We start from the raw sequence: 55,321 nt of genomic DNA, 5'->3' as shown, positions 1-55,321 counted from the left end.
GCTGGCCGCGCACGACGGCCCGATGGATGACGCCGAGCTGGCGCGCGCGCTCGGGCTGCAGGCGCCGGATCGCTTCGAGGCGCTGCAGAAGCGGCTGGCCGCGATGCTGCGCGACGGCCAGCTGCTGCAGAACCGGCGCGGCGGCTATGTGCCGGCGGCACAGGCCGAGTTGATTCCGGGGACGGTGATCGCCAACCCCGACGGTTTCGGCTTCCTGCGTCCGGAGAAGGGCGGCGATGACCTGTTCCTGCCGCCGTACGAGATGCGCAAGGTCACCCATGGCGATCGCGTGCTGGTCAGCATCACCGGGGTGGATCGCCGCGGCCGCGGCGAGGCGACCATCGTCGAGGTGCTCGAGCGCCGGCTGACCCGCCTCTTGGGGCGCTACACCGAGGAGCTGGGCATCGCTTACGTGGTGCCGGACGACCAGCGCATCCAGCGCAATCTGCTGATCCCGCAGGACGCGCGCAACGGCGCGCGCCCGGGCCAGCTGGTGGTGGCCGAGATCGTGCAGCCGCCGGAGGCGCACCGCCCGCCGATCGGACGCGTGCTGGTGGTGCTGGGCGACCGGCTCACCGCGTCGCAGGCGGTGGAAGCGGCGATCCACGGCCACGACATCCCGCACGAGTTTCCGCCCGAGGTGCTGGCGCAGGCCACCGCGGTGCCGCTGGAGGTGACCCCGGGCGACATCGGCGGGCGCATGGACCTGCGCGCGGTGCCGCTGGTGACGATCGACGGCGAGGACGCCAAGGACTTCGACGATGCGGTCTGGTGCGAGCCCACCCGCGACGGATTCCGCCTGATCGTCGCCATCGCCGATGTCTCGCATTACGTGCGCCCCGGCACCCCGCTGGACGCGGAGGCGCAGACGCGCGCCACCTCGGTGTACTTCCCCGGGTACGTGGTGCCGATGCTGCCGGAAACCCTGAGCAACGGCATCTGCTCGCTCAACCCGCAGGTGGACCGGCTGTGCTTCGTGTGCGCGATGGAGATCGGCCGCGATGGCGTGGTCGCCCGCTCCAGCTTCCACGAGGCGGTGATGCACTCGCACGCACGCCTGACCTACAGCGACGTGTGGAACGCGGTAGGCGAGGGCATCCCCGAGGACGACCGCGCCGCCGCGCTGGCCAAGATCGGCCCGCTGCTGCCGCAGGTGCGCAACCTGCACCGGCTGTTCAAGGTGCTGGAAAAGGCCCGCGCCAGGCGCGGCGCGATCGAGTTCGAGACCGGCGAGGTGCGCTTCGTGCTGGACGCGCAGGGCGTGGTGACGCAGGCGGGCATGCTCCAGCGCAACGATGCCCACAAGCTGATCGAAGAATGCATGATCGCGGCCAACGTGGAGGCGGCGAAGTTCCTGCTGGCCTGCGGCGTGCCGGCGCCGTTCCGCAACCACGACAAGCCGCCGGAATCGAAATATGCCGAGCTCGAGGAGTTTTTGAAGGAGTTCCAGCTGCGCCTGCCGCCATGGGGCAAGGTGCGGCCGAAGGACTTCCGCCACCTGCTGGAGAAGGTGCGCGAGCGTCCGGAGGCGGCGCTGCTGGAATCGGTGATCCTGCGCAGCCAGGCGCTGGCGGTGTACGCGCCGGACAACATCGGCCATTTCGGACTGGCGCTGGAGGCCTACGCCCATTTCACCTCGCCGATCCGGCGCTATGCCGATCTGCTGGTGCACCGCGCGATCAAGCACGCGCTGCGCGGCGGCGCGCCGGAGAGCTACGACTACTCGCCGCATGACATGGCGGCGCTGGCGCTGCAGTGCTCGGAGCGCTCGCGCCGCGCCGACGAAGCCCAGCGCGAGGTGGACGAGCGCTACCGCGCGGCGTGGATGGAGCGCCATGTCGGCAAGGAGTTCGACGGCACCATCAGCGGCGTCACCAGCTTCGGCCTGTTCGTGGAGCTGGACGAGTCCAAGGTCAACGGCCTGATCCACGTCACCCAGCTGCCGCGCGACTTCTACCATTTCGACGCGGTGCGCAAGACGCTCACCGGCGAACGCCGCGGGCGCGAGTTCCGCCTCGGCGACCGGGTGCGCATCGTGGTGCTCAAGGCCAGCGTGGAGGAGCGCAAAATCGACTTCCGCCTGGCCGAAGAGGATGCGGGCCTGCCGCCGGTGCCGGAACGCGGCAAGCCGGCGAAGCGGCAGAAGCAGGCGTACTGAGGCGCCAGCATCCCCCACGGCCGCGTGCGCGCGGCGTGCCGGGAGGCCGGCCGACCGCCAGCCGCCCGCGCGATGGGGCGCAAGGCGCGCGGCGCGCTGGGGCACAAAATGTGTGAATGCCCTCGCGGCGCGGCACAATGCGCGCATGAGCAAGCAAGCCCAATGGATCGTCGGCATCAACGCGGTCGCCTCGGCGCTGGAGCACGACGCCGAACACGTGCGCGAAGTGCTGCTGGAAGCCGGCGTCAAAAACCCGCGCATCGGGCAGATCGAACAGCAGGCGCATCGCAAGGACATCCCCGTGCGCCGGGTCGCCCAGCAGGCGCTGGACGGCGTGGCCGGCGGCGTCCGCCACCAGGGCGCGGCCGCGCGCTACGCCGCGGCCAGGACCTGGGACGAGCATGAACTGCCGGCCTTGGTCGAGGCGGCCGCAGGCAAGGCGCTGCTGCTGGTGCTGGACGGCGTGCAGGATCCGCACAACCTCGGCGCCTGCCTGCGCAGCGCCGCCGCGGCGGGCGCGACCGCGGTCATCCTGCCCAAGGACAAGGCGGTGCAGGTCAACGCCACCGTGCGCAAGACCTCCGCCGGCGCGGCGGACACGCTGCCGATCTTCAGCGTCACCAATCTCTCGCGCACCCTGCGCGAGCTGCAGAAGGCCGGGGTGTGGATCTACGGGCTGGCCGGCGAGGCGGACGCCTCGCTGTATGCCCTCGATCTCACCGGCAACGTGGCGCTGGTCCTGGGCAGCGAGGGAGAGGGGCTGCGCCGGCTGACCCGCGAGCACTGCGATGGCCTGGTGAGGATCCCGATGCCGGGCGGCTTCGAAAGCCTGAACGTGTCGGTGGCCAGCGGCGTTGCGCTGTTCGAGGCCGTGCGCCAGCGGCTGGCGTGAGCGGCGCCAGGAGACGCGGATGAACCTGCATTGGTACGACTGGGTGGGGCTGGCCGGCACGGGGTTGATCGTGCTCTCGTATTTCCTGCTGCAGGCCGGGCGCCTGCATGGCAACCGCCTGCCCTACCAGCTGATGAACCTGCTGGGCGCGGCCGGGGTGCTGGCCTCGCTGTGGGGCAGCTTCAACATCTCGGTGTTCCTGCTGGAAGCGACCTGGGTCGCGATCAGCGTGTACGGCATTGCGCGCACCCTCGGCGGCGCGCGCAAGGACGGCGGCGCCTGAGCAAAGGCTGCGTTCAGGCGGCCCCGTCCGCGGGCTCCGCCGCGGCGCCTGCGTTGCCCGCGGTCGGCAGCGGCCAGGCGTTGGCGATCGCGCAGAACAGGCGCGCGGTCTGCAGCGCGTCGTACACCGCCGAATGCGCTTCCTTCGGGTCCCAGCCCAGGCCCGCGGCCATCGCCGCGCGCGCCAGCACGGTCTGCCCGTAGGCCAGGCCGGCCAGGGTCACGGTGTCGAACACGCTGAACGGATGGAACGGATTGCGCTTGTGCTGCACCCGCGCCACCGCCGCGTTGAGGAAGCCGAGATCGAAATGCGCGTTGTGGCCGACCAGGATCGCGCGCTGGCAGCCGTGTCGCTTCACCGCGGCGCGGACCGGGATGAACACCGCATCCAGCCCTTCGCGCTCGGGCAGCTCGCCGCGCAGCGGGTGGCCGATCTTGATGCCGGTCACCTCCAGCGATTTCGGGTCGATCTCGGTGCCGGGCGCGGGGGCGATATGCGCATGCGCGACCTCGCCCGGCACGTAGCGACCGGCGGCATCCAGTTCGATCGGCACCGCCGCGATTTCCAGCAGCGCGTGGCGCTGGCAGTCGAAGCCGCCGGTCTCCACGTCCACTACCACCGGCAGGTAGCCGCGGAAACGCTGCGCCATCGGCGCGAAGGCGGGCGTATCCGCGCGGGCATCCATCAGGTCCGTCATCGGCAAAGCCTAGCAGAGGGGCGTTGCGTGGCGGTCAGTCCGGCGTCCAGGGCTGGATCGCCCGTGCCGCCCAGGTGCGCAGGAACCCGCCGAGCGCGAGAAAAGTCTCGCGCCGCGCCGCGTGGCGTCGCCAGCACAGCCCGATCGTGCGCTGGCCCTCGGCCACGTCCAGCGGCTGCACCACCACCGGAAGCCCGCGCAGGATGCCGCCGGTGATCGCCAGGTCCGGCAGGAAGGTCGCGCCCATGCCGGCTGCCACCATCGCCACCAGGGTATGCAGGCTGGTCGAGGCGAAGTTGATCCGGCCGCCGTCGGCGGCCTGCTGCAGCGCCGGCATGGCCTGGCCGTGCAGGCAGTGGTCGTGCTCCAGCAGCAGCAGATGGCGGCCTTCGAGCTGCGCGGCCAGCGGAACGCGGCCGCCGGGCGGCGACGCCGACGCATCCCGGGCGGGGCCGACGAAGCGGTAGGCATCCGCGAACAGCGGGAAGGTTTCCATCCCCGGGGTGTCGTACGGAAAGGCCATCAGCACCAGGTCGAGCCGGCCCTGCGCGAGCTGGTCGAGCAGGTTGCCGCTGTGATCCTCGCGCAGGGTCAGGCGCAGCTGCGGGAAGGCCTGGCCCAGCGCGGGAATCAGGCGCGGCAGCAGGAACGGGCCGATGGTCGGCAGTACGCCCAGCTCCAGCAGGCCCGCCATCGGATTGCCGTCCTCGGCGGCCATCGCCATCAGCGCCTCGGCTTCGCGCAGCAGCGTGCGCGCCTGCGCCACCAGCCGGTGCCCGAGCGGGGTGATGACGACCGTGCGCCGGTTGCGCTCGGCCACGGCCGCACCGAGCTGCGCTTCCAGCTCGCGGATGCCGGCGCTCAGGGTGGACTGGGTGACGAAGCAGGCCTCCGCGGCGCGGCTGAAGTTCAGGTGATCGTGCAGCGCGACCAGATAGCGCAGGTGGCGCAGATTGGGCAGGGCAGGCATGGCGGGCGGCAGCGGTCGGGAGCGGGCCGGATGATGCTATCGAATCACTCGATCACAGCGTGCGGAAAAATTCGTTTCCCTCGCGGAAGCCGGCGCCCTACAGTGCCAGCACTGCCATGCAGGAGCGCCGCATATGGACATCCCCCCGGTTCCAGCGCCGTCGTCCGCCCACCCCGAGGTGACGGCGTTCTTCGACCCCGCCACCAACACCATCAGCTACGTGGTGCGCGATCCCGCCAGCACGGCCTGCGCGATCATCGACCCGGTGCTGGACTTCGATCCCGCCGCCGGCCGGATCACGTACGCCTCGGCGCAGCGGATCGTGGACCACGTGCGCGCGCAGGGCTTGCAGGTCGAGTGGCTGATCGAAACCCACGTCCACGCCGACCACCTGTCCGCCGCGCCCTGGCTGCAGCAGCAGCTGGGCGGCAGGATCGGGATCGGCGAGAAGATCGTGGAGGTGCAGCGCACCTTCGGCAAGGTGTTCAACGAAGGCACCGAGTTCCGCCGCGACGGCAGCCAGTTCGACCACCTGTTCGCCGATGGCGAGCGCTACGCCATCGGCACGCTGGAGGCCTTCGCCCTGCACACGCCCGGGCATACCCCGGCGTGCATGACCCACGTGGTGGGCGATGCCGCGTTCGTCGGCGATACCCTGTTCATGCCGGATGCCGGCACCGCGCGCGCCGATTTTCCCGGCGGGGATGCGCGCACGCTGTACCGCTCGGCGCGGCGCATCCTGGCGCTGCCGCCGCAGACGCGCCTGTTCATGTGCCACGACTACGGCCCGAACGGGCGCGAGATCCGCTGGCAGACCAGCGTGGCCGAGGAGCGCCAGTCCAACATCCATGTCGCCGATGGCAGCGATGAAGACGCCTTCGTGGCGATGCGCCAGGCGCGCGATGCCACCCTCGGCATGCCGCGCCTGATCCTGCCTTCCTTGCAGGTGAACATGCGCGCCGGCCACCTGCCGCCGCCGGATGGCGACGGCCGCCACTTCCTCAAACTGCCTTTGAACGCGCTGTAAGTCGCATTTGCCCTCCCATTCCAGCAAGGAGAATCCCCCATGCCTGCCATCACCCCCATCACCCCCATCACCCCCATCACCCCCACGTACCACGTCAGCCCGCAGCTCGATCCGCGCGAGGTCGCCGCGATCGCCGCCGCCGGCTATCGCACCCTGGTATGCATGCGCCCGGACGGCGAGGCGTTCGGCCAGCCCGCCTGGGCCGCGGTCGAAGCCGAGGCGAAAAAGCACGGCCTGCAGACCCACTACATCCCGGCCCAGTCCGGCGCGGTGACCCCGGCCCAGGCGGCGCAGCTCAAGCAGGTGCTGGCGCAGGCGCCGGGCAAGGTGCTGGCCTACTGCGCCTCCGGCAACCGTTGCGCGCTGGCCTACCAGATGGCGCGGCAGCTGCCAGACTGAGCAACATGCTGGAGCTCTGGCAGACGCTGTCCGCGCTCGGCTCCGGCGCCGCGGTCGGGTTCGTGCTCGGCCTGATCGGCGGTGGCGGTTCGATCCTCGCCACCCCGCTGCTGCTGTACGTGGTCGGGATCGCGCAGCCGCACGTGGCGATCGGCACCGGCGCGCTGGCGGTGTCGGCCAATGCCTACCTCAACTTCGCCGGGCACGCGCGGCGACGCAACGTGTGCTGGGCCTGCGCGATCGTGTTCGCGCTGGTCGGCACCGTCGGCGCGCTGCTCGGTTCCACCCTGGGCAAGGCGATGGACGGGCAGAGGCTGCTGTTCCTGTTCGGCCTGATCATGGTCGCGGTCGGCGTCGCCATGCTGCGCCCACGGCGCGAGCGCGGCGCCGCGCACCCGATCACCAACCTGCGCCACTGCCTGCGCACCGGGGTGGCGGCGCTGTTGGCTGGCGGCGCCTCCGGGTTCTTCGGGATCGGCGGCGGCTTTCTGATCGTGCCGGCGCTGATCTGGGCCACCGGGATGTCGATGGCCAACGCGGTCGGCTCCTCGCTGCTGGCGGTGGGCACCTTTGGCCTGGCCACCGCGCTCAACTACGCGCTGTCCGGGATGGTGAACTGGCCGGTGGCCGGGCTGTTCATCGCCGGCGGCCTGCTCGGCGGGATGGCCGGCACCCGGCTCTCGCTGCGCCTGGCCAGCCAGCGCAACACCCTGACGCGGATCTTCGCCGGGGTCGTGTTCGTGGTCGCCGCCTACATCCTCTACCGCAGCGGCAGCGCGCTGCGGCTCGCGGGTTGACCCATCAGGAGGATGCCGATTCCGATGCCGGTGCGGGTGGCTTTTTGCATCCGCCGCATGAGGTACTCACCGCACTGCGGGAATAGTGCAGGGCGCCTTCTCCTTTTCGCGCATCTCTTTACAGTTTCCCAACTTGCGCGCGAAGTGGCGCGTCTCAGGTCACCTGCGGATGCCAGTACAGCACGCCTTCCTGCTGCAGCCGCGCCAGCATCGGCAGGGCCTCCTGCTGGAAGGCGGCGATGTCGGCGTGGCCGGCTTCCGCGGCGAGCTGCAGCAGCAGCGCGCGGCCGCTGCGGTCGGTATTGCCGTCCGCCAGTTCCAGCAGCCGGTACAGCAGCGGCGACAGCTGCGAGAAGTGCACGCGCCCGCCGGCGTCGCGGCGCAGCAGCAGCAGCGTCGGCTGCGGCGGTGGAGCGCCGGGCTGGAAATCGGGCCCGATGCGATGCACCGGCCAGCGGTAGGCGCGCGGCCACGCCAGCGGCGACAGCGCCGGGCGGCCGTCGAGCAGGTCGGCCATCGCATCGGTCGCGGGCGCGGCGGCTTGGCTCAGTTGCAGGCCGAGTTCGGCCCACTCGTAGTCGGCCAGTTCCGCCAGCCATGGCCGCGCCGGGTCGTCGATGTGCGCGAGGAAGGCGACGAACTCCAGCCCGAGACGGGTGAACAGCGGCGTCTGGCTGCGATGGGTGGCGAGGAAGCGCCGCAGCAGGTCCCGCCACGCATCGTCGCCCAGCGTCCTGCGGATCACCGGGAAGGTGCCGGCCAGCAGGCCGCCGAGGTTGTTGAACACCAGCTCGCGGTACACCCGCAGCCGGCGCTCGGGGATCCCGGGCGGGCCAGGGTGGAACGCCGGGTCGCGCACGTGCGCCGCCAGCGCGTGCAGCTGGTCGCGCAGCGCGCTCATGCCGCCGCCTGCAGCGCGCGGATCCGCGCCACCTCGTCCAGCAGCACGGGCAGCGGCGGGAAATGGAAGTCGCGCTCCAGCAGGGTGGGGCGCACGCCGTGGGTGGCATAGGCGAAGCCGAGCAGTTCCCACACGGCGTCCTTCACGGCTGTGCCGTGGGTGTCGATCTTCAGGCCGTCGGGTTCGTCGTAGTGCCCAGCGACGTGATACGCGACGATGCGCGCCGCAGGCATCGCGGCGATGTAGGCGTGCGCATCGAAGCCGTGATTGGCCGCGTTCACGTACACGTTGTTCACGTCCAGCAGCAGGTCGCAGTCGGCGTCTTCCAGCACCGCGCGCACGAACGTCGCCTCGTCCATCTCCGCGGCTGGAATCGCATAGGTGCTCACGTTCTCGATCGCGATCCGGCGCCCGAGCACGTCCTGCGCCTGGCGGATGCGGGCGGCGACGTGGCGCACCGCCTCCTCGGTGAAGGGCAGCGGCAGCAGGTCGTAGAGGTGGCCGCCGGCCGCGCAGTAGCTCAGGTGTTCGCTGTAGAGCACCGCGCGATGGCGGTCGAGGAACGCGCGGGTCTGGCGCAGCAGTTCAAGATCCAGCGGATCCGGCCCGCCCAGCGAGAGCGACAGGCCGTGGCAGCTCAGCGGATGGCGCGCCGAAAGCCGGGCCAGCCGCTCGCCCAGCGCGCCGCCGACGCCGATCCAGTTGTCGGGGGCGCATTCCAGGAAATCGAAGGCGCCCGCAGGCGCCTCGATCAGTTCGTCCAGCAGGGCGCGGCGCAGGCCGAGGCCGGCGCTATGCGCGGGCAGCGTGGCGGACATGCCGGCTCACATGCTGCCGCATTTGCCTTCGCCGCACTTGCCCTCGCTGGCGGCCTTGGCCGCGGGCCTGGCGTCTTTCTGCATGGCGGCATGATGGGCGTCCATCTCGGCCTGGCTAATGAAGCCGTCGCCGTTGGTGTCGATCTTGGCGAACATCGCGTCCTGGCCTTTGTGCGTGGCATTGAACTCGGCGCGCGAGATGCGGCCGTCCTTGTCGGTGTCCATCTTGGCCATGCCGCAGCCGCCCTCGTGGTCGGCCTTGGCGGCCGCCATCTTGCCGGCGCCACACTTGCCCTCGCCGCCGCACTTGCCTTCCCCGGCCTTGCCGGCGGCGGACTTGCCGGCGTCCTGCATGTAGCCATGCGCCATCGCGTCCATCGAGAACAGGGAACCGGCGGCGAGGGTGCCGGTGGCAACGGCGGCGCCGAGCAGCACCGACAGCGGTTTATGGATCTGGGACATGGCAGGCTCCTGATGAGGCACGGGATCGACAGGCTTCCGATCCTAGCGCTGCTGGCGGCCGCGGCGCCAGTGCAGGGGCGCGCCGCGCACGGTCACGGCGCGACGGTGTTGCTCTCATCGCGCTTCTCACGCTCTGGCAGCGGCGCCTCGCCGTGGCGCAGGAACCAGATGTTCTCGGCGATGTTGGTGGCGTGATCGCCGACCCGCTCCAGGTTCTTGGCCATGAACAGCAGGTGGGTGCACGGGGTGATCGCGCGCGGGTCTTCCATCATGTAGGTCAAAAGCTCGCGGAACAGCCCGGTGTAGAGGGTGTCCAGTTCCGCATCGCGCTGACGCACCCGCAGCGCGGCGTCCTCATCGCGCTGACGGTAGGCCTCCAGCACGTCGCGCGCCTGCTGCACCGCCAGCTTGCCGAGCGCGGTCAGGCCGCGCGTGTGCGGCAGTGGCGGGGCCAGATTCAGCGCCAGCGAGCGCTTGGCGATGTTGGCGGCGTAGTCGCCGATCCGCTCGATGTCGGAGGCCACGCGCAGCGCGGCGAGGATGATGCGCAGGTCGGACGCGAGCGGGCCGCGTCGGATCAGGTGGATCACGTCGTGGTTGACCTGATGCTCCAGCGCGTCGATCGCCTCGTCGTTGGCGATCACGCGCTCGGCGGCATTGCCATCGCGGCGTTCGACCACGTCCAGCGCCGCTTCCAGCTGGGCGACCGCCATGTTGCCCATCCGGATCAGCTCATCGAGCAGGGCGGCCTGCTCTTTGTCGTAGCTACGGACGATATGGCTGCCTTGTTCGTTCATGGGTGTGCTCCTGGCCCGCTGGTGGAGGGGCGCATCGTCGTCGGGGTATGGGTCAAGCGTGCTCAGCCGAAGCGGCCGGTGATGTAGTCCTCGGTCTGCTGCTTGGCAGGGGTCGAGAAAATCTGCGCGGTCGGGCCGTATTCGACCAGATCCCCGAGATACATGAAGGCGGTGTAATCCGACACGCGCGCCGCCTGCTGCATGTTGTGGGTGACGATCATGATGGTGAAGCTCTGCTTGAGCTCTTCCACCAGCTGTTCGATGCGGCTGGTGGAGATCGGGTCCAGCGCCGAGGTCGGCTCGTCCAGCAGCAGCACCTCCGGGCGCAGGGCAACCGCGCGCGCGATGCACAGGCGTTGCTGCTGGCCGCCGGACAGGCTCAGGCCGCTGGCCTTCAGCTTGTCCTTCACTTCGTCCCACAGCGCGGCCTGGCGCAGCGCCTGTTCTACCCGGTCGTCCAGCTCCGAGCGTGACAGTCGCTCATGATGGCGGATGGCGTAGGCCACGTTCTCGTAGATCGTCATCGGGAACGGCACCGGCTTCTGGAACACCATGCCGACCTTGCTACGCAGGCGGTTGATCGGGTACTTCGGATCGAGCACGTTGTCGCCGTCCAGCAGCACCTCGCCTTCGGCGCGCAGCTTGGGATAAAGCGCGTAGATGCGGTTGAACACGCGCAGCAGGGTGGATTTGCCGCAGCCGGACGGGCCAATCAGCGCGGTGACGTGCTTCTCCGGCACGTCGAGATTGATGTTCTTGACCGCGTGGAACTTGTCGTACCAGAAGTTCAGGCCGCGCGCGGCGATCTTAGGCGGAGGCGCTGCGGCGGCGGTGTGCTCGGCGGGCATGGCCGTGGCGTGCGTGGAGGGCATTGGAATGGTCCGCAGGTCAGTCATGGGTCATTTTGTTGCGCAGCACGATCGCCCGCGCGATCAGGCTGATCGCCAGCACGAACAGGGTGAGGATGAAGGCGCCGGCCCAGGCCAGCGCGTGCCAGCCGTCGTAGGGGCTCATGGCGAACTGGAAGATCACCACCGGCACGTTGGCCATCGGTGCCAGTAGGTCGGTGGTCCAGTACTGATTGTTGAGCGCGGTGAACAGCAGCGGGGCGGTTTCGCCGCTGATGCGCGCCAGCGCCAGCAGGATGCCGGTGACGATCCCGGGCAGAGCGCTGCGGTAGAGCACCTGCAGGATCATCTTCCACTGCGGCACACCCAGCGACAGCGCGGCCTCGCGCATCTGCACCGGCACCAGGCGCAGCATCTCGTCGGTGGTGCGCACCACTACCGGCAGCACGATGAAGGCCAGGGCGATGCCGCCCGCCAGCGCCGAGAAGTGGCCCATCTGCGCCACCACCAGGGTGTACACGAACAGGCCAAGCACGATCGAAGGCGCCGATAGCAAAATGTCGTTGATGAAACGCACGGCCTCGCCCAGCCAGTGGCGGTTGGCGTATTCGGCCAGGTAGGTGCCGGCCAGGACGCCGATCGGCGCGCCGATGGCGATGCCCATCAGGCTGATTACGGCGCTGCCGAAGAAGGCGTTGAGCAGGCCGCCGCCCTCCTCGCCGGGCGGGGGCGTCATCTGGGTGAACAGCGCCGGGCTGATTGCGCTGATGCCCGTGCGCAGCGTGGTCCACATGATCCAGATCAGCCAGAACAGGCCGAACAGGGTGGCGAGCGTCGCGAGAAGCTGGGCGAGGATGTTCTTGAACGCGCGCCAGCCGTGCAGGGACGGAAACATCAGCGGCCCTCCTGGCGGTTGAGTCGTCGCAGCATCAGGCGTGCCAGCGTGAGTACAACGAAGGTCAGCATGAACAGCACGAAGCCGAGCGCGATCAGCGCGGACAGGTACATCTTGGAATCGGCTTCGGTGAACTCGTTGGCGATGGTGGCGGCGATCGAGTTGCCCGGCTCCAGCAGTGAGTAAGTGAGCGCATGCGCGTTGCCGAGCACGAAGGTCACCGCCATCGTCTCGCCCAGCGCGCGCCCGAGGCCGAGGAAGATGCCGCCGATCACCGCCGAGCGGGTGTAGGGCAGCACCACGTCCCAGACCACTTCCCAGCGGGTCGCGCCGAGCGCGTAGGCGGATTCCTTGAGCGGCCCCGGCACGGTGAGGAACACCTCGCGCATCACCGAGGAGACGAAGGGGATCACCATGATGGCCAGCACCAGCCCCGCGGTGCCCATGCCCAGCCCCAGCGGCGGACCGCTGAACAGCACACCGATGCCGGGCAGCTGGCCGAGGTGTTCATCCACCCACGGGAACACGTGTTCGCCCAGCAGCGGGGCCAGCACGAACAGGCCCCACATGCCATAGATGATCGAGGGAATGCCCGCCAGCAGTTCCACCGCTGCGCCGATCGGCGCGCGCAGCCAGCGCGGGGCGATTTCGGTCAGGAAGAAGGCGATGCCGAAACTGACCGGCACGGCGATCAGCATGGCGATGGCGGCGGTGACCACGGTGCCGTAGATCGGCACCAGGGCGCCGAACTGTTGCTGTACCGCATCCCATTGATCTGTCCAGAGGAAGGCCAGACCGAACTTGTGGAAGGCCAGGCGCCCGCCCCACAGCATCGACAGCGCGGCGGCGACCAGGCTGATCAACACCAGCATGCCGGCGGTGGTCACCAGCCAGCGGAAACGGGTGTCGGTGCGCAGGTCGGCGCGTTCGCGCGGCGTCAGATCGAGACTGTCGGATGTGGCGTTCATCGCAGTGACTTGGGCTCTGCTGGGGGCGTGGGCACGCGTGCGTGCCTCACCCGGCAGACGGGGTTGGGCGTGTGCGGAGGTGTCGGGAAGATCGGTGCAGAGTGGGTATGAAACGATGGTTTTATGACAGCTTCGTGACATGGATCGAAATGAAAAAAGGCGGGCCCGAGGGGCCCGCCTGGCTACAGCCTGCTGCAGGGATTACTTGCTGGCGATGTTCTGCGCCCAGTAGGTCTCGATCTGCTGCACCAGCGAGGCGGGCAGCGGCACGTAGTCCAGCGCCGCGGCCTGCGGCTGGCCGTTTTCCAGCGCCCACTTGAAGAAGGCCAGCGCCTGACGGGTGCGCGCGGCATCCTTGGGCTTCTTGTACATGATCGCCCAGGTCGTGGCCGTGATCGGCCAGGCGTTGGCACCCGGGGCATTGGTCATGATCAGGTTGAAATCCTTGACGGCTCCCCAGTTGGCGCTGGCCGCGGCGGCCTGGAAGGTCTCGTCGCTGGGACGCACGAAGTTGCCGGCGGCATTCTTCATCAGTGCATACGTCAGCTTGTTCTGCAGGGCATAGGCATATTCCACGTAGCCGATACCGCCGCGGATCTGGCGGGTATAAGCCGCCACGCCTTCGTTGCCCTTGCCGCCGACGCCGACCGGCCACGCCACCGAGGTGCCCTCACCGACCTTCTGCTTCCACTCCGGGCTGACCTTGGACAGGTAGTTGGTGAAGTTGAAGGTGGTGCCCGAGCCGTCGGAGCGGTGCACCACGGTGATCTTCATGTCCGGCAGCTTCAGGCCCGGATTCAGCGCGGCGATGCGCGGGTCGTTCCACTTGGTGATCTTGCCCAGGTAGATGTCGGCCAGCAGCGTGCCGTCGATCTTCATCGCACCCGGGGCCACGCCCGGCACGTTCACCACCGGCACGATGCCGCCGATCACCAGCGGGAACTGCGCCAGGCCGGCCTGCTTCAGCTCTTCGGCCGAGAGCGGCTTGTCGGAGGCGCCGAAATCCACGGTCGCGGCCTTGATCTGGGCGATGCCGCCGCCGGAACCGATCGACTGGTAGTTGATCTTGTTGCCGGTCTTGGCGTTGTAATCGGCCGACCACTTGGACAGGATCGGATAGACGAAGGTCGAGCCGGCGCCGGTGATGTCGGCGGCGGCAGCATTCGCAGTCAGGCCGGCGGCCAGCGCGAGCAGGGCGGCACGGGATTTGGTGAGCTTGAACACGGGACACTCCTGAAGGGTCGAGGATTTCGGCGGCAGCGCCGCGCGCCGCCATTGGACGGCGTGGCGGTGACAAGCGTGCGGCATCAATGTGACGCCTGCATGACAGCCGGTGACGACGCTGGAGTGCCGGCGACGTGAAAAAAGCGTGAGTCCGACATAAATCTGCAATGAATCGGCCGTCAAAATGAGCGGCGGCAAGCTGGCGGTGAGTTCCTCCGCCGCGCGCGCCCAGTCCCGCGATTCAACGCTTTACTTCTTCTTTCCCCAAATCTGGAGTCCGTCATGCGTCCCACCCATCTGGCCGCCGCCGTCGCTTTGGCCATCGCCAGCACCAGTTTCAACGCCGCCGCGCAGAGCGCGCCCAGCGCCCAGGACATCGCCGAGTTGAAGGCGCAGATCGCCGCGTTGCAGGCGCAGGTCGAGGCGCTGCAGGCACAGGCCGATGCGCAGTCCGATGTGAACATCACCCAGGCCAAGGCGATCGAGGACGCCGAGGCCACCAAGGGCAAGGTGGACAAGCTCGCCAAGCTGGTGAACGACACCAGCATCAGCGGCCGCCTGTACTACGACCTGACCAACATCGACGATCGAAATCATGGCGTGAAGACCAACAAGTCGGGCTTCGCGTTCGATATCAAGCGCTTCTATCTGGGCGTGGACCACAAGTTCAACGACCAGTGGTCGATGAACCTGACCACCGACTTCCAGTACTCCTCGGCGATCGCTTCCACCGAGGTCTATCTGAAGAAGGCCTACGTGCAGTACAAGCTCAGCGACGCGTTCGTGCTGCGCGCGGGTAGCGCCGACCTGCCGTGGGTGCCGTTCGCGGAGAGCTGGTACGGCATGCGCTACGTCGAGAACACCCTCATCGACCGTCTGAAGTTCGGCACCTCGGCCGACTGGGGCTTGCACGCCAGCGGCAAGGTCGCCGGCGGCGCGATGGAGTACGCGGTGGCCGCCCTGAACGGCAATGGCTACAAGAACCCGAGCCGCAGCAAGGGCCTGGACTTCGAAGGTCGCCTGAGCTACGCGCCGACCAGCAGCACCGTGCTCGCGGTGGGCTTCTACAACGGCACCCTGGGCAAGGAGACCCAGCTCACCCCGAGCCTGCACAACGCCGAGCGCGTGAACTTCCTGGCTGCCTACGCCGCCGGCACCACCCGCCTGGGCGTGGAGTACTTCCAGGCCAAGAACTGGAACAACGTGCTGACCGTGGCCACCGACAAGGCCAGCGGCTGGTCGGCCTGGGGCAGCATTGGCCTCGGCGGCGACGGCATCAACCTGTTCGGCCGCTACGATCGCACCGACCTCAGCAAGACCCTCGACCCGACCCTGCGCGATACCTACTACAACCTGGGCGTCGAGTTTCCGATCACCAAGGGCGTGAAGCTGGCCACCGTGTACAAGCACACCGACCAGAAGAACGCGGCCTTGACCAAGGACCTCAAGACCGACGAGTTCGGCGTGTGGGGCGAGTTCCGCTTCTGATCCTCGGCAAGCAGCCAGACGAAGTGGCATGGGCGGCGGGCTGCGGTCCGCCGCCTTTTTTGCGAGGAATGCCGGAGTGCGCCGTCAGTTCGCCCAGCGCGACGGGCCCTTGTCCGGCCAGCGGCAGAGGTCGTGGATCGGGCAGTGCAGGCAGTCCGGCTTGCGCGCCTTGCACACGTAGCGGCCGTGCAGGATCAGCCAGTGGTGGGCATCGCGCGCGAACTCGGCCGGCACTAGCTTCACCAGCTTGTCCTCGACCGCGCGCACGGTCTTGCCGGGCGCCAGCCCGGTGCGATTGGAAACCCGGAAGATGTGGGTGTCCACCGCGATGGTAGGCTGGCCGAACGCGGTGTTGAGCACCACGTTGGCGGTCTTGCGGCCCACGCCGGGGAGCGCTTCCAGCGCCTCGCGGGTGCGCGGCACCTCGCCGCCGTGGTGCTCCAGCAACTGCCGGCACAGCGCGATGATATTGGCGGCCTTGGCGTTGTAAAGGCCGATCGTGTTGATGTAGCCCTTCAGGCCATCCTCGCCCAGCGCCAGGATCGCCTGCGGCGTGTTGGCCACCGGGAACAGACGGCGGGTGGCCTTGTTCACGCCCACGTCGGTGGCCTGCGCGGAGAGCACCACCGCCACCAGCAGTTCGAACGGGGTGGAATACTCGAGCTCGGTGGTGGGATGCGGGTTGGAAGCGCGCAGGCGGGTGAACAGTTCGCGGATTTCGTCGCGGGTGAGGCGGCTGCCGCGCGCCACCTGGCGGCGTGCGCGGCGGCTCATGAGCGGCGCGCGCGGGCTTTTTCCAGCGCCCGCGCCAGCGCGGCGGCGGCCGCTGGCGGCAGCGCCGGTGCCGAGGACGAAGGCGCAGGTGGCGCCGCACGCGCAGCGGCGCGCCGGGCCGCGATCCGCTGTAGCCGCGCCGTGCGGGCGCGATGGCGCTCGCGTGCGGCCAGCGCGCGCAGGCGGGCCGTGCGCGCGTCCTGCAGCCGCTGCCGGCAGGCCGATGCGCAGGCCGGGCAGGCTGCGGTTTCGAGCAGCCCCAGCGTCAGCGCGGTATCCAGATCATCGCGCGCGAGCGCATCCAGGATCGCGTGCGCCTGCGCGCCCTCCGGCGCGGTGCAGCGGCAGTCGTGGCAGGGGCCGGGCATCATTGCGGCGGCGCTCACGTGCCGGTGAAGGTGGGCTTGCGCTTTTCCAGGAATGCGGCGGTGCCTTCGCGCATGTCGTGGGTGGCGAACATCAGGCCGAACTGGGCGGACTCGTATTCCAGGCCCTCTTCCAGCCCGCACTCGCCGCCGATGTTCACGCAATCCAGCAGGCCGCGCAGGGCCAGCGGGGCGGCCGCGGCCAGTTGCGCGGCCAGCTTGCCGGTTTCCGCCTCGAGTTCGGCGGCGGGTACCACCCGGTTGACGATCCCGAGCTGCTGTGCGCGCTCGGCCGTGATCGGCGCGCCGGTCAGGCACAGCTCGAGGGTGGCGGCGCGCCCGCACAGGCGCAGCAGGCGCTGGCTGCCACCGAAGCCGGGGATCAGGCCGAGGTTGATCTCGGGCTGGCCGACCTTGGCGGTGTCCGCGGCGATCCGCAGGTGGCAGCTCATCGCCAGCTCCAGCCCGCCGCCGAGCGCGTAGCCGTTGATCATCGCGATGACCGGTTTGGGCAGCTTTTCGATCCGGCGCATCATGCGGCTGCCGCGCAGGGAGAAATCGCGGCCCTGCACCGGCGAGAGCGCGTTCATCTCGGCGATGTCGGCGCCCGCCACGAAGGCCTTGGGGCCGGCGCCGGTGAGCACCACCACGCGCACGTCTGGGTCGCGGGCGGCATCGGCGAAAGCGGCATCGAGCGCGTCGATCACCTCGACATTGAGGGCATTGAGCTTGTCCGGGCGGTTGATGCGAAGGGTGCGGATGCCGGCGGCGGTGTCGATCAGCAGCAGAGGCTCGGTCATGGGGGATCGTCCGGAGGGGAATGGAACTTTGCCCGGCGTGGCGTGTCACACTGACGGGCTGCGGTGGCAGGTAAGCACTGCGGTCAGTATCCTACCTTGTCATGCCGGCGCGGATTGGCCGGCAAGACGATTCCCCCCGGTCTTGTGCCGGATTCCCCTTGGGTCGCGCGTCGGCCCGCTTTGACCATGTGAGGTTGTGGATGAAGTTGCGTGCGATCGCTGCCAGCCTGGCGGCCCTGACCCTGACCGCCGGCCTCGCCTCGGCGCAGACCAAGCCGGCCGCGGCCCCGGCCAAGCCGGCGACCCCGGCGGCCAAACCCGCCGGTACTTCGACGGCGGCCCCCGCGGTGGACAAGTTCCACGCCAGCTATGCCTTCGGTTGGCAGCTGGGGATGGAGCTGGCCAACACCGGTGAGCCCATCGATATCGCCACCGTGGTGCGGGGCGTCCAGGATGCCTATGCCAGGAAGCAGCCGGCATATACCGAGCAGCAGTTGAGCACCGCGTATGCCGGCTTCCAGCAGCGCATGCAGCAGAAGGCCGAGGAGGCGTTTCGCAAGGCGCTGGCCGACAACCAGGCGCAGTCGGCCGACTTCGTGAACAAGTACAAGGCCCAGGAGGGCGTGATCACGCTGCCCAGCGGCATCATGTACCGCGTCGCCAAGGCGGGCACCGGCGCCAAGCCGACCGCCAGCAGCGAGGTGCAGATCGCGTTCCGTAGCTTCCTGGCCGCCGTCGGGATGCCGCTGAGTGGCGTGCAGACCCCGCCGCCGTTCAAGGTCGGGGATGCGCCGATCCCGGCACTGAAGGAAACCCTGCCGCTGATGCAGCAGGGCGCGGTGTATGAGGTGGTGATTCCGCCGGGCAAGATGGGTGGCACGCAGAACGATCAGCTCGCGCAGCAGGCGATCGCGCTGCAGGTCGAGCTCGGCGCGGTGAAGTAACCGCCCGAGCCCCGATCCGGTTTCGTGAAGCGCCGGCCTCGCGCCGGCGTTTTACGTTTACGGTATGACCATGGACCGCATGAACACTGCATTTTCAGCAATCTTGAGCCCTTGCATCGGCGTCTGCCGGCTGGATGGCGAGGGGCTGTGCGTGGGTTGCCATCGCAGTGGTGAGGAGATCGCCGCCTGGGCCGGCATGAGCGAGGCACAGCGCCTGCATTTCATGGATGAGGTGCTGCCGGCACGTGCCGCGCAGCGGGAGTCGGATTGATGCGGGGTGAGCGGCTACTCACCCGGTTGCGACGCGCGCTGCATCCGCTGGATGCCCCGCCGCAGGGGGCGCCATGGAACCTGGCGGAACTGGACGGGCTGCCGTTGCCTTTGGCGCCGCGTCCGGCAGCGGTGTTGGTGGGGGTGATTCCGCGCGCGCCCGGCGCCACTGTGCTGCTGACCCGCCGCAACGCGCATCTGCGCCAGCACGCCGGACAGGTCAGTTTCCCCGGTGGCCGCATGGATCCGGACGACCCTCATCCGCTGGCCACCGCCCTGCGCGAGGCGCACGAGGAAGTCGGCCTGGAGCCGACGCAGGCATCCCCGCTGGGTTATCTCGACCCGCTGCTGACGATCACCGGGTTTCGGGTGCAGCCGGTGCTGGCGCTGCTAGCAGACGATTTCCACCCGCGGCCGCAGCCGGACGAGGTGGCCGACGTGTTCGAGGTGCCGCTGGAGCTGCTGCTGGATCCGGCCCGGCTGGAGACCTTCGAACTGCAATACGGTGGCCGCACCCGCCGCGTGTTTCAGTACGATTATCCGCAGCAGCGGATCTGGGGCGTCACCGCCTCGATCCTGTTCAATCTTCGCCAGCGGCTGGCGAACGTGGAGCGAGGAGGCATGTGATGGCCGGATGGACGACGCTGGTGCAACCCGACATCCTCGCGCTGGCGCTCAGCCGCGGGGATCTGGTGATCGTGGACTGCCGCTTCAGCCTGGCCGATCCCACGGCCGGCGAGCAGGCCTGGCGGCGCTCGCATATCCCGGGCGCGGTGTATGCGCATCTGGAGCGCGACCTGTCCGACATGCGTCGCACGGGCGAGGGCCGCCATCCCTGGCCGGAGTGCGATGCCTTCCTGCAGCGGCTGCAGCAGTGGGGCATCAGTCCGTCCACCCAGGTGGTGGCCTACGACGATGGCGACGGCGCGATCGCCGCGCGCCTGTGGTTCCTGCTGCGCGTGCTCGGGCATGAAAAAGTGGCGGTATTGGATGGCGGCTTGGCACGCTGGGTGGCGCTTGGTCTACCGACTTCCAGCACGCTGCAATCGCCGCGCCCGGCGCGCTATGCCGGAACGTTCGATATGACGCGCCTGCTGGACGCGCCGGCGGTAGAGGCACATCTGGCGGCCGGCGGGCTGCTGATCGATGCGCGCGCGCCAGAGCGTTTCCGCGGCGAGCAGGAGCCGCTGGACCGGGTGGCTGGGCACGTGCCGGGCGCCATCAATCGGCCGTATACCCAAAACCTGCACAACGGCCAGTTCAAATCGGCGATGCAACTGGCCGCCGAATTCCGCGAACTGCTTGGCGGGCGTGACCCGTCCGACGTCGTGTCGATGTGCGGTTCTGGCGTCACCGCCTGCCACAACCTGCTGGCGATGGAGCGCGCCGGGTTGCGCGGAGCCAAGCTGTTCACCGGATCCTGGAGTGGCTGGATCACCGACCCGGCGCGTCCGGTCGCGACCGGCCCGTAGAAGCGCCGGGATGCAAGGCGTGGTCGTCCGGCGGCGGGCGCTTGCGCTGCGCGCGCCGCGGGGTCGCCGCGTGGACGGCCTGTATGGATGCGGGTGCCGTCGCTGCTCGGGCCTGGCGCACCGCCCGCTCCGGAACCTCAGGGGAAAACTTCGCTCACTTTCTCATCGCTCCATCTTCTCAAGGGACGAAGCCTTCGGGCGAGCCGGGGTGGTTCAGTAGCAAGCTGCGACATGCGCGCGCAGGGGAAGCCCTCACTGCAACTGCTGCAGCACCGCCAGCACCGGCCGCACCAGGTTCAGCGTATAGAAATGCAGCGCCGGCGCGCCGCCGGCGAGCAGGCGGCGGCATAGCGCGGCCACCACGTCGGCGGCGAACGCGCGGATCGCCGCGCCGTCGTCGCCGAACGCGCGCATGCGGCGGTCGATCCAGCGCGGGATCTCCGCGCCGCAGGCCTCGGAGAAGCGGCGCAGCTGGGCGTAGTTGGCGATCGGCATGATGCCGGGCACGATCGGAACGTGGATGCCGAGCTTGCGCGCATCCTCGACGAAGCGGAAATAGGCGTCGGCGTTGTAGAAGTACTGGGTGATCGCGCCGCTTGCGCCGGCCTCGACCTTGGCCTTGAAGTGGCGCAGGTCCGCCTGCGCGTCCGGGGCCTGCGGGTGCACTTCCGGATAGGCCGCGACTTCGATGTGGAAGTGGTTGCCGTGCTCCTCGCGGATCAGGCGCACCAGTTCGCTGGCGTGGCGCAGATCGCCGCTGCGCGCCATGCCCGAGGGTAGGTCGCCACGCAGGGCCACGATCCGGGTGCAGCCCAGCGTGCGGTAGCGCCGCAGCAGCGCGCGGATCTCCTCGCGGCTGCCGCCGACGCAGGTCAGATGCGGCACGCCCTCCAGCGCGTGGACCGCGCGCAGCCGCTGCACGGTCTCCGGGGTCTGGCTCAGGGTCGAGCCGCCGGCGCCGAAGGTCACCGACATGAACTCGGGCCGGTACGCCTTGAGCCGCTCCACCGTACGGTCGAACTGGGCGCGCTGCTGGTCGGTCTTGGGTGGGTAGAACTCGAAGCTGATGCGGTGCATGGCCGCACTCCAGAGAGGGGTGGGGCCAATGATAACGTTTATCCGGATGAAGAGATGAAATCTGCGGTGATTGCAGCCGCGGGTGGATAGCGACGGGACGCGCAAAACGGCGCGGGCGCCGTGAGGCACCCGCGGCGGCTGGCAGCCGGGCATCCCCGGTCTTCAGTAGCGGTAGTGCTCCGGCTTGTACGGCCCGTCCACCGGCACGCCGAGATAGGCAGCCTGCTCGGGGGTCAGGGTCGTCAGCTTCACGCCGATCTTTTCCAGATGCAGCCGCGCCACTTCCTCATCCAGCTTCTTGGGCAGCATGTACACCTTGCGCTCGTAGCGGTCCCGGTTCGCCCATAGGTCGATCTGCGCCAGCGTCTGGTTGGAGAAGCTGTTGCTCATCACGAAGCTGGGATGGCCGGTGGCGCAGCCCAGGTTCACCAGCCGGCCTTCCGCCAGCAGGTAGATGCTGTGGCCGTCGGGGAAGGTGTACTTGTCCACCTGCGGCTTGATGTTGGTCTTCACCGCGGCGCTGGCGTTCAGGCGATCGACCTGGATCTCGTTGTCGAAGTGGCCGATGTTGCAAACGATGGCCTGGTCCTTCATCGCCTGCATGTGTTCGAGCGTGATGATGTCCCGGTTGCCGGTGGTGGTGACGTAGATGTCGGCGGTTCCGAGGGTGTCCTCGACCGTCTTCACCTCGAAGCCCTCCATCGCCGCCTGCAGGGCGCAGATCGGGTCGATCTCGGTGACGATCACGCGGCAGCCGTAGGCGCGCAGCGAGTGCGCCGAGCCCTTGCCGACGTCGCCGTAGCCGCACACCACCGCGACCTTGCCCGCCAGCATCACGTCCATCGCGCGCTTCAGGCCATCGGCCAACGACTCGCGGCAGCCGTACAGGTTGTCGAACTTGCTCTTGGTGACCGAGTCGTTGACGTTGATCGCCGGCACCAGCAGCTTGCCTTTCTCGGCCAGCTGGTAGAGGCGGTGCACGCCGGTGGTGGTCTCCTCGGAGACGCCCTTCCAGTCCTTGACCACGCGGGTCCAGAAGCCGGGGCGTTCGCGGGCGACGCGCTTGAGCAGGTCCTTGATCACCTGCTCCTCGTGGCTGCCGGAGGGCGAGTTGACCCAGGCATCGTCGCCCTGTTCCAGCTCGTAGCCCTTGTGGATCAGCAGGGTGACGTCACCGCCGTCGTCCACCACCAGCTGCGGGCCGGTCAGGGTGCCGTCGGGCAGGGTGAAGGTCAGCGCGGCCAGGGTGCAGTCCCAGTATTCCTCCAGGGTCTCGCCCTTCCAGGCGAACACCGGGATGCCGGAGGCGGCGATCGCGGCGGCAGCGTGGTCCTGGGTGCTGAAGATGTTGCAGGACGCCCAGCGCACGTTGGCGCCGAGATCCTTGAGCGTCTCGATCAGCACCGCGGTCTGGATGGTCATGTGCAGCGAGCCGGTCACGCGCACACCCTTGAGCGGGGCCTGCGGCGCGTACTTGCGGCGGATCGACATCAGGCCGGGCATCTCGTGCTCGGCGATCTCGATTTCCTTGCGGCCCCAGTCGGCCAGGGAGAGGTCGGCGACCTTGTAGTCGGCAGTGATGGAGTGGGGCTTGATCTGTGCGTTCATGGGTTGCTCCGGTCATGACACCCTCCCCCGCTTGCGGGGAAGGGTGGGGTGGGGTACCGGGCGCCGTTGTCACGGGAGAACCTCCGCCGAGCCTGGCCGTGTCTCCACGGTCGCAGCGCCCCTCGGCGGGCAGCAGCACATTCTACTGCTTTGGCCTGGACACGGGTCGCCGGCAGCCCGGGCCGTGCGGGCCAAGCTCCGGGGGTGTTCAAGCCGGCACCCGAAGGCTGGACATCACGTGCATGTCAGCGTAACCTTGATGGTTAAAAGAAATGTGGATGGGATGGAACTCCGTTTTGCGCACGGCAAGCTGGAGAAGGAATGCAACGACATGCGCCTTTTGCAGCGCCGGCACGGCGAGCGCCGTGCGAAGCTGCTGGCCAACCGGCTCGCCGTCCTGGCGGCGGCGACCTCATTGGCCGATCTGTGGCCGCCCTATCGTGGCCCCATGCGCTGCCATGAGCTCACCGGCGATCGTGCCGGGCAGCTATCCCTTGACCTCGACCATCCCTACCGCTTGCTTTTCTGCCCGGATCACACCCCGCCTCCGCAACGTCCGGAAGGAGGCCTGGACTGGGCCCGCGTGACCCGCATTCTCATCCTCGAAGTGGCCGATACTCATGAATAGCGCAACCGCCTACCGGCCCAACTACGCCGTTCCACCCGGCGCCGTGCTGGACGAGCATCGCGAAGCTGCCGGTCTGACCCAGATGGAACTCGCCCAGCGGCTCGGCTTTTCCGTCAAGCACGTCAATCGCTTGCTGGGCGGACAGGAGCCGGTGACCCCGGAAACCGCACTCAAGCTCGAAGCCGTGTTTGGCCTGCCCGCGCACGTGTGGCTCGGGCTAGAGGCGCGCTACCGCGAGCATCGGGCCCGCGAGGCGGAGCAGGAGGCGCTCGAGCGCGAGCTACACTGGCTGGAGCAGATCCCGCATCGCGCCATCGCCCGGCTCGGCTGGATCCCCCAGCGGCTGCGCGGCATCGAACTGGTTCGCGCACTGCGCGCGTTCTTCGGGGTGGGGTCGCTCGATTATCTTCCCGAGGTCTGGGGGCGGCTGCAGGCAGCCTACCGCAAGTCGGCGGCATTCCAGTCGCACGAGTGGGCGCTGCTGGCATGGCTGGCGCAGGGCGAGCGCGAGGCCGAGCAGCGCGTCTGCCAGCCGTTCGATGCCGGTGCGCTGCGGGCCGCCCTGCCGGAGCTCAAGGCGCTGTCGCGGCTGCGTGGCACGGACTTCGTCGAACCGCTGATGGCGCGCTGCGCGCGGCTGGGCGTCGCGCTGGTCTTCCTGCCCGCGCCCGACGGCGCCCGCGTCTGCGGTGCCACGCGCTGGCTCACCAAGGACAAGGTGCTGGTGCAGCTGAGCCTGCGCTACAAGACCGACGACCAGCTGTGGTTTACCCTGTTCCACGAGTTCGGCCACGTGCTGCTGCACGGCAAGCGCGAGCAGTTCATTGACTTCGCCAACGGTCATGACGCCAGCGACGCCGAGCGCGAAGCCGACGAGTTCGCCGGCCGCCAGCTCATCGCACCTTCGGCCATGACCGCATTCATCGCCGCCGGTGATTTCAGCCGCCGCGCGGTCGAAGCGTTCGCCGTCGCCCAGGGAGTGAGCGCGGGCATCGTCGTCGGCCAGTTGCAGCACCGTCGGGTGGTCCCGTTCAACAGTGCCCTCAGCAAGCTCAAGACCAGCTTCCGCTGGGCGCATGAGGTGCGCGCCGCATGATTCCCTTCGTTCCGGCGGTGCGCGGCTTTCGTCGCGCGCCCGCCTGCTGCCTATGGACCGGACACCGCAATGCCTGAACTGAACTGGCTGGGAGATCAGAACGCACGCCGCGCCGCGGGCAAGGTGGCGTACCGGCTGCTGGAAACCGTGGAGCAGGTGGGCGACCCGGCCGCGGACAATCTGCTGATCCAGGGCGACAACCTGGAGGCGCTCAAGAGCCTGCTGCCGCTGTACGCCGGACGGGTCAAGTGCATCTTCATCGACCCGCCGTACAACACCAAGAGCGCGTTCGAGCACTACGACGACAACCTCGAGCACAGCCAGTGGCTCTCGATGATGTACCCGCGGCTGGTGCTGCTGCGCGATCTGCTGGCCGAAGACGGCTCGATCTGGGTGACGATCGACGACAACGAGGCGCATTACCTCAAGGTCATCATGGATGAGGTGTTTGGGCGTGATCGATTCATTGCTGACATAGCATGGAAGCGACGGGACGGCGCACCCAATGACCGAAAGATCGGTTCTACCTATGACCATGTCTTGGTTTTTAGTAAAGAGGGCAAGGGTGGAGCAAAGAAGACTCGTGCTGAAGAATCCTTCAATTTGATGGCCCGCACGGAGAAAGCTGATTCGCAATATCGGCTATATGAAGAGCCATTCGGTTTTGATGAGCGAGGCCCATTTCGCAAAGTGGACTCTACAGGGAACGCGAAAGGCGGCAGATTTGTGGAGAGTCTGATATATCCGGTGACTAATCCGTTTACGGGGGAAACGGTGTTCCCGCGTAAAGGGCGCTGCTGGGTATACAAGCGCGAAGATATGGAAGCCATGATCGCGGATCGGCGCTTCTATTGGGGGAAGGACGGAAAAGCTGGTACCCCGATGCGAAAGCTTTTCAAATCAGAAGCGAAGGCTGGTATGACGGCACCAACCATTTGGGATGACGTCGGCCTTAACCAACACGCCGCGCGCGAGATCGAGCTCTTATTTGGTGAGAAGGCAGCTTTTGAGACTCCCAAGCCAGAGGGGCTGATGAAACGCATCATTGAGATTGCTACCAACCCCAACGACCTCGTCCTCGACAGCTTCCTCGGCTCCGGCACCACCGCCGCGGTGGCGCACAAGATGGGCCGGCGCTGGATCGGCATCGAAATGGGCGAGCACGCGCGCACGCATTGCCTGCCTCGGTTGAAGAAAGTGGTTGAAGGCGAGCAGGGCGGGATTTCCAAGGCGGTGGGCTGGCAGGGCGGCGGCGGCTTTCGCTTCATGCGGCTGGGCGAGCCGGTGTTCGACGCCGACGGCCGCATCCATCCGGCGGTGCGCTTCGCGCCACTGGCCGCCTACGTCTGGCGCGAGCACACCCACACGCCGCATCCCACCGGTGTGTTCGATTCGCCGCTGCTTGGCATCCATGGCGACACCGCCTTGGTGCTGCTCTACAACGGCATCCTCGGCGACCGCCGCCCGCAGGGCGGCAACGTGCTGACCCACGCGGTGTGGGAGCAGTTGCGCGCGCTGGCGCCGGACCATGCCGGGCCGTGGCTGGTGTTCGGCGAGGCCTGCCGGCTGACGCCGTCCACACTGAAGCGCTGCGGCATCGTGTTCCGGCAGATTCCCTACGAGATCGGGGTGGGCTGATGGCGCTCGAGCTGAAGCGGTACCAGAAGGATGCGCTGGCCGCACTGTCGGCGTTCCTGTCGGCCGCGCGCGGCAAGCGCACGCCGGGCGAAATGCAGGACGCTTTCGATGCCGCGCGCCGACAGGCGATCGGCGCGGATGCGCCGCCAGCGTCCTACCGCCCGTTCAGTGCGAAGGCGCCGGAGATCCCGGTCGCCTGCGTCCGCATCCCCACCGGCGGCGGCAAGACGCTGATGGCCGCGCATGCGATCGACATCGCGGCGCGAGACTACGTGGGGACGCGCGCGCCGATCGCGCTGTGGCTGGTCCCGAGCAACACCATCCGTACCCAGACGCTGGAAGCGCTGAAAACGCCGGGCCACCCGTACCGGCAGGCCCTGTTGCGGCACTGGCCGGAAGACCGTCTCAGCGTTCTCGACATCGCCGATTGCCGGCAGATCCGCGCGCACGATCTGGGGAGCCGCGCCATCGTGGTGGTCGGCACGGTGCAGACCCTGCGGGTGGAGAACACGGCCGCGCGCGAGGTCTATGCCTACCACGAGGACTTCGCCCCGCATTTCGCGATCGCGCCGGAGGCGGACTTCTTCGAGCGTGTGGGCGAGAACGACCTGGCCGCGCAGCCCTATCTTTCGCGCAGCGATCTGGGCCGGATCAAGGCCAGCTTCGCCAACCTGCTGGCCTGGCATCGGCCCATCGTGATCATGGACGAGGCCCACAACGCGCAGTCGCCGCTGTCCTTGACGCTGCTCGAGCGCATCCGCCCGGCCTGCGTGGTGGAATGGACCGCGACGCCGCTCAAGGACCAGAATGTGCTGTACCACGTGTCGGCGCAGGAACTGAAAAGCGCCGACATGATCAAACTGCCGATCGTGCTGGCACCGCACCCGAACTGGCGCGAGGCGGTCCGCGATGCGGTGCTGATCCGCGAGAAACTGGCCGCGGAGGCGGTGACGGAGCCGGACTATGTTCGTCCGATCGCGTTGTTCCAGGCCGACGCCAAAGGCGGCGAGGCGACGGTGGAGGTGCTGAAGGCGTATCTCGTCGAGCAGCTCCATATCGACCCGAAGCGCATCGCGATCGCCACCGGCAATCAGCGCGAGCTGGATGGGGTGGATCTGTTCCGGCGCGACTGCCCGATCGACTTCATCATTACGGTCGAGGCGCTGAAAGAGGGCTGGGACTGCTCGTTCGCCTACGTGTTCTGCACGGTGCAGAACATCCGTTCGGCCAAGGACATGGAACAGCTGTTAGGCCGCGTGCTGCGCATGCCATACGCGAAGCGCCGTGCGTCCGAGAAACTCAACCGCGCTTATGCGCACGTGTGCGGGGCGCGCACCGCGCAGGTGGCCAACCAGCTGGCGGACCGGCTGGTCAGCATGGGCTTTGAGCGAATGGAAGCGGCACAGGCGGTGCAGCCGTCGTTGAACGACGATCTCTTCGCGTCCCGGCCGATTGCGCCGGCGCAGGTGGAGTCAGAGTTCGAGACCTCGCCCGCCGCTGCGCAGGCGCTGGCCGAGGCCCTGCCGGAACAGGTGCGGGTGGAACCCGGGGAGGACGGTGCGGCGCGCGTGGTGGTGACCGGCGTGGTGGACCGGGCGATTTCCGAGGCGGCGGTCGCGGCGCTGCCGAAACGTGAACGTGAGGCCCTGACAGAGCAGTTGCAGCGCCACGACATGCGCGTGCTGGCCGCGGCGGCGCCGAGCGAGCGTGGCGAAGCCTTCGCAGCGGTGCCGCAACTGGTGCTCCCGGTGCAGGGAACGTTGCGGCTGTTCGAGCCGGAATTGCTGGACGAATTCGCGGACTACTCGCTGGCGGGGCTGCCAGCGGACCTGCCGGGCTTCACGCGCGCCGAGTCGCCGAGGCCGTACTTGATCGACATCGAACGCGGCCGTCTGGGTGTGCGTGAGGACAACGCGCAGTACGGTCTGGAGCTGGACCATGGCGGGGACGAGCTCGTGCGCCGCGAGGACGTGATCCGCGTGCTCGATCGGCGGCTTTATCACGCTGCGGTGCTGCAGGCGGACAAGATCGCGTGGCTGGGCAGGGTGATCGATAGTTTGCAGCGCAACGGCTTCGAACCGGCGTACCTGATCCGGCATATCAACGATCTGACCGATGCCGTGGCGGCGCGCTTGCGTGAACTGCTGGCCGGCCAGCGCGAGAAGGCATACCAGCAATCCCTGCTGGCGGGAGACGGCAAGGCTCGGCTGGACGAGATTGCCCGCTTCCGCTTTGACCCGCAGCGTTATCCCGCGCGCTGGCTGTATGAAGGGCGGTACCGGTTCCGCAAACATTACTTTCCGTTGCCGGGCGAGCTGAAGTCGGACGGCGAGGAAACCGACTGCGCGTTCGAGCTGGACAGTCTGCCGCCGGTGCGCCGCTGGGTGCGCAATCTGGAGCGCCAGCCCGACTGCGCATTCTGGCTGCCGACTGCAAGCGATCGCTTCTACCCGGATTTCGTCGCCGAGCTGGAGGACGGACGGCTGTTCGTGGTCGAGTACAAGGGCGGACACCTATACAACAGCCCCGATGCGCGCGAGAAGGACACCATCGGCAAGGTGTGGGCGGCCGCGAGCGGCGGGCGCTGCGTGTTCCTGATGGCGACGGATGCCAGGACGGCAGGCAAGCCGGTATCGGTGCAGTTGCGCGAGGCGGTCGGGGCCTGAGTCCGGCAGCGTGCGTCGCAGCGCTATACGCAAGCAAGAGCGATTTGCGCGTAGCCAGCGATGCCGGAAGTTATACCGCCATTCTGTCTGAGTGGTATAACCGCGCCGACCCCGCCCGCAAGACCGCCATGGCCCTTTACCGCGAACTCCCCGCCGCCGCGCAGGCCGCCTACGCCGAGCTGTACGAAAACTGGTGCAGGTGGCCGAGGACTTGCATTCGCCGGCGTTCGTCACCGGCAAGGTGGCGTACAAGACGATAAAGGGATCACGCTATGCGTACTGGGCGTTCAAGGAGTTGGACGGAGGTAAGCGCGAGTACTACCTGGGCTCGGAAGAACCCGCGATTGCTGCCATCGAGGCGGCGCGCGAGCGTGGGGCGCCGGCGCGGGATGCGGTGGCGCGGCAGGCGGCCGCGGCCTTGGCGCAGGGGTGCACCGCAACGCCGCCCAAGCACTTACGCCTCGTCAAACGTCTGGCGGAATACCAGTTTTCCGCGCCGGAGGCTTGCTTGTGGGGACGCATGCGTTCCTGGCACTGGGCAACCAGCTCGGCGTGGCGTGGAGCGGGGCGACGCGCACGCTCGACCTGGACTTCGCGCACGCAGGCCCGAGGGGGCAACGTCGCGGTGGCACTGCCCGCGAACCTGCAGGTCAACGCGCACGATGCGTTGACGTCGTTGGAGCATGGCTTCCTGCCCGCGCTGGGCGGCAGCAAGGGCATGGCGAGCCTGTCCGTGAGCGAGCGCGAACCCGAGCTGCGCGTGGATTTCCTCACCGTGTCTCGGCGTGCGCGGGAGATCCTCGCACATGAGCTGGGGGTTGCCCTGAGCCCGCTCAAGTTTCTCGACTACCTGATCGAACGGCCGGGACAGGCGGTGTTGCTGGATCGGGCCGATGCGTGCCTGGTGAACCTGCCGGACCCGGCGCGTTACGGTCTGCACAAGCTGATCGTGGCGCACGAGCGCGGCGCCAGACATCCGAAGCATGGAAAGGACATCCCGCAAGCGCTCGCATTGATCGATTGGCACCTGCAGCGGGCGCCGCATGCGCTAGTCGATGCGTGGGCCGATCTTGCCGGTCATGGAATCGGATGGGTGAAGCGGGCACGGGCGTCGTTGGCGCAGACGCCGGTGGAGCAGCGCGACGTCGTGCCGCGGTTCGAGCACTTGGTGGGTTTGCCCAAATGACAACGGGCCGCATCGCTGCGGCCCGTTCGGGAGTTGCCTGCCGAGGTTTGCCGCTTACTTCAGCTTCGCGGCCTTGCGCAGGGCCTCGGCCTTGTCGGTCTTCTCCCACGAGAACAGCGTCGCCTTCTGCTTGTTGCCTTCGCCGTCGGTGTAGCTGATCTCCTTCGGCTTGCGGCCGAAGTGGCCATAGCTGGCGGTCGGCTGGTAGATCGGGTGCTCCAGGTCGAGCATGCGGGTGATGCCGTACGGGCGCAGGTCGAAATGGGCGCGGATCAGCTTTTCGATGACCGCATCTTCGACCTTGCCGGTGCCGAAGGTCGTGACCGAGATCGAGGTCGGCTGGGCCACGCCGATCGCGTAGCTCACCTGGACCTCGCAGCGGTCGGCCAGCCCCGCGGCGACGATGTTCTTGGCGACGTAGCGCGCGGCATACGCAGCCGAGCGGTCCACCTTCGACGGATCCTTGCCGGAGAACGCGCCGCCGCCGTGACGAGCCATCCCGCCGTAGGTATCGACGATGATCTTGCGCCCGGTCAGGCCGCAGTCGCCCACCGGGCCACCGATCACGAACTTGCCGGTCGGGTTGATGAACACCTTGTCCTTCGGCAGCGCGTCCAGCCACTTCTTGGGCAGCACCGGCGCCAGGATGTGGGCGCGCACGGCCTCGATCAGATCCTTCTGCTTGATGCCCGGATCATGCTGGGTGGACAGCACCACCGCATCCAGCCCGACGATCTCGTGGCCGTCGTAGCGCAGCGTCACCTGGCTCTTGGCGTCCGGACGCAGCCACTTGAGTTTGCCGCTCTTGCGCACCTTGGCCTGCTGTTCGACCAGGCGGTGGGCGTAATAGATCGGCGCCGGCATGAACTCGGGCGCCTCGTTGCAGGCATAGCCGAACATCAGGCCCTGGTCGCCCGCACCCTGATCTTCCGGCTTCTTGCGGTCCACGCCGCGATTGATGTCGGGCGACTGCTTGCCGAGCATGTTGATGATGGCGCAGGTATGGCCGTCGAAGCCGACGTCGGAGTTGTCGTAGCCGATGCCGTTGATGACCCGGCGCGCCAGCTCCTCGATGTCCACCCACGCGCTGGTGGTGACCTCGCCCGCGACGATCGCCGCGCCGGTCTTCACCAGCGTCTCGCAGGCCACGCGGGCGTGCTTGTCCTGGGCCAGGATCGCGTCCAGCACCGCATCCGAGAGCTGGTCGGCGAGCTTGTCCGGATGGCCTTCGGAGACCGATTCGGAGGTGAACAGATAGCTGGACATGGGGATATATCCTTGCATTCGGATGGAAAGATGGCGGCGAATGATACATGCTGGCGGCCAGGCGCGCATCATGCGCTTGCGGGCGTGACCGCACTATTGGGCCGGCGTTAAGTCACGCTGTCACCGTGGGGTCATGCGGCTGCCATCTGGCTGTCCCGCGGCGCGGGCAGGCTGCGAGCCAACCCGGTGGCCACCTGCTCGCCATGATCCAGCTCGAACAGCGCCTGCGGCAGCGCTTCCCGCACTGGTTTAGAGGCCGCCGCGCGATCATCGCCAAGCCCTTGCTGCGCGGGATCGCGCGCTGGTCGCGGCTGGATGAAATCGACGATTTCCTGGCCCGCAACCAGCATTTGCGTGGATTCGATTTCGTGGCCGGGGCGCTGCGTCATCTCGGCACGCGCTACACGGTGGATTCCGATGAGCTGGCGCAAATCCCCACCCGTGGGCGGCTACTGGTGGTCGCCAACCATCCCTCCGGTGCGCTGGATGCGCTGGCGCTGCTGGATGCCCTCGGCCGGGTGCGGCGCGACGTGCGCATCGTGGCCAACGATTTCCTGTCGGCATTGGATGGGCTGGGCGAGCTGCTGCTGCCGGTGCGCATCCTCGGCGGACGTCCCACGCAAGACAGTCTGCGCGCGATCGAGGCGGCGCTGGCGCGCGAAGAGTGCGTCGTGATGTTTCCGGCTGGCGAGGTCTCGCGGTTGGGGCCAGGCGGCATCCGCGACGGCCGCTGGCGTCGGGGCTGCGTGCGCTTTGCACGTGCCTGCGACGCGCCGGTGCTGCCGGTGCGCATCCATGCCCGCAACTCGGCGCTGTTCTACGGTGCCTCGGCGCTGTTCAAGCCGGTCGGCACCGCGCTGCTGGCGCGCGAGATGTTTGCCCGCCGCACGCGCCGGATCGGGTTGCGCATCGGCGCCCCGCGCCGATTGCCGCAGGCGGGGAGTGCGACGATGCTGTTGCGCGAAATCCGGCGCGAACTGTACGCGCTGGACAGCGGCCGCCGGCGCGCGCGCGAACGCCGGCAGGCGCAGGGCCCGGAGCCGCTGGCTGAGGCGGTCGAGCCAGGTTTGCTGCGTGCCGGGATCGAAGGAATGCGGCTGCTGGGCCAGACCGCCGACGGCAAGCAGATCCGGGTCGGAACGCTGGCGGTCGGGGCGCCGCTGCTGCACGAGATCGGGCGCCTGCGCGAGCTGACCTTCCGCGCAGTGGGCGAGGGCACCGGCCGCCGCCTGGATCTGGATGCGTGGGATGCCTGGTACGAGCACATCGTGCTGTGGGACGCGACGGCCGGCAAAATCGCCGGCGCCTACCGGATCGCGCGCGGCGCGCCCACCCTGGCCGCGCACGGCCTGCGCGGGCTGTACACCGCCAGCCTGTTCGACTACGGCGAGGCGATGCTGCCGCGGATCGCGCAGGGCATGGAGCTGGGGCGCAGTTTCGTGGTGCCCGAGTACTGGAGCAGCCGCAGCCTCGACTACCTCTGGCAGGGCATCGGCGCTTACCTGCGCGCATACCCGCAAGTGCGCTATCTGTTCGGTGCGGTCTCGATCAGCGCGGCGCTGCCGCCGGCGGCGCGTGCGCAGATCGTCGCCCACTACGCGCGCTGGCACGGCGGCCCGCAGGGCGAGGTCACAGCGCGCCGCCCGTTCGTCTATGAGGCCGCGCATCCCGACGATGCGGCGCTGGATGCCGACACCGCCTTCCGGGTGCTGAAGGCCAACCTCGAGACCCTGGGCGCGCAGGTGCCGACCCTCTACAAGCAGTACGTCGAGCTGTGCGAGCCGGGCGGCGCGCGCTTCCTCGCGTTCGGCGTCGATCCCGGATTCAGCGATGCGGTGGATGGCCTGATCGAAGTGGACATCGCCTGCATGCGCCCGAAGAAGCGCCAGCGCTACCTCGGCAGCGCTGCGGATTGCGCGGGGGCGGCGTGAGCGCCGCGCCGCCGCCGATGCGGCGCGCGGTCTTCGTCTCCGATTTGCACCTAGGCGCGCGCCACTGCCATGCCGCGGCGCTGGCGCGGTTCCTGTCCGGGCTGCGCTGCGCACGGCTATATCTGGTCGGCGACATCGTGGACCTGTGGTGGATGGCGCAGCGGCGGGTGCGCTGGGACGCCGAGCACAACCGGGTGATCGAGGCCCTGCATGCATTGCGCCGGGCCGGCACCGAGATCATCTACATCCCCGGCAACCACGATCGCCCGCTGCGGCATTTCTGCGGGCTGGCGCTGCCGGCGATGCGGGTGCGCCGGCGCGCGATCCACGTCACCGCCGACGGCCGCCGGCTGCTGGTGGTGCATGGCGACGAGTTCGATGACGCCACCCATTTCGGCACCCTGCAGGAGCGTTTCGGCGACTGGCTGTACTACCGCATCCTGACCGGCAACCAGTGGGTGAACGCGATCCGCGCGCGGCTGGGGCTGCGCTACTGGTCGCTGGCGGAGTTCCTGAAATCCCGCAGTGGCGCTGCCGAGCGCTACATCGGCCGGTTCGTGCAGGCCGGGCTTGCGGCCGCGCGCCAGCGCGGGCTGGACGGCATCGTGTGCGGGCACATCCACCGCGCCGCGCTGGTCGAGCAGGCCGGGCTGGTGTACGCCAACGACGGCGACTGGGTGGAAAGCCTGAGCGCGCTGGTGGAGGAAGCCGACGGCACCCTGCGCCTGCTCTCGCATCTGGGTGAAGTGCTGGCCGAATTGCCGCCGCGCCTGCCGGATGCTACCCCGGCGCCAGGCGCATTGCCGGAGGCGGCCTGATCCGGGTACGGGCCATGTGATAAACAGCGCGGATGGATTCCGTCACCCATCTGTTCTACGGCGGCGTGATCGCTGCCGCGATCGCGCCGAAGCAGGACCGCCGCGCCGCCCTGCTGGCCGGGATGGCGCTGAACACGTTGCCCGACCTCGACGTGCTGCCGCTGCTGCTCAGCGACGACCCGGTGCTGCGCATGACCTGCCACCGCGCCGCCACCCATTCCTGGCTGGTACTGCCGCTGCTGGCCTGGGCGATCTGGGCCTTCTTCCGACGCCGCGGCGGGCGGGTGGCGCGTGCGCCGGGGCGCTGGTGGTGGGCGATCTTCGCCTGCCTGATGGCGCATCCGCTGCTGGATGCCTTCACCGTGTATGGCACCCAGCTGCTGTGGCCGCTGCCGCTGCCGCCGGTCATGTGGAGCAGCCTGTTCATCGTCGATCCGCTGTTCACCCTGCCGTGGCTGCTGGCGTTCGTGGTGGCGTGGTTCGCGCGCGCGCGCCCGCTGGCCGACCGCGCGCTGGCGGCCGGGCTGGTGCTGGGCGTGGCCTACGTGGGCTGGTCGCTGCTGGCGAAGTGGAGCGTGGAGCGTGCGGCGTCGCGCACGCTGGCCGCGCAGGGGCTGGCGGATGCGCCGCGGTTCTCGGTGCCGATGCCGTTCACCACCCTGCTGTGGCAGGTGACGGCGATGACCCCGGACGGCTTCGTGGTCGGAGAGCGCTCGCTGGTCGCGGATCGCGGACCGATGCGCTTCACCGCCTATCGCTCGGATGTCGCCGCCCTGGCCGAGGCGGGGGACATCCCGGCGGTGCGGCGCCTGGCTTGGTTCAACCATGGCTTCATGAAGGCGCAGGTGCGCGACGGCGTGTTGGTGCTCAGCGATCTGCGCATGGGCAGCGAGCCGGACTACACCTTCAACTTCGCGGTGGCGCGCCGCGTCGGCGATCGTTGGCAGGCGCTGCAGCCGCCGCTGCAGCTGCGGTTTCCGTGGCAGGCAGCCGGCCGCCTGGGGGATGTGTGGACGCGGATCTGGCGCGCGCCCGCGGCCGATCAGGCGGCTTCCGGCAGCTCCGGCGATACGCCCGCGGCCAGCGCGTCGAAGTAGTCGCCTGTCAGCCGCAACTGTGCGTCCGCGGTCTGCGCGCGGTTGACCACGGCGCGGAAGGCCGCGTTCTCCGGGCGGTCCTTGGCGTACCAGCCCAGATGCTTGCGAGCGATGCGCACGCCGGCCTCTTCGCCATAGAAGGCGTGCAGCGCGCGCAGGTGGCCCAGCAGGATGTCGCGCACGGTGGCCGGCGACGGCTCCGGCAGCTCCTCGCCGGTGGCGAGGTAGTGCGCGATCTGGCCCAGCAGCCACGGCCGGCCCTGCGCGGCGCGGCCGATCATCACCGCGTCGCACCCGGTTTTCTCCAGCACGAAGGCGGCCTTGCGCGGCGAGTCGATGTCGCCGTTGGCGACCACCGGGATCTTCAGCATTGCCTTGACCGCGGCGATGGTGTCGTATTCGGCGCTGCCGGTGTACTGCTGGTCGCGGGTGCGGCCGTGGATGGCCAGCGCGGCAATGCCGGCGGCCTCGGCGATGCGCGCGATCTCCGGCGCGTTCCGATGGTCGGCATCCCAACCGGTGCGGATCTTCAGCGTCACCGGTACGTCCACCGCCTTGACTACCGCCTCGACGATGCGTGCCACCAGCGCCGGCTCGCGCATCAGCGCGCTGCCCGCCCACGCATTGCACACTTTCTTGGCCGGGCAGCCCATGTTGATGTCGATGATCTGTGCGCCGTGGTCCACGTTGAAGCGCGCGGCCTCGGCCATGACTTCGGGCACGGTGCCGGCGATCTGCACGCTCACCGGCTCCGGCTCGCCGGCATGGTCCATGCGGTGGCGCGACTTGGCGGTGTGCCAGAAGCGCGGGTCGGAGGTGGTCATCTCCGACACCGCCAGCCCCGCGCCCAGGCGCTTGCACAGCAGCCGGAACGGCTTGTCGGTCACGCCCGCCATGGGCGCGAGGATCACCTTCGGGTCGATGGCGTGCGGGCCGATGCGCATGCGCGCATTGTAGGTGAAGCGAGTGCGGCTACTTCGGTGGTTCAGAGGGCTGCATACAGGCTGTGATGCAGGGGGGGCTAGCTAGAGGGGTGTGAGGGGGGTTGTTAAGTTCTTGTTTATAAATCATAGTTGGGGTGTTCGGTGTTCCTGCCGAACCCGGTCCGCGACGCAGGCTTCGTCGCGTTAACTCTTTGGGGATTAACACACATGGCGTCACATCACCTCATGAAAAGTTTGAAGCGGAGCGCGCTGACGGTTGCCCTCGGCCTATGCTTTGCTGGCAGCCTGAATGCACAAAGCACATCGGGCTCGATCTTCGGTAAGGCCGCACCTGGCCAGACCATCACTATCGTCAGCGAAACCGGCTTGACACGTACCATCACTGCTGATGCGAGCGGAAAATACAGCATCGCTTCGCTTCCGGCCGGTAACTATAAAGTCACTTCCGGAGCGGATACGCGCGAGGTTACCGTTCGCGTAGCGTCTGGTGTTCAGGTCGATTTCGCGTCTGCTGCAAAGACGCTGGATGCCGTCGTTGTGCAGGCTACGGCCATCCCATCGATTGACATTTCCCAAACCGATGTGCGCACGGTGTTTACATCGGAAGATCTCGCCAAGTTGGCTATCAGCCGTAGCATCAATGATGTCGCACTACTGGCTCCCGGCGTCATCTCGTCGACTTCCTACAATGGCCTTGGAAGCTACGGCGGTTCGGCAGCATCTGAAAACGCATATTACATCAATGGCTACCCGGTCACCAATCCGCTGACTTCGATTGGATATACCGCTCTTGGATTTGATTCGATCGCACAGCAGCAAGTGCTGCTTGGCGGCTACGGTGCCGAATACGGGCGATCCACTGGCGGTGTCGTCAGCGTCATCACCAAGCGCGGCAGCAATGAGTGGAAAGGCGGCGTCTACGCAATCTATACGCCGAAGTCGCTGAAGGGAGATCCTAAGAATATCTATTATCCTTATACCGGCCAGTGGAACTCGAGCAATCACTACAACACGAGTGCCGGCAATAACCCCGTCAACTGGACAGACGGCACCTTGTATTCCTATCGCAAGGAGAATAAGTCGGAGTCTTTGGTGCTTGGGGCTTGGGCAAGTGGCCCGATCGTGAAGGATCGCTTGTTCATCTATGCCAATGCCGAGCGCGAAGAAACGGATGGCGCTGGCGTACGCTTTGCGCGTCTAGCTAACGTTCCTGCGCAGGGTTGGAATGATTACAAGTACACGTACCCGCGTTGGACTGCCAAGCTTGACTGGAATATCACGGACAATCACGTCCTCGAGCTGACAGGGGTGCAGGACGATACGAAATACAACTATAATTATTCTGGCTTTGACTACAATACGCTGACGCATGACAATAATGTCATCGTCAGTGGTACCACCGAAGATAAGGCCAGGCTGTATGTAGGTAACTATACGGGCTATCTGACCGATAATCTTACGGTTAAAGCCATGTACGGGCAACAGAAGATCGATCACCTGCCCGCGGCTGTGCCTGGATATGATCCCAGTAAGACTTACGTCAGCATCAGTCCAAGCGTTGTTCCGGCTCCCTTTGCGTCGATTACAAGTGCGCAGAAGTACTCCAGCGTCGGTGTTCCAACATTCGACAAAACTGACGCGTACCGCTTTGACGTCATTTATAACCTCGAGAATCACGAATTGCGGGCCGGCGTAGATCATTTCGAGGCCAAATCGTTCCGTCAGAGTAGTTACTCTGGGCCTGGATATATCTGGGTCTATGGTTTCGGTGCTCCTAACGCGGCAATCGATGCCAGCCATGGCGTGGGTAGTCCGGCCAGTGGCGGTGGCTACGGCACTTCGGGTTACTACGTCTATAAGTCCTACAATACGGTGGGCGGCAATGTGCGCACGACCCAAAATGCCTACTATCTGGAAGATCGCTGGCAGGTGACGAATAATCTCCTGGTGTCCATCGGTCTGCGAAACGACGGGTTCACGAATTATAATGGCGATGGCATTGCTTATGTTACCCAGAAAAACAACTGGGCGCCTCGGGTCGGGTTTTCCTGGGATGTGAATGGGGATGCCAGTCTGAAGGTGTACGGTAATGCTGGGCGTTATCACCTGGCGATGCCAAATAATGTGGCATTGCGCGCGGCAAATGGAAGCCTGATTACTCAGCAATATTTCACCTACACCGGCATAAATCCGGATGGTACACCAACTGGGTTGAATCCGATTCCTTTGACGAGCACGGATTATTTGTGCCCGAATGGAGGTATTTCTACCAATAAGGAGTGTGGGATTGCTCCGGATCCCAAGACGGTCTCCGCGAAGGATCTGAAAGCGCATTATCAGGATGAATTCCTCCTGGGTATGGATAAGCGCGAGAGCGATATGTTTACCTGGGGTGCGAAAGTGACTTACCGCACCCTGAAGAGCGCGATCGATGACAACTGCTCGCCGATTCTTTCGACCATTTCTTCGGCAGGCTGCTTCATCATCAATCCTGGCCAGGGCAACTCGTTCTATGACCAGAATGGAAATGTTGTCAGCTTCACTGCAGAGCAGTTGGGTCTTCCAAAGTTGAAGCGGAAATATGCAGCGCTCGATCTTTACGCCATGTATCAAGGCGAGCGGCTTTCGGGTAAACTTGAATACACCCTATCGCATAACTGGGGTAATGCGGAAGGTCAGTTGAACTCGACCGCAGATACTGGATCGGGTGGTCAGGCTGATGTTTCCGTGTCGTACGACTGGGATCTTCCTGAGCTGATGGTGGGCGGTAACGGCTCGCTACCCAACAACCGTACGCATCAGTTCAAGGCGTTTGGCAGTTTTAAGTTGAGTGACCAATGGCGGATTGGTGGTTCGGCTGTCCTTCAGAGCGGTCGCCCGCGTAACTGCCTCAGCTTCTGGCCTTATGCCAAGCCTGGCATCTACAATAGCTCTATCTATCACTATTGTGGCCTGCCTGGTGCCGCGTCTGCTTCCAGTAATCCTGCCAATGCTGCGCCCGAAAGCTCGACGTATTATTTCTCTCCTCGCGGCACGGCAGGAGAGACGCCCTGGACGTACACCTTCAATCTGAATGTGACATATACACCTGATTGGCTCAAGGGGCTTTCTGTCGCAGTCGACGTTCTGAATGTGTTTAACTCGCAGTTTGCGACTGCTTACTATGAGCGGTTCGCGCGTGATCGCGCGCAAATGAATCAGAATTACGGACGTGTTCTGTATTACACGGATCCGCGTTCGGTTCGTTTTACGGTCCGTTACGACTTCTGATTTAATTCCATTGTGGTCTTATTTTAATGCCGACGCGAAAGCGTCGGCATTTTTTTTGGAGAAATTTCTAAGGAGGGTCTGTAATGGCCCGTAACCTCCCCCCCGATCGTGGATGAGGAATACCCGAAAGCGATGCACGCCCAGACCCACTCGGCCACCGCCTGATCCGTCAGGGCGTGCACTGCTTTCGGGTATTTCTCGAAATCAGTGGGCCATTACAAGAACGCCAAGCTTAAAGTGCGGCGAGGTACGGCATCGCCAGCGCGGCGCCGGCATGTTCGGTGCTGCGCGCGGCGTAGCGGTTGGCGAAGCGAACGTGCTCGCCGAAGGCCAGCTGCGGGCGCAGCGCGAGCGAGGCCGCCAGCGCGCCGTTGAAGGCATCACCGGCCCCGGTGGTGTCCACCACCTGCGCCGGCTCCGCGCCGATCCGGTAGTGCCCGGCGGCGTCACCGCGCTGCCGCGCCTCGGGGTGCGAGACGAAGCAGCCGCTGGCGCCCAGGGTCACCACCACGCTGCCGTCCGGTAGCAGGTCGCGGCAGAGCGCGTGCAGGCGCCCTTGATCGAGACTTGCCACCGCGTCGGCAGGGATTCGCTCGCCCACGTGGCGGCCCAGCAGGGCGGCGAATTCGGTCTCGTTCGGGGTCAGCACCTGGGCGCGGTCGAGCAGGGCGCGGTCGATCACCACGTTCGCCGGCGCCGGGTTGAGGATGGCCGTCGCGCCGGCCGCGCGCGCCGCCTCAAGTGCCGCCGCCACCGCCGGCAGTGGGGACTCCAGCTGCGCCAGCAGCACGTCGCCTGTGCCCAGCCCGGCCAGCGCGGAGGCGATGAAGCCGGCCTCCAGCGCGGCGTTCGCGCCGGGGCCGATCACGATGCAGTTGCGGCCCTCGGCATCCACGAAGATGCCGGCGGTGCCGGTGGGCGCGTCGCTGGGCTGGGCGTGCAGCGTAAGGCCGTCAGCGGCGGCCAGTTCGAGTGCCAGCTCGGCGCCGGCATCCGACCCCAGCGCGCACACGAAGGCGGTCTCGGCGCCGGCGCGGCGCGCGGCGATCGCCTGGTTGAAGCCCTTGCCGCCGGGGCCGCTCGAGTACTGCCCGGCGAGCGTCGCGCCAGGCGCGGGCAGGCTGGCCACGCGCCAGACGTGATCGACGTTGAACGAGCCGGCGACGAAGACGCGCGCCATGGTCAGGGGTTGCCCACGTCGGCCGCGCCGTGCGCCGGAACCAGCGCATGGCGATCATTGCGGTGCTTGAACAGCGGCACGAATGCCACCGCCATCGCCAGCGCGTACAGCGCGAAGGTGAGCCAGATCCCATGCCAATCCTTCACGCCGGAGGCATCGGTGAAGAAGCGGTCGATCATCCAGCCGCTGATGGAACTGCCCAGCACCGCGCCGATGCCGTTGGTCATCAGCATGAACAGGCCCTGCGCGCTGGCGCGGATCTTCGGGTCGGCCTGTTGCTCCACGAACAGGCTGCCGGAGATGTTGAAGAAGTCGAACGCCATGCCGTACACGATGCAGCTGAGCACGATCATCCACAGGCCCGGGCCCGGGTCGCCGTAGGCGAACAGCCCGAAGCGCAGGAACCAGGCCAGCATGCTGATGGTCATCACCGTCTTGATGCCGAAGCGCTTGAGGAAGAACGGGATGGTGAGGATGAACAGGGTTTCGCTGATCTGCGAGATCGAAATGATCACCGCCGAATGGCGCACGCCGAAGGAATCCTTGAACTGCGGCAGCGTCTCGAAATCCTTGAGGAACGTCACCCCGTAGGCATTGGTGAGCTGCAGCGCGGCGCCCAGCAGCATGGCAAAGATGAAGAACACGGCCATGTTGCGGTCGCGAAACAGCCGGAACGAGGTCAGGCCCAGCGCGTCGATGAGCGAGCGGCTGCCGTCGCGCCCTAGGCGTGGCGGCGCGGCGGGCAGGGTGAAGCCGTACAGCCCGAGGAAGAACGCGCCAGCGGCGGCCACGTAGAACTGCCCGGGCGAGGATTCCAGGCCCAGCCAGCTGGTGGTCCAGGTTGCGGCAATGAAGCCGATCGTGCCCCACACCCGGATCGGCGGATAGTCGCGGATCACGTCCATGCCTTGCTGTTTGAGCGCGTTGTAGGCCACCGCGATCGCCAGCGAGATCGTCGGCATGTAGCACAGCATGGTGGCCAGAATCAGCCAGAAGAACTGCTCCGGGTTGGCTGCGTGCGGCAGCAGGCACAGCAGCACGCCGCCGAGGATGTGCAGCGCGCCGTACAGGCGTTCGGCATTGATCCAGCGGTCGGCGACGATGCCCATCAGCGAGGGCATGAACAGCGCGGAGATGCCCATCGTCGAGAAGATCGCGCCGAAGCTGGTGCCCGACCACTGCCGGTTCTGGAACCAGTACGCGCCAACGGTGATGAGCCACGCCCCCCAGACGAAGAACTGGAGGAAATTCATGATGGTCAATCGCAACTTCAGATTCACGCGGGCATTCCCCTGGTGGGCGCCCCACGGCGCCTGCCGGCGCAGGGTAGTCAAGCGCATGCGGGGTCGGCAAGCCGGTGGCTCATGGGTCGCGCGCCATGACCCGGTTGCAGCCCTCCAGCTTGGCCCGGCGCAGGCGCAGGTCGGCCCGCCGCAGCAGCTGCGAAAGTTCATGCCCGTCCTGCGGCCAGCTGGCAATCCCGGCGCTGAACGAGAGCCGGATCGGATCGACGTCAGGATCGGGCCGGAAAGGCGCCGCTGCGAGCTCCCGACGCAAGGCTTCCAGGCGCTCCCATGCGCGCCCGGCGGGAGCCGACATCACCAGCGCGAACTCCTCGCCGCCCAGGCGCACCAGCCAGTCATGTCGATCCATGGCCTGCTGCAGCACGCCCACCACGTGGCGCAGCGCGCGGTCGCCGGCCGCGCGCCCGGCTTCGTCATTGACCCTGACGAAATGGTCGAGATCGATCAGGCACAGCGAGAGCGAGCTGCCGTTTTCGCGCGCGCCGTCCACCAGGCTGGGAAAGCGATGTGCCAGCAGGGTGCGGTTGGGCAGCCCGGTCAGCCCGTCGTTGCCGGACAGCTCCACCAGGCGCTGCATGCGGAATACCACGGCGGCGGTGATGGCCGTGGTGATCGCCAGCAGCACTTCGCGCTGCAGTACGGTGGAGAGGCGCGCCGTGCCGTACTCGCTGGAAACGAGGCGATCCGGGTTCTCCACCAGCATGAAGACCAGCAGCGCCAGGCCCCCGTATTGCAGCAGAGCGAGGATGCCTGAGTAGAGAGTCAGACGGCCATCGTTGCGCAGCGCGGTCATCAGGATCGCGATCGGGTAGAACGCCCACACCACCATGCTGTTCAGGCCGGTGGCGGGCGAGTCCAGCGCCAGCAGCGCCAACACCAGGGTGGTCAGGGTCACGTCATAACTGGCAGTGGCCCAGGGCAGCCAGCGCAACCGGCGCGGCGGCCGCGCCAGCAGCAGCCACAGTTGCGAGAACAGCACCGTCAATAGCACGCCGATGAGCCCGACCGTGCCTTCGGTGGGCGTGAATTCGCCGGTGGCGAGATTGACCAGCGGGAGCAGCAACAAGAGTAGCGACAGGCCGGCGCGCAGCTTGGCCACCAGCAGCTCGCCGCCGGCACCGATTTCCAGCATCAGGGTATCCGGCGGCGTGCGCAGCTGTCGCCAGAAGTCCCGCAGCCCCGATCCGATCATGTCGATTCCCCTCGCTCCGCGCAGCATAGGGGGCAGCGGCGGCGGACTCAACGCAGAGAGGATCGCACCTGTCCTGTTCCTGCCCGCGGCCTATACTCCAGGCAATCCACTAAGGAGGACTCCGCAATGACTCCGATACTCGCCTTGCTTCTGCTGCTGGCCGGCATCGTCGGCGTGGCCAAGACCGTGCGCATGGTGCCGCAGGGCTATGAATGGACGGTCGAACGCTTCGGAAAATACACGCACACGATGGGGCCCGGCCTGCATTTCCTGATCCCGATCGTGTACGGCGTCGGGCGCAAGATCAACATGATGGAGCAGGTGATGGACGTGCCCAGCCAGGATGTCATCACCAAGGACAACGCCGTGGTGAAGGTCGATGGCGTGGTCTATTTCCAGGTGCTGGACGCAGCCAAGGCGGCCTATGAGGTGGCACAGCTGGAAGTGGCCATCCTCAACCTGGTGATGACCAACATCCGCACTGCGATCGGTTCGATGGACCTGGACGAATCGCTGTCCAAGCGCGACGAGATCAATGCCAAGGTGCTGCACGCGGTGGACGAGGCCACCCATCCGTGGGGGGTCAAGGTCAACCGCATCGAGCTGAAGGACATCCAGCCGCCACGTGATCTGGTCGATTCCATGGCACGGCAGATGAAGGCCGAGCGCGAGAAACGCGCCAACATCCTGGAGGCGGAAGGGTTGCGCCAGGCGGCGATCCTCAAGGCCGAGGGCGAGAAACAGTCGAAGATTCTCGAGGCCGAGGGCAACCGCGAGGCCGCCTTCCGCGAGGCCGAAGCGCGCGAACGCCTGGCCGAAGCCGAGGCGCGCGCCACCCAGTATGTGTCCGAGGCGATCGCCAAGGGCGATGTGCAGGCGATCAACTACTTCATCGCGCAGAAGTACATCGAGGCGTTCAAGGAGCTGGCGCAGGCGCCGAACCAGAAGTTCGTGCTGCTGCCGATGGAGGCCGCGGGCATCCTCGGCTCGCTGGGCGGGATCGCCGAGCTGGCGAAGGAAACCCTGGGCAAGTCGTCTGCGCGCTCGGGGGGCTGACCACCATGCGCTGGGACGTGTTCACGTGGGCGGCGGTGGCCCTATTGCTGTTTGTCGCGGAGGTGCTGGCGCCGGGGGCCTTCATGCTGTGGCTCGGGTTTGCCGCCGCGGCGGTATTCCTGCTGGTCTTGCTGCTGCCGGGAGCGCTGCCCTTGCTGGCACAAGTGGGGGCGTTCGTACTGCTCAGCTTTCTGTCGATCCTGATCTACCGGCGCTGGTTCCGCGCGCGCGAGCCGGGCAGCGACCAGCCCGCGCTGAACCGCCGTGCGGCGGCGCAGATCGGGCGGGTGGTGGTGCTGGCCACGCCGATCGAAGGCGGGCGCGGGCGGGTGCAGATCGCCGACGCCTTTTGGGACGTCACCGGCCCGGATCTGCCGGCGGGCACGCATGTGCGGGTGATCGGTGCCGATGCCATGACCCTGCAGGTCGCGCCGGTCGCGCGTGCGGACGCAGAGTAATGGGCATAAGTCTGCGATAATGCGCTTCCCTCGCAGGCAGATTCCGCATGGCCAAGAAAACCATTCTCAACGATACACACCGCGCGCTCGGCGCCAAGATGGTGGATTTCGGCGGCTGGGACATGCCGATCCACTACGGTTCCCAGCTTGAAGAGCATCACCAGGTGCGGCGCGACGTCGGCATGTTCGATGTCAGCCACATGACCGTGGTGGATCTCACCGGCGCCCGCACCCGCGAGTTCCTGCGCCGCCTGCTCGCCAACTCGGTGGACAAGCTCAAGACCCCGGGCAAGGCGCTGTACTCCGCCATGCTCAACGAACGCGGCGGCGTCATCGATGATCTGATCGTCTATTTCATGTCCGAAGACTGGTTCCGGCTGGTGGTCAACGCCGCCACCCGCGACAAGGACCTGGCCTGGATCACCGCGCAGGCCGCGCCGTTCGCGGTCGAAGTGCGCGAGCGCCCGGAGTTCGGCATGGTCGCGGTGCAGGGCCCCAATGCCCGCGAAAAAGTGATCGGTCTGCTGCGTGAAGAGGACCGGGCGCCGGTCGCCAAGCTGGCCCGCTTTGCCGCCCGTACTGCCACGACGCTGGATGGGGTCGAGGTGTTCGTCGCGCGTACCGGCTACACCGGCGAGGACGGGTTCGAGGTGATCGTGCCGGAGGCGCAGACCGTTGCATTCTGGAATGCCCTGCTCGGCGCCGGGGTGAAGCCGGCGGGTCTGGGCGCGCGCGATACCCTGCGCCTGGAGGCCGGCATGAATCTGTACGGGCAGGACATGGACGAGGACACCACGCCTTATGAAGCCGCGCTGGGCTGGACCGTGGTGCTCGACGAGGGTCGCGATTTCATCGGCCGCGCCGCGCTGGAGGCGCAACTGGCCGCCGGTGTGCCGCGCCAGATGGTGGGCCTGGTGATGGACGAGAAGGGCGTGCTGCGACATGGCCAGCGGGTGCTGACCGCGCAGGGCGAGGGCGAGATCCTGTCCGGCACGTTCTCGCCGACCATCGGCAAGGCGATCGCGTTCGCACGCATCCCGGCCGGCGAGCCCGGGCAGGTCCGGGTGGACATTCGCGGCCGCGAAATCCCGGTGCGGGTGGTCAAGTTCCCGTTCGTCCGCGACAACACCATCCAGCCTGGCGTCTGAACTTTCCCGGCCGCCCTTCGTTAGACTTCCCGTATCCCCACGTACCGCGCAACAGGAGCCCACCATGAGCGAGATCCCCGGCGACCTCAAGTTCCTCAAATCCCACGAATGGATCCGCGTCGAAGGCGGCGGCAAGGCCACCGTCGGCATTTCCGACCACGCCCAGAGCCTGCTGGGCGATCTGGTGTACGTGGAGCTTCCGAACGTCGGCGACGTGATCGAGGCCGGCAATGCGTGCGCCGTGGTGGAATCGGTGAAGGCCGCCTCTGACGTGTATGCGCCGGTCAGCGGCAAGGTGATCGAGGTCAACGCGGCGTTGGCCGATAAGCCGGAGACCATCAACGAAGACCCCTATGGGGATGGCTGGATGTTCGTGATCGAAATGTCCGACCCGGACCAGCTGAGCGAACTGCTGGGTCCGGACGACTATGCCGAGCTGCTGGAGCAGGAAGACCACTGAGCCGGCCCCTGGCAGGCGCCTGTAAGACCGGCCCGCGGCGTTCTCGCCGCGGGCTTTTTTACGATGCACTCATCACCAGCAGGTGCGCCCTTGCATGCGCGGATGTTCGCGCATTCTTCGCGCATTCGGGCTTGTGCGATGCGAAAACGGATGCGTGCGCGTCTGTCCGCGTGCGGCAAGTCGCCGTCCTTGGGGTGTGCTGTGCAGGCGTGTGTGGTGGGGTGTGTGCGGCGCTCGGATATCGCGGCTCGAATGGCTGAAAGCCGCGCCAATGCTTGCTCGTAGCGATTCTTCGTGTGGTCGCGCGATGCGCGCCGCTGACGTTTTTCATGCGTTTTCAGAACGGTGAACGCACTGCGCGCACGCTCGCAGGTGCGCCCGCGCGCTAAAAAGTTTGCGCAGGATTGTTGACACTCGAAAAAACCGTGATTAGGTTTCGCCAAGCAGATGTTGCCTGCGGAAGCAAGTGAGCAAACACGACGCACGAATCAGCGGAACAGCGCGCGACATCACCGGCGGCGGATGGTGGGTGAAGGCGAGCTGTTCCTTGTGTTCCTTGCGCGATAGTGGGGCATCGCTTCCGGCGGGGTCCAGGTCTGAGGCCTGCAGCGTGAATCGCCGCAGGTTTTTTAGTGGATGGGGAGCATCTCGGTGGGCGTGGGGCAATGTCTTTGCCCGCGTCACCGGCAGCATCCGTTCCGGCGCGACTGGCGCGCCGGCGGTCGATCGCAGGTCCGATACCTGCGGCGTCTTTCGTACTGGGCGTTACCGATTTACCCATTGACGAGGAGCCATACCATGGCTGTTAAGAAAGCTGCGAAGAAGGCCGCCGCCAAGAAGCCGGCGGCGAAGAAGGTCGCTGCCAAGAAGCCGGCGGCGAAGAAGGTCGCTGCCAAGAAGCCGGCGGCGAAGAAGGTCGCGAAGAAGGCGGTTGCCAAGAAGCCGGCCGCCAAGAAGGCGGTGAAGAAGACTGCCGCCAAGAAGCCGGCGGCGAAGAAGGTCGCGAAGAAGGCGGTTGCCAAGAAGCCGGCCGCCAAGAAGGCGGTGAAGAAGACTGCCGCCAAGAAGCCGGCGGCGAAGAAGGTCGCTGCCAAGAAGCCGGCGGCGAAGAAGGCGGCTCCCAAGAAGGCCGTCGCCAAGAAGCCGGCCGCGAAGAAGCCCGCCCCGAAGGAGGCACCTGCCGCGATGCCGGCGAATCCGGGCCCGGTGCCTACGCTGTAAGTCATTGACCTGGTCGGGTATTGCCGACCAGGCGTCACGCTATGTCAACCCTTCCCGTTGCCCAGGCGGGAGGGGTTTCTTTTCGACGTTGCTGGAAGGGCTGTTGGTGTTGCTCAGGGAGGTGACGCCTGGGCGCGGGACGCGTTGCCAGCGGCAGGCGCTGCGCGTTGGGCATACAGCAGGTCTTCGGAGCCGTCGAGGGTGTCTTCGTCCAGCCAGCGTCCGGCCGGCAAGCCGAGCACATCGTCGAGGATGGTCGGCAGCAGCCCGCTGGGTAGCGCGCTTTCGCTGTTCCAGAGGATGGCCACGCCGAAGTCCTGCTCGGGCAGCAGCGCCATCATCCCGCGATAGCCCTGCACCGCGCCACCGTGGAAGATCACCGGGTGGCCGGCGTAGTCGTACTCGCGCCAGCCTAGGGCGTAGTTGGCGTGCTGCAGCCGCGCGCGCCGCCAGGAGGAGCCGTGGATCTCGCTCGGCGTGGAAATCAGGGGCGCGTGCAGGGTGGCCAGTAGCGGCGCCGGCAGCACGTCGGGGCGATGGCCGCCGTGCGCCAGCAGCCACTGCGCCAGATCGCTGATGCTGGCATTGACGCCGGCGGCAGGCGCCACGCGGTAGTAGTTCGGCTTGGGCAGCAGCGGCACCCAGCCGCCACGGCCGCGCACGTGCGGGCGCGCCCAGCGTGCGCTGGATTCCAGCCCTTCCAACCCATAGCTGGCGTCGTGCATGCCCAGCGGCTGAAAGATCCGGCGCGCGACTTCCTCGCTGTAGAAGCGCCCGGTTGCGGCATAGACGATGTCGCCGATCAGGCTGAAGGCCACGTTTTGATAGGCATAGCACTCCCCGGGCGCGCAGGCCATCGGTGCATCGGCGATGCGCAGGACCAGGTCGTGATACTGGGCATTGCCTTCCAGATCGCGATCGAAGGCATTACGCGGCAGCCCCGTGCGATGGCTGAGCAGATCGGCCACCGTGACCCGAGCCGCGGCGTCCGGGCGCGACATCCGGAACGAGGGCAGGTAGTCCACCAGCCGGCTATCCCAGCGCAAGACGCCGTCATTCACCAGCAGGCCGGCCAGGGTGGCGGCGAAGGATTTGGACAGCGAAGCCAGCCGGAACACGGTGTGCGCATCCACCGGCTGCGGGTCGCGTACGTCGGTGACGCCGTAACCGCGCAGACTGACGACCCGGCCGTCCTTGACGATCGCCATCGCAAGGCCAGGGATGCGGCCATTGGCGACCAGCGCCTCGGCCATGGCCTCAAAGCGAGAGGCATCGAACGTTGGGGCAGAAGCGGCAGGGGCGGCGGCCGCCGGCTCCGGCAGCGCGGCCGGCAGCGTGGCGCTGGAGGCGGCCGCGGGCCGGGAGGTGCTGGCGCCTGCCATCGGCGCGGTGTCCTGGGCGGTGGATCCCAGGGCGAACGGAAGCAGGCCCGCGATCAGGCCTACGCGCCATGCCTGACGCCGGATGCGCACTTTCATCGGCAGGACCCCAGCCATGCTGCAACGACGGGCCGATTCTAGCGTCTGTGGCCGCGATTGCATGAATGTGGATACGGTGCGGTGGCCTGTGGCCGCGGCATGTGATCGCGGTCACGGGCGAGCTGGCGAAGATGCATCACGGCTCAGGCGTTGGCTGCCTTGATCAGGTCCGCCGCGCGTTCCGCGATCATGATGGTCGGGGCGTTGGTGTTACCGCCGGGCAGGTCCGGCATCACCGAGGCGTCGACCACGCGCAATCCGTCCACCCCGCGCACGCGCAGCATCGGATCGACCACCGCCGCATCGTCGCTGCCCATGCGGCAGGTGCCAATGGGGTGGTACACCGTCTCGGCGCGCTGGCGCACGAACGCGATGAAGTCGGCCTCGCTGCGCGGCAGCTCCTTTGGGAAGATCGGCGCGCCGCGATACGGATCGAACGCCTTCTGCGCCAGCAGCTCCAGCGACAGTTTGGCGCACTCGACCATCATCTTCAGGTCGAACCCTTCCGGGTCGCCGAGGTAGTTGGGGTCGATGATCGGCTTGTCGCTGGCGCGGTTGCTGGCCAGGGTGACGCGGCCGCGGCTGCGTGGGCGCAGGAAGCAGGCGTGCAGGGTGTAGCCGTCGCCCGGCAGGCGGTGGCGGCCGTGGTCGTCGATCATCGCCGGGATGAAGTGCAGCTGGATGTCGGCGCGCGCGTCCGGCGCCAGCGGCGAGCGCACGAAGCCGGCGCCTTCCGCCACGTTGCTGGTGCCGGGGCCGCGATGGCCGCCCAGGTAGTACTGCAGCGCGGTCTTCACTTCGCTGATGCGGTCGTAGCTGATCGGCTGGGTGCAGTGCTGCAGGGTGGTGACGTCCAGATGATCCTGCAGGTTGGCGCCGACGCCGGGGGCGTCGTGCAGCACCTCGATGCCGAGCCGGCGCAGATCGTCGGCCGGGCCGATGCCCGAGAGCATCAGCAGCTGCGGCGAGTTGATCGCGCCGCCGCTGAGGATCACTTCGCGCGTGGCTTCGAAGTGGAAGCCCTGGCCGCGGATCGCGCACACCACGCCAGTGGCGCGCCCCTTGTCGAAGGTGATGCGGTTCACCGCGGCATGGGTGCGCACGGTCAGATTGGGGCGGGTCTTGACCGGATTCAGGTAGGCCACCGCCGCCGAGCAGCGCGCACCATTGCGCTGGGTCACCTGATATAGGCCGACGCCGAGCTGCTGCGGGCCGTTGAAATCGGCATTGAATGGCAGACCGGCCTGCTGGCCAGCGGCGATGAACACCTCGGTCAACGGATTGACGTAACGCAGATCGGAGACGGTCAACGGGCCGTCGCTGCCGTGGAAGGCATCGGCACCGCGGGTATTGCCTTCGGACTTGCGGAAATAGGGCAATACGTTGTCCCAGTGCCAGCCAGTGGCGCCGGCGGCGGCCCAGGCGTCATAGTCGCCCGGCACTCCGCGGATGTAGCACATTGCGTTGATCGAGCTGGAGCCGCCCAGCAGCTTGCCGCGCGGGCACCACAGCACGCGTCCGCCCAGTTGTGGCTGCGGCACGGTGCTGTAGTCCCAGTTGATCGACCTGATGCCGGCGATCCGCGCCAGCCCGGCCGGCATGTGCACGAATGGATGCCAGTCGCGGCCGCCGGCTTCCAGCAGCAGCACCTTGACCGACGGATCCTCGCTCAGACGGTTGGCCAGCACGCAGCCGGCCGAGCCGGCACCGATGATGATGTAGTCGTAACGGCTTTCCAACGCGGCAATCCATCTGTAGCCAAAGTGGTTTTGACGCTATGCCTCGCGTCTAGAGTAAATGCTCGGTGGCGTCCCGCCGCGGCTGCGGTTAACGTGGCGCCTCCCGTTGTCTGTTGCGCTGTCTATCGCGAATCGCATGACCGATTCCCCTTCCATCGGCGGTCGTCTGGCCCGGTTCCAGGCCGCCCTGCGCGAGTCGCCGCCGCTGCCGTGGGCGTTTTTGTATTTCTTCTTCCTGCTGACCGGCTATTACGTGCTGCGCCCGGTGCGCGAGGCGATGGGCGCATCCAGCGACGTCACTGCGCTGTTCCCGCCGGGGATGATCGGGTTCTTCGCCGAGCGCGGCCTGGCGCTGAAAGAGCTGCAGTTGCAGGTGTTGTTCACTTTCACGTTCCTGATCATGCTGGTGTTGCAGCCGGCTTACGGCTGGCTGGTCAGCCGCTGGCCGCGGCGGGTGTTTCTGCCGGCGGTGTACGGGTTCTTCATCGCCACGTTGCTGCTGTTCTACGTCGCCTTCCACCTCGGTTTGCCGGGGCGTGGCATGGCGTTTTTCCTGTGGATCACGGTGTTCAACCTGTTCGCAGTGGCGGTGTTCTGGAGCTTCATGGCCGACGTGTTCAGCGAGACGGAGGCGCGCGCGGTGTACGGCTACATCGGCGCAGCCGGAACCCTGGGTGCGATCCTCGGGCCGATCCTCACCCGCCTGCTGGTGGAGCGCATCGGCATCGCCCACCTGATGCTGGTCTCGGCCGGCTGCCTGCTGCTGTGCATCGGCTGTCTGCTGCGCTTGCGCCGGCACGCGGTGGCGCGCGAGGCGCAGCGTCGCCTGGCCAGCGGCGAGGTGCCGATGGGCGGCAGCGTGCTGGCCGGTTTGCGGCTGGTGGCGCGCGAGCCGCTGCTGCGCTGGCTGGCCGTGCTCACGGTATTCGGGGTAGGCGTAGGCACCCTGCTGTACAACGAGCAGGCGGCGATCGTGCGCCAGTTCTACCCCGACCCACAGCGGGCCACCGCCTATTACGCGGGGATCGACCTGGCGGTGAACGGGCTGACGCTGCTGGTGCAGTTGCTGGTGACCCGCGCCCTGCTGTCGCGCTTCGGGATCGCGCCGGCGCTGCTGATTCCAGCGTTTGCCATCGTCCTCGGCTACGCCGCGCTCGCGGCCTCGCCGCTGCCGCTGCTGGTGGCGGTGGTGCAGGTGGCGACCCGCGCCGGCGAGTTTTCGCTGGGCAAGCCGGCGCGCGAGACCATCTATACCCGGGTGGCGCGCGAGTGGCGCTACAAGGCCGGCGCCGCGATCGACACCGTGATCTACCGCGGCGGCGACCTCACCTTCGTCTGGGTGCACAAGCTGCTGGCGGCCTTCGGCTCGCAGGCGGTGTTCGGCGCCGGGCTGCTGGTGGCCGGTGTCTTCACCCTCGGTGCCTTCAAGGTGGTGGGCGAGGCCAGGCGGCTACCCGCCGCGCGCGACTAGGCAGCGCGATCAGCGCCGCAGGCGCGCCTGTAGCAGTTCGCGCAGCTCCTGCTTCTCGGTATCGTCCAGACCCTGGCTGCGCTGCCGTTGCTGCAATTCCTCGATTCGCTGCTGCAGGACCTGGCGATCGAGCTGGGCGATCGCGTCCAGGAACTCGGCGCGCAGGTGTTTGTCCTCGCCCGGCAGTTCGACCAGCGCCAGCTTTTGCAGCGCCGTCAGCTCGTCGCGACCCTCGAAATGCTCCAGCAGCGCGCCGGTAGTGATCTCGGGGCGCTCGCGCACCAGCAGCACCAGTTCAGCCAGCAGGTCGATCCCGGGCTGGCGCAGTTCGGTGAAGTTATAGGGGGGGCGCAGCTCCAGCGCGAAGGCCGGGCGATGCAATAGGTAGGTGATCGCGCTGCGCACCAGGCTGGGTTTCTGGGCGGGAGCGGCACGCGGTCGGCCCGGCGTGGGCGGCGTGGACGGCGCGGCCGGGGGCGTACCCACGCCGGTGAGGTCGCGCAGGCGCTGGCGCATCAAGTCGGCGAAAGCGCCGTCCGGAATCTGCGCCAGATACGGCTTGCAGCGCTCGGCCAGACGCGCTTTGCCGTCCAGGCTGGCCAGATTCACGTCGGCGGTGAGCGAGGTGTAGAAAAACTCCGACAAGGGGGTGGCCGCGCGCAGGCGCGCTTCGAATCCGGCCACGCCTTCTTTGCGCACCAGGGAGTCCGGATCTTCGCCCTCCGGAAGAAACAGAAAGAACGCCTGCCGCCCGTCCTTCATCCGTGGCAGCGCGGCCGTCAGGGCCCGCCACGCGGCGCTGCGCCCGGCGCGGTCGCCATCGAAGCAGAAGTACACGTCCGGCGCATTGCGGAACAGCAGCTCGGCGTGATCGGCGGTGGTGGCGGTGCCCAAGGTGGCCACTGCCTGGGTGATGCCATATTGCGCTAGTGCCACGACATCCATGTAGCCTTCCACCACGATCAGGCGCGCGAGCGTTTGATTGGCTTGCCGGGCCTGCCATAACCCGTACAGCTCGCGGCCTTTGTGGAACAGAGGGGTTTCCGGCGAGTTGAGGTACTTCGGCGAATCCTGGGGGTCGATCACCCGTCCGCCAAACGCAATCGTGCGTCCACGCCGATCGAAAATCGGGAACATCAGGCGGTTGCGGAACTTGTCGTAAACCGCGCCCTTGTCGTTTTTCGAGAACAGCCCGCCGCGTTCCAGCAGCTGCAGGCGGCGCTGGTCGGCGCCGAGCGCATCGCGTAGCGCGGAGAATCCTTCCGGGGCGTAGCCGATCGCGTAGCGTTCGATGATTTCCGGCGCGATCCCACGTTTCTCGACGTAGGCGCGCGCCTTGTCGCTGCGCATGAGCTGCGCGCGGAAGAAGCCGGCGGCGGCCTCCAGCGCGGCGTACAGGTCGCGCGTCTCGGGATTGGCGTTGCGCTGCTGGGTCTCGCGGGGCACCTCCATGCCCACGCGCTTGGCCAGTTCGTCCACCGCGTCGAGGAACTCGAGGCGGTCGTACTGCATCAGGAAGCTGATCGCGGTGCCATGCGCCCCGCAGCCGAAGCAGTGGTAGAACTGCTTGGTCGGCGAGACCGTGAAGCTGGCGCTGCGCTCGTCGTGGAACGGGCAGCGCGCCGCGTATTCCTTGCCCTGACGCTTCAGCGGCACGCGCGCGCCGATCACCTCCACGATGTCGGTGCGGGCCAGAAGGTCATCGATGAAAGCGTCAGGTATGCGAGCCATACCCACGATCTACTGCTGCAAGCGTGTCCGGTCGGCGCGTCGCGGCGCGCCGATCCGCGTCGCAAGCGGATTCGATCGCGGCGCGGTCGTCGATGAAGGCGTCCGGGATGCGGGCCATCTGGCTAGTGTAGGGCGGCCGCGCATTGTGTGCGGACTAGAGCTCGTCGCGCGCCGCCAGCGCATGCAGGGCCGCGCCTTCCAGCCGCTGCACGGTCCATTCGTCCATGCCGGTGGCGCCCAGCCGACGGTAGAACGCGATCGCCGGCTGGTTCCAGTCGAGCACGCTCCATTCGAAGCGGCCGCAGCCGCGCTGCACGGCGATCCGCGCCAGCGCGGCCATCAAGTGGCGGCCGAGCCCGGCGCCGCGGAAGGCCGGGCGCACGTACAGATCCTCCAGATACAGGCCGCGCTTGCCGAGGAAGGTGCTGAAGTTATGGAAGAACAGGGCGAACCCGGCCGCTTCGCCGTTCACCTCGCCGATCAGCACCTCGGCGGCCGGACGCTCGCCGAACAGCTGTGCGTGCAGATCGGCCTCGGTTGCCACCACGGCGTGCGCCAGCTGCTCGTACTCGGCCAGCTCGACGATGAGCTGATGGATCAATGGGACGTCGCCTGCGGTCGCGGGGCGGATCGACAGCACGCGTGCGTCAACCATCGCTCAGCCCAGCCGCTGCTTGACCAGTTTCGACACCAGACCCATGTCGGCACGCCCCGCCAGCGCCGGCTTGAGCGCGCCCATCAGCTTGCCCATGTCGGCGGCGGAGGATGCGCCGGTGGCGGCGATGGCCTTGTCGATTTCGGCCAGGATGGCGGCCTCATCCAGCTTGGCGGGCAGGTAAGCTTCGATCACGCCCATCTCATAGCGCTCCTGCGCGGCGAGATCCTCGCGGCCGGCCGCTTCGTACTGGGCGATCGAGTCCTTGCGCTGCTTGACCATCTTCTCCAGCACCGCCAGCACCAGCGCGTCGGTCATCTCCACGCGCTCGTCGATTTCCTTTTGCTTGATGGCGGCATTGATCAGCCGGATCACCGCCAGGCGATCCTTCTCGCCGGCTTTCAGCGCGGCTTTCATGTCATCGGTCAGCTGTTGCTTGAGGCTCATGGCGTGCTCCCGGGCAAGGGGTCGTCGAGGGCGAAGGCGACCAACACAAAAAGCCGGCCACGCTTGCGCGTGCCGGCTTTCGCGGACAGCCAACGCGCTCAGTACAGACGCTGGCGCTTGGTGACGTCGCGCGAGGCGCGGCGCGCCTGACGCTTCACCGCCGCAGCGGCCTTGCGCTTACGCTCCTGGGTCGGCTTCTCGTAGAACTCGCGCTTGCGAACTTCCGCCAGGATCCCGGCTTTTTCGCAGGTGCGCTTGAAGCGGCGCAGGGCAAACTCGAACGGTTCGTTTTCGCGGACTTTGACGC

The 55,321-nt window shown here is 67.3% G+C and carries 51 protein-coding genes, 2 pseudogenes and 1 riboswitch (2 of these 54 cut by a window edge); of the genes and pseudogenes, 26 read left to right on the top strand and 27 right to left on the bottom strand.

The window, feature by feature from the left end; translation table 11 throughout:
• The 3 genes from rnr to ML342_RS08025 all read left to right on the top strand — a co-directional run.
• A protein-coding gene (gene rnr, locus ML342_RS08035) for a ribonuclease R (RefSeq protein WP_439655184.1) crosses the window boundary here: on the top strand, positions 1-2,158 show its 3' portion. Its footprint begins 230 nt before the window's first position; 2,158 of the gene's 2,388 nt are visible here — the last part of the coding sequence; the start codon falls outside the window, past its left edge; its stop codon occupies positions 2,156-2,158.
• Between the two features lie 145 nt (positions 2,159-2,303).
• The gene (gene rlmB, locus ML342_RS08030) at positions 2,304-3,050 is read left to right on the top strand and encodes a 23S rRNA (guanosine(2251)-2'-O)-methyltransferase RlmB (RefSeq protein WP_240126523.1); all 747 of its coding nucleotides are present in this window, start codon (positions 2,304-2,306) and stop codon (positions 3,048-3,050) included.
• A 19-nt stretch (positions 3,051-3,069) separates the two neighbouring features.
• Positions 3,070-3,333, top strand: a complete 264-nt coding sequence (locus ML342_RS08025; protein ID WP_240126522.1) for a CBU_0592 family membrane protein — start codon at positions 3,070-3,072, stop codon at positions 3,331-3,333.
• A gap of 13 nt (positions 3,334-3,346) precedes the next feature.
• Here ML342_RS08025 and rnt read toward each other — a convergent pair whose 3' ends face one another.
• Positions 3,347-4,030, bottom strand: a complete 684-nt coding sequence (gene rnt, locus ML342_RS08020; protein WP_240126521.1) for a ribonuclease T — start codon at positions 4,028-4,030, stop codon at positions 3,347-3,349.
• Positions 4,031-4,064: 34 nt separating this feature from the next.
• The gene (locus ML342_RS08015) at positions 4,065-5,000 is read right to left on the bottom strand and encodes a hydrogen peroxide-inducible genes activator (protein WP_240126520.1); all 936 of its coding nucleotides are present in this window, start codon (positions 4,998-5,000) and stop codon (positions 4,065-4,067) included.
• 133 nt (positions 5,001-5,133) lie between these two features.
• Between ML342_RS08015 and ML342_RS08010 the strand changes: the two genes are divergently transcribed.
• Genes ML342_RS08010 through ML342_RS08000 form a run of 3 tightly spaced genes read left to right on the top strand, consistent with a single transcriptional unit; the run spans position 5,134 to position 7,223 of the window.
• On the top strand, positions 5,134-6,027 hold the full coding sequence (locus tag ML342_RS08010) for an MBL fold metallo-hydrolase (RefSeq protein WP_240126519.1): 894 nt from the start codon (positions 5,134-5,136) through the stop codon (positions 6,025-6,027).
• Between the two features lie 39 nt (positions 6,028-6,066).
• Entirely contained in the window at positions 6,067-6,426 is a 360-nt protein-coding gene (locus tag ML342_RS08005) for a protein tyrosine phosphatase family protein (protein ID WP_240126518.1), read from the top strand.
• Positions 6,427-6,431: 5 nt separating this feature from the next.
• Complete coding sequence (locus tag ML342_RS08000; protein WP_240126517.1) at positions 6,432-7,223, top strand: sulfite exporter TauE/SafE family protein; 792 nt, start codon at positions 6,432-6,434, stop codon at positions 7,221-7,223.
• Positions 7,224-7,377: 154 nt separating this feature from the next.
• Here the strand turns inward: ML342_RS08000 and ML342_RS07995 are convergent, their stop codons facing one another.
• The 8 genes from ML342_RS07995 to pstS form a co-directional block, all read right to left on the bottom strand.
• Positions 7,378-8,124: an HvfC family RiPP maturation protein gene (locus ML342_RS07995; RefSeq protein WP_240126516.1), complete on the bottom strand. Its 747-nt coding sequence runs from the start codon at positions 8,122-8,124 to the stop codon at positions 7,378-7,380.
• A complete protein-coding gene (locus ML342_RS07990) occupies positions 8,121-8,942 on the bottom strand; it encodes an HvfB family MNIO-type RiPP peptide maturase (RefSeq protein WP_240126515.1) in 822 nt (273 codons plus the stop codon). Before ML342_RS07990 ends, ML342_RS07995 begins: the two co-directional genes overlap by 4 nt.
• A gap of 6 nt (positions 8,943-8,948) precedes the next feature.
• Positions 8,949-9,404 carry an HvfA family oxazolone/thioamide-modified RiPP metallophore gene (locus ML342_RS07985; RefSeq protein ID WP_240126514.1) on the bottom strand — a complete coding sequence of 152 codons (456 nt, stop codon included), beginning with the start codon at positions 9,402-9,404 and terminating at the stop codon, positions 8,949-8,951.
• 92 nt (positions 9,405-9,496) lie between these two features.
• Positions 9,497-10,201, bottom strand: coding sequence for a phosphate signaling complex protein PhoU (phoU, locus tag ML342_RS07980; RefSeq protein ID WP_240126513.1), 705 nt, complete (start codon positions 10,199-10,201; stop codon positions 9,497-9,499).
• Positions 10,202-10,263: 62 nt separating this feature from the next.
• The gene (pstB, locus tag ML342_RS07975; RefSeq protein ID WP_240126512.1) at positions 10,264-11,097 is read right to left on the bottom strand and encodes a phosphate ABC transporter ATP-binding protein PstB; all 834 of its coding nucleotides are present in this window, start codon (positions 11,095-11,097) and stop codon (positions 10,264-10,266) included.
• Positions 11,090-11,944: a phosphate ABC transporter permease PstA gene (gene pstA, locus ML342_RS07970; RefSeq protein ID WP_240126511.1), complete on the bottom strand. Its 855-nt coding sequence runs from the start codon at positions 11,942-11,944 to the stop codon at positions 11,090-11,092. Before pstA ends, pstB begins: the two co-directional genes overlap by 8 nt.
• Positions 11,944-12,912 carry a phosphate ABC transporter permease subunit PstC gene (pstC, locus tag ML342_RS07965; protein WP_240126510.1) on the bottom strand — a complete coding sequence of 323 codons (969 nt, stop codon included), beginning with the start codon at positions 12,910-12,912 and terminating at the stop codon, positions 11,944-11,946. Before pstC ends, pstA begins: the two co-directional genes overlap by 1 nt.
• A 201-nt stretch (positions 12,913-13,113) precedes the next feature.
• Positions 13,114-14,136, bottom strand: a complete 1,023-nt coding sequence (gene pstS / locus ML342_RS07960; protein ID WP_439655183.1) for a phosphate ABC transporter substrate-binding protein PstS — start codon at positions 14,134-14,136, stop codon at positions 13,114-13,116.
• A 282-nt stretch (positions 14,137-14,418) separates the two neighbouring features.
• On the opposite strand from pstS, the gene ML342_RS07955 reads away from it, so the two are divergent.
• Positions 14,419-15,624 carry a porin gene (locus tag ML342_RS07955; protein WP_240126509.1) on the top strand — a complete coding sequence of 402 codons (1,206 nt, stop codon included), beginning with the start codon at positions 14,419-14,421 and terminating at the stop codon, positions 15,622-15,624.
• Between the two features lie 84 nt (positions 15,625-15,708).
• On the opposite strand, the gene nth is transcribed toward ML342_RS07955, so the two are convergent.
• From nth to ML342_RS07940, 3 genes are read right to left on the bottom strand one after another with little or no spacing between them, the layout of a single operon-like run.
• The gene (gene nth / locus ML342_RS07950) at positions 15,709-16,398 is read right to left on the bottom strand and encodes an endonuclease III (RefSeq protein ID WP_240126508.1); all 690 of its coding nucleotides are present in this window, start codon (positions 16,396-16,398) and stop codon (positions 15,709-15,711) included.
• The gene (locus ML342_RS11985; protein WP_338065000.1) at positions 16,395-16,784 is read right to left on the bottom strand and encodes a hypothetical protein; all 390 of its coding nucleotides are present in this window, start codon (positions 16,782-16,784) and stop codon (positions 16,395-16,397) included. The genes nth and ML342_RS11985 overlap by 4 nt, the downstream gene beginning before the upstream one ends.
• On the bottom strand, positions 16,781-17,563 hold the full coding sequence (locus ML342_RS07940; RefSeq protein ID WP_240126507.1) for an enoyl-CoA hydratase/isomerase family protein: 783 nt from the start codon (positions 17,561-17,563) through the stop codon (positions 16,781-16,783). The genes ML342_RS11985 and ML342_RS07940 overlap by 4 nt, the downstream gene beginning before the upstream one ends.
• 200 nt (positions 17,564-17,763) lie before the next feature.
• Between ML342_RS07940 and ML342_RS07935 the strand changes: the two genes are divergently transcribed.
• The 3 genes and pseudogenes from ML342_RS07935 to ML342_RS07920 all read left to right on the top strand — a co-directional run bounded on the left by ML342_RS07935 (position 17,764) and on the right by ML342_RS07920 (position 20,249).
• A complete protein-coding gene (locus ML342_RS07935; RefSeq protein WP_240126506.1) occupies positions 17,764-18,507 on the top strand; it encodes an FKBP-type peptidyl-prolyl cis-trans isomerase N-terminal domain-containing protein in 744 nt (247 codons plus the stop codon).
• A gap of 64 nt (positions 18,508-18,571) precedes the next feature.
• Positions 18,572-19,404, top strand: a pseudogene (locus ML342_RS07925) (CoA pyrophosphatase).
• The gene (locus ML342_RS07920) at positions 19,404-20,249 is read left to right on the top strand and encodes a sulfurtransferase (protein ID WP_240126503.1); all 846 of its coding nucleotides are present in this window, start codon (positions 19,404-19,406) and stop codon (positions 20,247-20,249) included. The pseudogene ML342_RS07925 and the gene ML342_RS07920 overlap by 1 nt, the downstream one beginning before the upstream one ends.
• A gap of 252 nt (positions 20,250-20,501) precedes the next feature.
• Here ML342_RS07920 and metF read toward each other — a convergent pair whose 3' ends face one another.
• Together metF and ahcY are read right to left on the bottom strand one after the other, a co-directional pair.
• Positions 20,502-21,326 (bottom strand): methylenetetrahydrofolate reductase [NAD(P)H], encoded by an 825-nt coding sequence (gene metF, locus ML342_RS07915; RefSeq protein ID WP_240126502.1) that lies wholly within the window; start codon positions 21,324-21,326, stop codon positions 20,502-20,504.
• Between the two features lie 162 nt (positions 21,327-21,488).
• Complete coding sequence (ahcY, locus tag ML342_RS07910; RefSeq protein WP_240126501.1) at positions 21,489-22,934, bottom strand: adenosylhomocysteinase; 1,446 nt, start codon at positions 22,932-22,934, stop codon at positions 21,489-21,491.
• Positions 22,935-22,985: 51 nt separating this feature from the next.
• Positions 22,986-23,064, bottom strand: a riboswitch (S-adenosyl-L-homocysteine riboswitch).
• Positions 23,065-23,217: 153 nt separating this feature from the next.
• Between ahcY and ML342_RS07905 the strand changes: the two genes are divergently transcribed.
• The 6 genes and pseudogenes from ML342_RS07905 (at position 23,218) to ML342_RS07885 (ending at position 30,148) form a co-directional block, all read left to right on the top strand.
• Positions 23,218-23,562 (top strand): type II toxin-antitoxin system RelE/ParE family toxin, encoded by a 345-nt coding sequence (locus tag ML342_RS07905; protein WP_240126500.1) that lies wholly within the window; start codon positions 23,218-23,220, stop codon positions 23,560-23,562.
• The gene (locus ML342_RS07900) at positions 23,555-24,658 is read left to right on the top strand and encodes a helix-turn-helix domain-containing protein (protein ID WP_240126499.1); all 1,104 of its coding nucleotides are present in this window, start codon (positions 23,555-23,557) and stop codon (positions 24,656-24,658) included. Before ML342_RS07905 ends, ML342_RS07900 begins: the two co-directional genes overlap by 8 nt.
• Before the next feature lie 69 nt (positions 24,659-24,727).
• Positions 24,728-26,296, top strand: a complete 1,569-nt coding sequence (locus tag ML342_RS07895) for a site-specific DNA-methyltransferase (protein ID WP_240126498.1) — start codon at positions 24,728-24,730, stop codon at positions 26,294-26,296.
• A complete protein-coding gene (locus ML342_RS07890; RefSeq protein WP_240126497.1) occupies positions 26,296-28,962 on the top strand; it encodes a DEAD/DEAH box helicase in 2,667 nt (888 codons plus the stop codon). Before ML342_RS07895 ends, ML342_RS07890 begins: the two co-directional genes overlap by 1 nt.
• 429 nt (positions 28,963-29,391) lie before the next feature.
• Positions 29,392-29,514: pseudogene (locus ML342_RS12015) on the top strand (hypothetical protein); the annotation flags it as partial.
• Positions 29,483-30,148: a GSU2403 family nucleotidyltransferase fold protein gene (locus ML342_RS07885; RefSeq protein ID WP_275672437.1), complete on the top strand. Its 666-nt coding sequence runs from the start codon at positions 29,483-29,485 to the stop codon at positions 30,146-30,148. The pseudogene ML342_RS12015 and the gene ML342_RS07885, both read left to right, overlap by 32 nt.
• Before the next feature lie 54 nt (positions 30,149-30,202).
• On the opposite strand, the gene metK is transcribed toward ML342_RS07885, so the two are convergent.
• On the bottom strand, positions 30,203-31,414 hold the full coding sequence (gene metK, locus ML342_RS07880; protein ID WP_240126495.1) for a methionine adenosyltransferase: 1,212 nt from the start codon (positions 31,412-31,414) through the stop codon (positions 30,203-30,205).
• 203 nt (positions 31,415-31,617) lie between these two features.
• On the opposite strand from metK, the gene olsF reads away from it, so the two are divergent.
• Genes olsF through ML342_RS07865 form a run of 3 tightly spaced genes read left to right on the top strand, consistent with a single transcriptional unit; the run spans position 31,618 to position 35,260 of the window.
• Entirely contained in the window at positions 31,618-33,345 is a 1,728-nt protein-coding gene (gene olsF, locus ML342_RS07875) for a bifunctional ornithine lipid synthase OlsF (protein WP_240126494.1), read from the top strand.
• Between the two features lie 17 nt (positions 33,346-33,362).
• A complete protein-coding gene (locus ML342_RS07870) occupies positions 33,363-34,163 on the top strand; it encodes a UDP-2,3-diacylglucosamine diphosphatase (protein ID WP_240126638.1) in 801 nt (266 codons plus the stop codon).
• Between the two features lie 32 nt (positions 34,164-34,195).
• Positions 34,196-35,260, top strand: a complete 1,065-nt coding sequence (locus ML342_RS07865; RefSeq protein ID WP_240126493.1) for a metal-dependent hydrolase — start codon at positions 34,196-34,198, stop codon at positions 35,258-35,260.
• Here the strand turns inward: ML342_RS07865 and dusB are convergent.
• Complete coding sequence (dusB, locus tag ML342_RS07860) at positions 35,206-36,204, bottom strand: tRNA dihydrouridine synthase DusB (protein ID WP_240126492.1); 999 nt, start codon at positions 36,202-36,204, stop codon at positions 35,206-35,208. The genes ML342_RS07865 and dusB overlap by 55 nt on opposite strands.
• A gap of 141 nt (positions 36,205-36,345) precedes the next feature.
• On the opposite strand from dusB, the gene ML342_RS07855 reads away from it, so the two are divergent.
• Positions 36,346-39,474 (top strand): TonB-dependent receptor, encoded by a 3,129-nt coding sequence (locus ML342_RS07855; RefSeq protein ID WP_240126491.1) that lies wholly within the window; start codon positions 36,346-36,348, stop codon positions 39,472-39,474.
• Between the two features lie 232 nt (positions 39,475-39,706).
• Here the strand turns inward: ML342_RS07855 and ML342_RS07850 are convergent, their stop codons facing one another.
• The 3 genes from ML342_RS07850 to ML342_RS07840 form a co-directional block, all read right to left on the bottom strand.
• Positions 39,707-40,654 (bottom strand): ribokinase, encoded by a 948-nt coding sequence (locus tag ML342_RS07850; protein WP_240126490.1) that lies wholly within the window; start codon positions 40,652-40,654, stop codon positions 39,707-39,709.
• A 2-nt stretch (positions 40,655-40,656) separates the two neighbouring features.
• A complete protein-coding gene (locus ML342_RS07845; protein ID WP_240126489.1) occupies positions 40,657-41,934 on the bottom strand; it encodes a nucleoside permease in 1,278 nt (425 codons plus the stop codon).
• Positions 41,935-42,016: 82 nt separating this feature from the next.
• Positions 42,017-43,150 (bottom strand): GGDEF domain-containing protein, encoded by a 1,134-nt coding sequence (locus tag ML342_RS07840; RefSeq protein ID WP_240126488.1) that lies wholly within the window; start codon positions 43,148-43,150, stop codon positions 42,017-42,019.
• Positions 43,151-43,276: 126 nt separating this feature from the next.
• Between ML342_RS07840 and ML342_RS07835 the strand changes: the two genes are divergently transcribed.
• The 5 genes from ML342_RS07835 to ML342_RS07815 all read left to right on the top strand — a co-directional run bounded on the left by ML342_RS07835 (position 43,277) and on the right by ML342_RS07815 (position 47,493).
• Complete coding sequence (locus tag ML342_RS07835) at positions 43,277-44,206, top strand: SPFH domain-containing protein (RefSeq protein ID WP_240126487.1); 930 nt, start codon at positions 43,277-43,279, stop codon at positions 44,204-44,206.
• A gap of 5 nt (positions 44,207-44,211) precedes the next feature.
• Positions 44,212-44,664 carry an NfeD family protein gene (locus ML342_RS07830; protein ID WP_240126486.1) on the top strand — a complete coding sequence of 151 codons (453 nt, stop codon included), beginning with the start codon at positions 44,212-44,214 and terminating at the stop codon, positions 44,662-44,664.
• Between the two features lie 47 nt (positions 44,665-44,711).
• A complete protein-coding gene (gene gcvT, locus ML342_RS07825) occupies positions 44,712-45,812 on the top strand; it encodes a glycine cleavage system aminomethyltransferase GcvT (protein ID WP_240126485.1) in 1,101 nt (366 codons plus the stop codon).
• Between the two features lie 64 nt (positions 45,813-45,876).
• Complete coding sequence (gene gcvH, locus ML342_RS07820) at positions 45,877-46,272, top strand: glycine cleavage system protein GcvH (protein WP_240126484.1); 396 nt, start codon at positions 45,877-45,879, stop codon at positions 46,270-46,272.
• Between the two features lie 651 nt (positions 46,273-46,923).
• Positions 46,924-47,493, top strand: coding sequence for a histone H1-like repetitive region-containing protein (locus ML342_RS07815; RefSeq protein WP_240126483.1), 570 nt, complete (start codon positions 46,924-46,926; stop codon positions 47,491-47,493).
• A 113-nt stretch (positions 47,494-47,606) separates the two neighbouring features.
• Here the strand turns inward: ML342_RS07815 and ML342_RS07810 are convergent, their stop codons facing one another.
• Positions 47,607-48,971: a serine hydrolase domain-containing protein gene (locus tag ML342_RS07810; RefSeq protein WP_240126482.1), complete on the bottom strand. Its 1,365-nt coding sequence runs from the start codon at positions 48,969-48,971 to the stop codon at positions 47,607-47,609.
• Between the two features lie 143 nt (positions 48,972-49,114).
• Entirely contained in the window at positions 49,115-50,710 is a 1,596-nt protein-coding gene (locus ML342_RS07805; RefSeq protein WP_240126481.1) for a GMC family oxidoreductase, read from the bottom strand.
• 136 nt (positions 50,711-50,846) lie between these two features.
• Here ML342_RS07805 and ML342_RS07800 point away from each other — a divergent pair, with 136 nt between their 5' ends.
• Positions 50,847-52,181: an NTP/NDP exchange transporter gene (locus ML342_RS07800; protein ID WP_240126480.1), complete on the top strand. Its 1,335-nt coding sequence runs from the start codon at positions 50,847-50,849 to the stop codon at positions 52,179-52,181.
• Positions 52,182-52,190: 9 nt separating this feature from the next.
• Here the strand turns inward: ML342_RS07800 and dnaG are convergent, their stop codons facing one another.
• From dnaG to rpsU, 5 genes are all read right to left on the bottom strand, one after another.
• The gene (gene dnaG / locus ML342_RS07795; RefSeq protein ID WP_240126479.1) at positions 52,191-53,912 is read right to left on the bottom strand and encodes a DNA primase; all 1,722 of its coding nucleotides are present in this window, start codon (positions 53,910-53,912) and stop codon (positions 52,191-52,193) included.
• The gene (locus ML342_RS11895) at positions 53,896-54,030 is read right to left on the bottom strand and encodes a hypothetical protein (RefSeq protein WP_275672421.1); all 135 of its coding nucleotides are present in this window, start codon (positions 54,028-54,030) and stop codon (positions 53,896-53,898) included. Before ML342_RS11895 ends, dnaG begins: the two co-directional genes overlap by 17 nt.
• Before the next feature lie 36 nt (positions 54,031-54,066).
• Positions 54,067-54,567: a GNAT family N-acetyltransferase gene (locus ML342_RS07790; protein ID WP_240126478.1), complete on the bottom strand. Its 501-nt coding sequence runs from the start codon at positions 54,565-54,567 to the stop codon at positions 54,067-54,069.
• A 3-nt stretch (positions 54,568-54,570) separates the two neighbouring features.
• A complete protein-coding gene (locus ML342_RS07785) occupies positions 54,571-55,014 on the bottom strand; it encodes a GatB/YqeY domain-containing protein (RefSeq protein ID WP_240126477.1) in 444 nt (147 codons plus the stop codon).
• 98 nt (positions 55,015-55,112) lie between these two features.
• On the bottom strand, positions 55,113-55,321 hold the 3' portion of the coding sequence (gene rpsU / locus ML342_RS07780) for a 30S ribosomal protein S21 (RefSeq protein WP_240126476.1). Its footprint extends 7 nt past the window's final position; only the last 209 of its 216 coding nucleotides appear in the window; its start codon lies beyond the right edge, outside the window — the gene reads right to left on this strand; it ends in the stop codon at positions 55,113-55,115.

This window comes from Thermomonas alba (assembly GCF_022419205.1).
GTDB classification, from domain to species: Bacteria; Pseudomonadota; Gammaproteobacteria; order Xanthomonadales; family Xanthomonadaceae; genus Thermomonas; species Thermomonas alba.
This window is presented reverse-complemented; position numbering and strand designations above follow the sequence as displayed.

Excerpts from the sequence above, each read along its gene's own strand:
- ML342_RS07810 (WP_240126482.1), bottom strand. The coding sequence starts at position 48,971 with ATGAAAGTGCGCATCCGGCGTCAGGCATGGCGCGTAGGCCTGATCGCG.
- ML342_RS07830 (WP_240126486.1), top strand. The coding sequence starts at position 44,212 with ATGCGCTGGGACGTGTTCACGTGGGCGGCGGTGGCCCTATTGCTGTTT.
- ML342_RS08010 (WP_240126519.1), top strand. The coding sequence starts at position 5,134 with ATGGACATCCCCCCGGTTCCAGCGCCGTCGTCCGCCCACCCCGAGGTG.
- dnaG (WP_240126479.1), bottom strand. The coding sequence starts at position 53,912 with ATGGCTCGCATACCTGACGCTTTCATCGATGACCTTCTGGCCCGCACC.
- ML342_RS08015 (WP_240126520.1), bottom strand. The coding sequence starts at position 5,000 with ATGCCTGCCCTGCCCAATCTGCGCCACCTGCGCTATCTGGTCGCGCTG.
- nth (WP_240126508.1), bottom strand. The coding sequence starts at position 16,398 with ATGAGCCGCCGCGCACGCCGCCAGGTGGCGCGCGGCAGCCGCCTCACC.
- ML342_RS07990 (WP_240126515.1), bottom strand. The coding sequence starts at position 8,942 with ATGTCCGCCACGCTGCCCGCGCATAGCGCCGGCCTCGGCCTGCGCCGC.
- gcvT (WP_240126485.1), top strand. The coding sequence starts at position 44,712 with ATGGCCAAGAAAACCATTCTCAACGATACACACCGCGCGCTCGGCGCC.
- olsF (WP_240126494.1), top strand. The coding sequence starts at position 31,618 with ATGATCCAGCTCGAACAGCGCCTGCGGCAGCGCTTCCCGCACTGGTTT.
- gcvH (WP_240126484.1), top strand. The coding sequence starts at position 45,877 with ATGAGCGAGATCCCCGGCGACCTCAAGTTCCTCAAATCCCACGAATGG.
- ML342_RS07835 (WP_240126487.1), top strand. The coding sequence starts at position 43,277 with ATGACTCCGATACTCGCCTTGCTTCTGCTGCTGGCCGGCATCGTCGGC.
- ahcY (WP_240126501.1), bottom strand. The coding sequence starts at position 22,934 with ATGAACGCACAGATCAAGCCCCACTCCATCACTGCCGACTACAAGGTC.
- ML342_RS07905 (WP_240126500.1), top strand. The coding sequence starts at position 23,218 with ATGGAACTCCGTTTTGCGCACGGCAAGCTGGAGAAGGAATGCAACGAC.
- ML342_RS07940 (WP_240126507.1), bottom strand. The coding sequence starts at position 17,563 with ATGACCGAGCCTCTGCTGCTGATCGACACCGCCGCCGGCATCCGCACC.
- metF (WP_240126502.1), bottom strand. The coding sequence starts at position 21,326 with ATGCACCGCATCAGCTTCGAGTTCTACCCACCCAAGACCGACCAGCAG.
- ML342_RS07790 (WP_240126478.1), bottom strand. The coding sequence starts at position 54,567 with ATGGTTGACGCACGCGTGCTGTCGATCCGCCCCGCGACCGCAGGCGAC.
- rnt (WP_240126521.1), bottom strand. The coding sequence starts at position 4,030 with ATGACGGACCTGATGGATGCCCGCGCGGATACGCCCGCCTTCGCGCCG.
- pstC (WP_240126510.1), bottom strand. The coding sequence starts at position 12,912 with ATGAACGCCACATCCGACAGTCTCGATCTGACGCCGCGCGAACGCGCC.
- ML342_RS07955 (WP_240126509.1), top strand. The coding sequence starts at position 14,419 with ATGCGTCCCACCCATCTGGCCGCCGCCGTCGCTTTGGCCATCGCCAGC.
- ML342_RS08025 (WP_240126522.1), top strand. The coding sequence starts at position 3,070 with ATGAACCTGCATTGGTACGACTGGGTGGGGCTGGCCGGCACGGGGTTG.
- ML342_RS11895 (WP_275672421.1), bottom strand. The coding sequence starts at position 54,030 with ATGGCCCGCATCCCGGACGCCTTCATCGACGACCGCGCCGCGATCGAA.
- pstA (WP_240126511.1), bottom strand. The coding sequence starts at position 11,944 with ATGTTTCCGTCCCTGCACGGCTGGCGCGCGTTCAAGAACATCCTCGCC.
- ML342_RS07890 (WP_240126497.1), top strand. The coding sequence starts at position 26,296 with ATGGCGCTCGAGCTGAAGCGGTACCAGAAGGATGCGCTGGCCGCACTG.
- ML342_RS07885 (WP_275672437.1), top strand. The coding sequence starts at position 29,483 with ATGCGTTCCTGGCACTGGGCAACCAGCTCGGCGTGGCGTGGAGCGGGG.
- ML342_RS07995 (WP_240126516.1), bottom strand. The coding sequence starts at position 8,124 with ATGAGCGCGCTGCGCGACCAGCTGCACGCGCTGGCGGCGCACGTGCGC.
- ML342_RS07935 (WP_240126506.1), top strand. The coding sequence starts at position 17,764 with ATGAAGTTGCGTGCGATCGCTGCCAGCCTGGCGGCCCTGACCCTGACC.
- rlmB (WP_240126523.1), top strand. The coding sequence starts at position 2,304 with ATGAGCAAGCAAGCCCAATGGATCGTCGGCATCAACGCGGTCGCCTCG.
- ML342_RS07985 (WP_240126514.1), bottom strand. The coding sequence starts at position 9,404 with ATGTCCCAGATCCATAAACCGCTGTCGGTGCTGCTCGGCGCCGCCGTT.
- ML342_RS07850 (WP_240126490.1), bottom strand. The coding sequence starts at position 40,654 with ATGGCGCGCGTCTTCGTCGCCGGCTCGTTCAACGTCGATCACGTCTGG.
- ML342_RS08005 (WP_240126518.1), top strand. The coding sequence starts at position 6,067 with ATGCCTGCCATCACCCCCATCACCCCCATCACCCCCATCACCCCCACG.
- dusB (WP_240126492.1), bottom strand. The coding sequence starts at position 36,204 with ATGCGCATCGGCCCGCACGCCATCGACCCGAAGGTGATCCTCGCGCCC.
- pstB (WP_240126512.1), bottom strand. The coding sequence starts at position 11,097 with ATGACTGACCTGCGGACCATTCCAATGCCCTCCACGCACGCCACGGCC.
- ML342_RS07800 (WP_240126480.1), top strand. The coding sequence starts at position 50,847 with ATGACCGATTCCCCTTCCATCGGCGGTCGTCTGGCCCGGTTCCAGGCC.
- ML342_RS07895 (WP_240126498.1), top strand. The coding sequence starts at position 24,728 with ATGCCTGAACTGAACTGGCTGGGAGATCAGAACGCACGCCGCGCCGCG.
- phoU (WP_240126513.1), bottom strand. The coding sequence starts at position 10,201 with ATGAACGAACAAGGCAGCCATATCGTCCGTAGCTACGACAAAGAGCAG.
- ML342_RS07870 (WP_240126638.1), top strand. The coding sequence starts at position 33,363 with ATGCGGCGCGCGGTCTTCGTCTCCGATTTGCACCTAGGCGCGCGCCAC.
- ML342_RS07865 (WP_240126493.1), top strand. The coding sequence starts at position 34,196 with ATGGATTCCGTCACCCATCTGTTCTACGGCGGCGTGATCGCTGCCGCG.
- ML342_RS07900 (WP_240126499.1), top strand. The coding sequence starts at position 23,555 with ATGAATAGCGCAACCGCCTACCGGCCCAACTACGCCGTTCCACCCGGC.
- ML342_RS07840 (WP_240126488.1), bottom strand. The coding sequence starts at position 43,150 with ATGATCGGATCGGGGCTGCGGGACTTCTGGCGACAGCTGCGCACGCCG.
- ML342_RS07920 (WP_240126503.1), top strand. The coding sequence starts at position 19,404 with ATGGCCGGATGGACGACGCTGGTGCAACCCGACATCCTCGCGCTGGCG.
- ML342_RS07785 (WP_240126477.1), bottom strand. The coding sequence starts at position 55,014 with ATGAGCCTCAAGCAACAGCTGACCGATGACATGAAAGCCGCGCTGAAA.
- metK (WP_240126495.1), bottom strand. The coding sequence starts at position 31,414 with ATGTCCAGCTATCTGTTCACCTCCGAATCGGTCTCCGAAGGCCATCCG.
- ML342_RS08000 (WP_240126517.1), top strand. The coding sequence starts at position 6,432 with ATGCTGGAGCTCTGGCAGACGCTGTCCGCGCTCGGCTCCGGCGCCGCG.